Raw genomic sequence first — 55,640 nt, 5'->3', positions numbered from 1 at the left:
CCCTCGGATGTATCGGTGACCGAAGATACCGAAAGCAATGTAGATCTGTCTTCTGCGACCTTCGCAGATGTGGAGGGGGATAATCTGACGATTACCTTGACCGCCTCAGCAGGAACCTTTAGCAGTCCCTCCGATGGATCGGGTGTGGGATCCGGGGTAACCACAACGAAGGTGAGTTCTACGGTAATTACGTTGGCCGGATCCCCGGGTGATATCAACACCTACTTGGATACCAATTCGAATATCAAGTACACTGGTGCCTCCAATGCGAGCGGAGACAATGCCGCTACGATCAGTGTGGAAGCCAACGACGGAAACGGTTCGGGGGACCTGTCTCTGGGAACGGTGAACCTCGACATTACCGCCGTCAATGATGCCCCAACTCTTTCGGGGCTTCCAAGTGACGTCACCGTGAGCGAAGATACCGAAAGCAACGTAGATATATCTTCTTCGGTATTCGGGGATGTGGATGGGGATAACATAACAGTTACCCTTACCGCCTCAGCGGGTACGTTTAGCGCTCCCGTTGATGAAGCAGGGATAACCGAAACACTGGTGAGTGCCACTGAAATTACGTTGGCCGGTGCTCCCGGAGATATCAATACCTATCTGGATACCCCTGCTAACATCAAATACACCGGAGATTCTAATGTTAATGGTAATGATGCGGCCACGATATCGGTAAAAGCCAATGACGGGAATGGGTCTGGGGATGTTTCTTTTGGAAATACGAATATTGATATTACTGCGGTCAATGATAACCCCACCTTAAGCGGGCTGCCCTCGGATGTATCGGTGACCGAAGATACCGAAAGTAATGTAGACCTGTCTTCTGCGACCTTCGCAGATGTGGAAGGGGATAATCTGACGGTAACGCTAACCGTTTCGGCTGGTACCTTTAGCAGTCTTGCCGATGGATCGGGAGTGGGATCCGGGGTAACCACAACGAAGGTGAGTGCCACTAAAATTACGTTGGCCGGTGCTCCCGGAGATATTAATACGTATCTGGGCACCAGTACGAACATCAAATACACCGGTGATACAGATGCATTTGGAGATGATGCGGCTACCATCAGTATAGAAGCTGATGACGGGACTTCCGGGAATATTACTCTGGGCACGGTGAACCTTGATATAGATGGGGTCAACGATGAGCCAATCCTGACTGCTACGGGCACAGATCCAACCTTTATAGAAGGAGCAGGAACCCCGGGAGCTAATCTTTTTAACAGTATTACTGCTTCTGCGATTGAGTCGGGGCAGACATTTACCGAATTTACTCTTACGGTATCTAATATAGCTGACGGCACTGATGAAATTTTGCGATTGGATGGCAGTGATATCTCTTTAACTGATGGCAATTCGGTTACTACGGCTACTAACTCACTCAGCACAAATGTAAGTGTGGGTGCTTCCACAGCAACAGTACATTTTAGTGGAGCTACGCTGAGTGCAAGTCAGCTACAAACTCTGGTGGATAACCTGGCTTATCGGAATGCTTCAGATAATCCCACAACAGGATCAAACCGTACAGCTACGATTACAGAGATTATTGACAGCGGAGGAACGGCCAACGGGGGTGATGACACAGCGGCACTTTCACTTAGTTCTACCGTAAGCTTAACAGCAGTTAATGATGCTCCGGCTTTAGCCAATCTTGGCGGTAATAATGCGGGGGTACAGGCGGGCGGTAATGCTGTTCATATAGATGATGGAGAGGATGCAACCGTATCTAATGTGGATTCACCTAATTATGATAGTGGCTTTTTAACGATTACAGATAATGGTAATAATAATACTGCCAATGGGAATTTTAGTGTAGATGGAACGGATGTAACGGCCAATGGAGATGCTACGATAGCTGCCGGAGAGACCATCGCTGTCGGTGGGACTGCTGTAGGAACCGTGGATGCCACTAATGACGGCCAGGGAGGAAATGTGTTGACCTTCAATTTTAATGCGAATGCAACGTCTGCCCGTATACAGACAATTACTCGAAACCTGCGATGGGCAGCTGCAGCAGGCAGTGGTACACAAACCTTTACGCTGACCCTTTCTGACAATGACGGAACTGCTAATGGCGGGGATCAGGATGTAACTGCTGACTTTTCAATGACGTTAGGCAATCCGCCGGTTGTAGGTAATATAGACGGGGACACCGTAGATTTTGAAGTCGGTGGCTCGGCGGTAACCCTTGATGACGGGGGTAATGCCACCCTTTCTGATGCTGATACCCCGGCCAGCTTAAACGGCGGGAACTTGACTGTAACCGTATCGGCGAATGCGGATGCTTCAGAAGATTTATTACAATTGAATACCGGGGGAACTGTATCGGTATCCGGAACTACGGCCGGAAGTAACGTAAGTGTGGGGGGCACCACAGTTGGGACCTTGGTAAATGATATTGCGGTTGGTAATGATCTTAGAGTCAACTTAAACGCTAATGCTACCTTAGCTCGAGTACAGGATCTGTTACGGGCAATTCAGTATAAAAATACAGCAAGCCCCATATCAGTGTTTAGCCGAGAAGTAAGTGTTACTGTCACCGATAATGACGGACTTTCCAGTAGTACCTCCACGGTGTCTGTGAACCTGGCCGGGAATCCCCCCATCATGGTTTCCAGTGATGTTACCAAGACCATTGATGAACATACGGCGTCCGGAACGTCTATTACTGACAGTGATGCCAAGGATGGGGACGGCGGAGCTGCAGATGCCAATATGACGTATGCAATCAGTGCAGGAAACAAGGATTACGACAGTGATGGCAATTCAGCTTTTGCTATTGATACTGAAGGGAAAGTAACGATTGATGATGCATCCGACCTGGACTATGAAGGGGCACAAACATTTTCATTGATCGTGGAAGCCACCGACACCTTTAATCAGTCGGTCACCCAATCTATTACGGTGAATCTAAATGATCTGGCCGAAACATTTATTGTAGATGGAGATTCTCAAGACTCTTTTGACAGCAAATCCGAAGCCGAAGAGCGCTCCGACGGTGGTGGATTAGATGTGTATGAGGCCGTTGGACTGGCACAGGTAGAATCCAGCAGTCTCGATACCATCCGTATCAAACAACCGCAAACATCCTCTGAACAGATCTTTGTTTCCGGCAAGTCGCGGCAGGTCAATGCGGTGCTGGAAGTGGCATCAGGAGTTACCCGTACCGGCACCAACGGGGCGTATATTTTCAGTTCCGATGGCAGCTCATTTGAAAAAATAATCAATAACGGGGATTTGGAGCAGGGACAGGGCAGTTCAGTAGATCCGGTTTCGGCTCTTTATTTAAAGAATACAACGCTGACCAATGGCTTTGAAAATAACGGGCTTATCAGAAATGACTTTGGGGCCGCAACCAACCAGGCTATACTTATAGATCAAGCCTCTACCATTGACGGGGACGTTACCAATACCGGGACGATCACCGGTGCAGCAACGGGCATTGACATCCGGACCGCAATGAATGGTATATTTTCGAACAGCGGTACAATCACAGGAGAAACTTATGGCGGGTACTTTGCAAAGGACATTAGCGGAAATGTTACAAACTCCGGCACCATAACGGCTGTATCGGGTAGCGCACTTCGCATAGATGGCGCTATAAACGGTACGCTGGTCAATAAGTCCGGTGGAACGCTTAAAAGTACAAATAATGCGGCGCTACAGCTGGGTAGTGCAGATCATACGGTTATAAACCGCGGAGATCTTACCGGCGGCAACGGTACTGCAGTAAAACTTGGAGATGGTAATGATACGTTTACCGCAGAATCAGGAACTATAACCGGTGCAGTTGAAGGGGGAGCTGGGAGTGATACATTCAATGGCCGGAATGCTGCTGAAGAGTTCGTGGGTGGTACCGGTGATGATATTATCAATCCCGGAAAAGGCAACGATACCATCACGTTGGGAGATGGGGCTGATGAGGTCCGGGGAACAGCTCAAGAATTAGACGGCGATACCATTACTGATGCTGCTGATGGAAATACGGTTGTATTAGAAGGAGAAACAGGCTTTTCCTATCCGGCCACCATACGTACTACAACGGACCAACTTGAAATAGATCTGAACCAAGATGGGTTTGGAAATGCTGATGATATTATTGTTGATGCGCCCGGTGTTGAGGGGTTTTTACTTGTGGTCGCAGATGATGGCACGGATACACGTATAACTATTACTGATAACAATGCACCAATCATTAGCTCAAATAATACCTCCAGTTTTGATGAGAATAGCACAGGAACGGTATTAGATGTAGAAGCTACTGACGGGGAGGGCAATAGTACGGATCAAAATATTAGTTACACACTTTCCGGAACTGACAGTGGGCTGTTCTCCATTAATGCGCAGAGTGGTGAAATAACCTTCAATAATGCGCCCGATTATGAATCTCCGGCTGATGATAATACTGATAATAGTTATGAGGTGACAGCAGAGGCAGATGACGGGATTGTGACTGTTTCTCAAGCGATTACAATTAACGTTAATGAGGTCAATGAATCGCCAACCATTACCACTGTTCAGGATCAAACAATTGATGAAGGCAGCGCTACGAATGCTATTTCATTTACAATATCAGATGTTGACAATACTTTTGGTGAACTGAATATTACGGCTACTTCTTCCAATCAAACGCTTTTGCCGGATGCCAATATTACGGTCGGTGGAAGTGATGGCAATCGCACGATTACCCTTGATCCTGCTGACTATCAGAATGGTAGTACAACTGTTACACTTACTGTGTCTGACGGTTCGCTGTCGCAGTCTATTTCTTTCGACCTAACTGTTAATGCTGTTAATGACGAGCCGGTTATTAGTGGTACGCCAGACAAGACGGTAAATGAAGATGCTGCCTATAGCTTTACGCCTTCGGCCAGTGATCAGGAGGGGGATGACCTTTCATTTACAATCCAGAATAAGCCTGGCTGGCTTGCCTTTGATCAACAAACCGGGTCCCTTTCCGGAACTCCGCTCAATGAAGATGTAGGCGTTTATAAGGATATCACCATTACAGTTTCAGATGGAAATGGAGGATCAAACAGCTTACCGGCATATGATCTGACGGTACAAAATGTTAATGATGCGCCGATTGTTGATGCGGGTATTGCTGATCAAACTACGATCCAGAATCAATCCTATAAGTTTACCATACCTACAGATGCATTTGATGATGTAGATGCCGGCGATGTCTTAACACTGTCGGTTGCCGGCCTGCCCGATGGACTTACTTTTGATGCCAATAACAACGTCATCAGCGGTACTGCAACGGCTACCGATGTCGGCAAAAACACCGTACAAGTAACGGCTGAAGATCAGTCAGGTGAAACAGTAAGCACTTCGTTTAATTTGGAGGTTTCGGCTGAAGTACCGGATAAGGTTGTGTTATCGAGCCCGGCTGATGCAGTGAAGGATGTGAAGGTGCAACCGGTATTTGAATGGCAAAAAGAGATGATTTCGCAGAAGTATGAAATTCAAATTGCCACTGCTAACTCTTTTGGGAGCGGAGATATGGTAATAAATAATGTTATTACGGGGGATACGAAATTCCAGCCTTCAGCTGATTTGGCACGCAGTACAACGTTTTTCTGGCGTGTTCGAGGTATAAATTTGGGGGTTCACGGAGATTGGTCAACGGTGAATAGCTTTACTACTGTTCCTGAAGCTCCAGCGCAAGTTACCCTGGATAGCCCGGCTGACCAAAGCAAGGATATAGATCTGCAACCTACATTGACCTGGAATAACGCTGCACGTACTGCTAATTATGAATTCCAACTAGCTACGGGCAAATCTTTTGGACAGGGAGAGATCATCATAGACAAAGATAATATCTCAACAACAGAAATAAGTGTAACCAGCCAATTAGACCGGGAAACGACCTATTACTGGCGGGTTCGCGGTAGGAATGCAGGGGGAGAAGGGCAATGGTCAGCAACCTTCCAGTTTATAACACTTCCTGTTATTCCGGCCAAAGTAACACTCAAAGCTCCGGCAGATCAACATGGCAGTTTTCCGCTCGATGGAACGCTCCGTTGGGAGACCGTGAGTGGTGCTACTTCTTATGAAATACAGATATCAAATGATTCCGGATTCTCAGATCTCGTAGCTTCTGATAAAAGTATTACCTCTGAAGAATTCATTTTAGATGGGCACGTCGCAGATTACTCAAAATATCATTGGCGCGTAAGGGCCTGGAACAGTGCCGGAAATGGAGATTGGTCAGACAGTAGAAGTTTTATGACCGTTGCCAACCCTCCGGCATTAACATTCCCTGCAAACGAGGAGAAAGATATTAGCATTGCACCGGAATTGGCTTGGCAAAGTGGGTACGAAAATACCTCATATCGAGTAAAAGTAGCGACGGATGATAAGCTACAAAATGTTGCAATTGATACACTTGTACAATCACCCTCGTTAAATCTGGAAGGGCTTGCTACCGATACCCCATATTATTGGCATGTACGTGTAGAAAGCGATGGCAGTACCAGTCCTTACAGTTCAGCCTTTATGTTTAAGACACATGCCCCGGAAGAGGAGGATGTACCTGAGCAACAGATTACTTTTGGTGAGGAGTCTTCTTCTGAAGGTAATAGCCGAAGTTTTGATTCTAATGATTACCGCTTAGTGGGCTTGCCCGGTGGTGATGATGTTCCGGTAGATGAACTCTTTGAAGGGGAATATGGCAAAGATTGGAAGGTATTTTCCGACAATGGAAAACAAGAGGATTATCTTGTTGAATACTCAGAAAATAATCCATTAACCTTCAGCGAAGGAAAAGGATATTGGGTGCTCAGTAAAAAGGCCCTTACCGTAGGAGGCAAAATACAACCTGTTCCCATTTCAAAGAAAGATACGTACAGTATTACACTGCAGCCGGGCTGGTGTATAATTAGTACTCCCTTTACCCGAACGGTTAATTGGGAAGATGTTCAAAAATATAACCAGACTAACTTCGCTATTTTTGGATATGATGGCAGTTTTTATGAAAGCGACAAGCTAAAGCCGTTTTTCGCTTACTACGTGTATAATGATGAAGGAAAAGAAGTTGAGTTAGAAATTCCTTATACCAGCATCAATAAACGAGAACAGGAAGAAAAGACAGAGCGCAAAAAGCTCTCATCAAAGCCGGCAAAAATCACACTTGAAGTTAAAATGAAGGGGCAAAAACGGCCTGCCAATGTGCATATGGTATACGATGCACAACAGAGTGAGCAAAATAGGCATACCAAATATATGCCGCCCCTGAAGCTCAGCAAGTTTGGAGCAGGAATTGTAAATAAGAAGGAATCTAACCGCAAAAAATTACTGCATACTGTAGGGGATGTCTTTGATCGGGATCGCAAGCATTATACGATAGAAATAAAAGCCAATAAAAAAGGCATCGTTAAATGGACTCCCAAGATATCGGGCCTCAATAATAATATTGCGGTGATGGTTACCGAAGCCAAAAAGGGTCGTGCCAAAATACTTCGAAACGGAGAAACTTATCCGTTTATGTCTGCTGAAGGAAGAAAACAGTTTGAAGTATATATAGGAACCACCGCTGAACTTGAGAAGGTAAAAGACAGCATGATACCTCAGAAAATTACTCTGAACCAAAATTACCCGAACCCTTTTAACCCGACTACAACTATCCAGTTTGGTATTAAAAAACAGAGTGATGTGACGCTTGAGGTGTTTGATGTACTGGGAAGAAAAGTGAAGACACTGGTTAATGAGCGTCTGAAAGAAGGATGGCATCAAGTTAATTTTGACGGCCGGCGTTTAGCCAGTGGTACCTATTTCTATCGATTGATCGTGGGCCGCAAACTGCATACTAAGAAGATGGTCTTGATTAAATAGGGAATGAAAAATGAAAATCAATAATAGAATACAACCGATGAAGTTATATAAGTCAATTTTTGTAATCGGATTCATTGCATTTTGCTGGGCCGTACTGCCTCATTCTTGTTTGGGACAAGAGTCAGCTTTTGAGTTCAAGGCCGATCCGGCAAATAGTGCGGCTCATTCCATTACTAAGCATATATCTGATATCAGGGATGGAATCAATCATCCCAAAAGTTGGAAGGATTTGACTTTGGATGGTGATCACCCTGCGATTGGCTTGTTAAACCAGGCGATTGATAAAATGGGGATTACTAAAGTTCGGTTGGCAGATACCATTCATATGCTTACGCTGCCCGACGGGACCTATGAAATCCGAGATATGTTTGTAAAGACAGCTAAAACTGATACCCTGGAACATCAGATTTTAGCATTGCGATTTGATAGTGATGCCCAGTTGATAGGTGTTGAGTTGTTATCAGCAGCTAAGAATTATCAGTTAGCTTTTGACCGAAAGGTTAAAGCCACACCTGAAGCAAGGCGAAGAGTGATAAAGCAACTTAAAACCTTTCAAAATGCTCTGGTAGAAGGTGATAAGGTCAAGGTTACCAAATTTTTGACAGATGATGCTTATGTAGTTGTAGGTAAAATTGCACGCTATTATTATAACGATACGTTTGGCCCATACTATCAGTATGCAGTTACCAGGCATAAAACATTGGTATCAGGAAATGTTGCTAGTCAGCAGTCCAATCCTGAGATTCGTTATAACAATATCAACGTGTATGAGTTACCGCCATTTGATGATGTGTTTGTGGTAACTTTTTTCCAGGAATGGGAGTCGGAAAATTATTTCGATAAAGGGTATGTAGCAATGGTGTTTGACCTTAGGGATGGAGTCCGGGTTCCAGTACGTAGATGGCAAGATACACCATTTGATACGGGGTACTTAGAGGTGGATTTGTCGCCAGTTACAGAACTAGCAGTACCCCGGCTTGGTACCTTTAGCTATAGCCAACAAAAATTTACATCGCTGAAGGTGATGGAAGATCGTCATGAGAAGGCGAAACCGGGTTTTCTTAGAAGAAATAAGCGGTTGATCATTTTGGGGCTAGGTACTTCTGCAGCTGTAACAGCTGGAGCCATATTACTGACAGGCGGTGATAAAAATACTGGGTTACCTGATCCACCGGGCAGGCCTGCATTTCGGTAACATCCCCGTATAGCATCACAATTGTGCAGAAGCTGCTTGCCGGTACTCTGTACTTGATACTCCTCGTCATTGGCATTCCTCGGAGTGACTTGACGGGGGCGGGGTTTTGTCGTATAGCCTGGTATGTGAAGCTGCCGGTGACGACAAGGTGATATTAATGCTTCCCCGCTCGTTGTCACTCCGAGTGTAGTGAGGAGTCTCAATCGGTATTATGGCAAGAGGGCTTGGTAAGGGAGTATGCCTGTAGTCTGACTTGATACTCCTCGTCGCGGGCTCCTCGGAGTGACTTGACGGGGTTGGGGTTTTGTTGTATAGCCTGGTATGTGAAGCTGCCGGTGACGACAAGGTGATATTAATGCTTCCCCGCTCGTTGTCACTCCGAGTGTAGTGAGGAGTCTCAATCGGTATTATGGCAGGGGGACTTAGTATGGGAGTGTGCCTGTAGTCTGACTTGATACATCCTCGTCGCGGGCTCCTCGAGTGACGTGCTGGGATATAGAGAGGATAGGACTAAGAGATATGAGTAGTGAGATATGGGACTGTGAGCTGTGAGACTATGAGATTGTGAGTAGTGAGCTGGGAGAGGGTAGTTAAATTCGCATCTTGCATCCTGAATCTTAAGTCCAATATTTTTGCAGAAATCCATACAAGGCTACGCCCACGGTTACAGAAACGTTGAGCGAGTGTTTATGGCCATATTGCGGTATCTCTACAAAATCGTCAATAAAATTCAGTATATCGTCATCCACACCGGTAACTTCATTACCAAACACCATGCAAATTTTTTGATCTTCAGGCAATGCATAGTTAGGTAATAAAATACTGTCTGTTGTTTGCTCAAGACCTACGAACCGGTAGTTGTTATCTTTAAGCGCAGTAACTTTGGCAGGTAATTCCTTTATATATTCCCATTCAACATGTTTTTCGGCGCCAATAGCTGTCTTGGAGATCTCCGGGCGTGGTGGGGTAGGGCTGAAGCCTGAGAGCAATATTTGATCAATACCAAAAGCATCGGCACTGCGAAAGGCTGCTCCTATATTATGCATGCTTCGAACATTGTGCAGCAATATTTTAAGGTTTGAAAGCTTGCCAGGGACTTGTCGATCCAGGTTCTGTTTAAGGATTTCTTTTGTGCTTAATTTTGTCATAGGAGAACTGAAAAGGAAGTTCAGGTTATTTTGAATAAGCTGGCATAAAATAGAAAGTTCTGCAGGCAATTTGTAACCTGATTAGAGGCATGGGAATGGGGGCTTCTAATAATAAGACAATGGATTAATATATTTATTTTTATACCTACATAAGGTAAAATTGTTGTTTCCAATAGTGAGGAAGCTAAAATTTATATTTGGTATAAGAGTCTTAATCATGGTATTTTATGTCACATTGTAATGAATAGAATGTCAGCTTTTGGCTGGCATTTATTTTTTGTGGTTTAAAATATATTTCGAATTAAACTTTGATCGTCGTGGAAAAGAATTATTTATCACGTGAAGGATACGAAGAGTTAGAAGAAGAGCTTGAAGATCTGAAAGGACGTGGGCGAAGAGAAATAGCCGAAGAGATCGCGGAGGCTCGTGCCAAAGGAGATCTCAGTGAAAATGCAGAATATGACGCGGCTAAAGAAGCTCAGGGTATGCTTGAGAAACGCATTGCCGAACTTGAAAATGCCTTGGCTAATGCTCGGATACTTGATGAGGAAGATATTAAAACTGACAAGGCATACTTACTTTCTACGGTGACCATTCATAATCACACAGTAGATAAAGAAGTGAAATATACGTTAGTCTCTAAAGATGAAGCTAATTTTAAGGAGAATAAAATCTCTGTTGATTCTCCTATTGGCAAGGCAATCCTCGGCTCTGAAATTGATGACATTGTTGAAGTAGAGGTTCCGGCCGGTACTCTTAAACTAGAAGTTAAAAATATTGAACGATAAGTAGATGAATTTAACAGTAATAGGCACCGGCTATGTGGGACTGGTCAGCGGCACCTGTTTCGCCGATTCCGGTAATGATGTAACATGTGTAGATATTGATGAACAGAAGGTTGCTGAACTCAAAGAGGGGAATGTCCCGATTTATGAGCCGGGCCTGGAGCCAATCTTTGCCCGCAGTATCCGCGAGGGACGCTTGCGGTTTACTACTGAGATGGAACAGGCGGTAACGGAGGCGGATATCGTCTTTTTGTGCCTGCCGACCCCACCGGGCGGTGACGGGCAAGCCGACCTGTCGGCCGTGATGAGTGTAGCCGGGCAAATAGGACCGCTGCTTGAGGATTATACGGTCATTGTAAATAAATCGACCGTGCCGGTAGGCACCGCTGATCGCGTGCGCGATGCGATAGCCGAGGAGGCCTCTGAGGAACTGTTTGATGTGGTTTCCAACCCCGAATTCCTGCGCGAAGGCGCCGCCGTCGACGACTTTATGAAACCCGAACGTGTGGTTATCGGGGCAAACAGCGAACGCGCGGCCGAGCTGATGACCACCCTCTACGAACCCTTTGTACGTTCGGGCAATCCCATTATTACGATGGATACCCGCAGCTCTGAGCTCACCAAGTATGCGGCCAATGCCATGCTGGCCACCAAGATTACCTTTATGAACGAAATTGCCAATATCTGCGAGCGCGTCGGCGCCAATGTCGACAATGTGCGCCGTGGCATCGGTACCGACTCGCGCATCGGCAAGCGCTTCCTGTTTGCGGGCATTGGATACGGGGGCAGTTGTTTCCCCAAAGATGTGCAGGCGATCCACCATACGGCCGGGGAGCACGGCTACAATTTTAAGATTGTGGATTCGGTAATGGAGGTCAACAACTGGCAGAAAACCTCGATCGTCCGTAAGATGGAAGCTCACTACGGCACCGACGACTTCAGCGGTATGACCTTCGGGATGTGGGGCTTGAGCTTTAAGCCCGAGACCGACGATATCCGCGAGGCCCCGGCACTATATATTGCCGAGGAGCTGGTCAGCAGAGGCGCCAAACTCATTGCGTACGATCCCGAGGCCATCGGCACCTTCAAACAGGCGACCAGCCAAGACGTGCTTGAGGCCACCACCTTTGTGCATAACCAGAAAGAAGCTTTAGATGACATTGACGCGCTGGTGATCTGCACCGAGTGGAACGAGTTCCGCCGGCCCACCGTCGACAATTTTGCGGACGAGATGAAGCAGCCAGTCATATTTGACGGACGCAACCTCTACGATCTGGACCGGGCACGGAAAGCGGGTATCACCTACATCAGTGTGGGACGTCCCGAAGTAAATACCCCAAAAGCTGAACCGGCAGAGTAAGGAATCTTATTTTGGTTGTTTGGGAAAAGGCAAATGGACAACGGACGACCGACGATTTTTAGGTAGCTAGGTAATAAGTATGTAATATGTAATCTTTTTTTCTTCAATTACTTTGAATGAGCATGGCTTTTAAGTTTGAAAAGCTAGAAATATGGCAGCAGTCAGTGGACTATGTCGATTTGGCTTATGATTTAGCAGGGGCATTACCAAAACTAGAAAGGTATAATCTATCTGACCAATTGCGTCGTGCTGCAACTTCTGTCTCCTTAAATATTGCTGAAGGCTCAACTGGACAAACAGATAAAGAACAGAGCCGATTCCTCGGTATTGCTTTGCGCTCTCTTCTTGAGACAGTTGCATGTATTCACATAATAAAACGAAGAAAATACTGTAAAACTGATGAAGAAAAAGAACGATTGAGCACTCTTTATCAAGAAGCAAATCACTTGGCGGCTCGTATTCAAGCGATGAGAAATTCATTGAGCAATCATGTTGGAGAAGAAAAAACTGATTATTTAGTTGATGATTAACAAATTACTGCTGATTCCTAGTTACAGCCGTCCGTCGTCAGCCGTCTCATAACTAAAAATAAGATTCACAGCATTTTGATAACTAATAACACAAAAAATAGCACTCAAAAACAACGCGTTCTCATTACTGGCGGAGCTGGGTTCCTTGGTTCTCATCTCTGTGACCGATTTATTGAGGAAGAATATGAGGTTATCTGCATGGATAATCTTAGTACCGGCAGTGCCGATAATATTGCTCACCTCATCGGTAATGATAATTTTACTTTCATCAATCATGATGTTACCAACTATATTCATGTTGGTGGAGATTTAGATCTAATTCTGCATTTTGCATCCCCAGCTTCTCCCATAGACTACCTGGAGATGCCGATCCAGACTCTTAAAGTAGGATCTTTGGGCACCCATAAAGCATTGGGATTAGCAAAATCGAAAAATGCACGTTTTGTATTGGCCTCTACCAGTGAGGTATACGGCGATCCGCTAACCCATCCCCAGGCAGAAAATTATTGGGGCAATGTTAACCCCATTGGGTTTAGAGGTGTGTATGATGAAGCCAAGCGTTTTGCTGAGGCGATGACGATGGCCTACCACCGTTTTCATGGCGTAGATACCCGTATTGTTCGAATTTTTAATACCTACGGCAGCCGAATGCGTATTCATGATGGACGGGCACTGCCCACCTTTATGCGGCAGGCACTGCGGGGGAATCCGTTGACAGTATATGGGGATGGTTCGCAAACGCGCTCTTTTATGTATGTATATGACCTGGTAGAAGGGGTATGGAGGTTATCCCAGTCCGACCATGTTGAACCTGTTAATATTGGAAACCCGGATGAGATAACCATACTAGAGTTTGCCAAAGAAATAATTGAACTAACAGAGTCTGACAGTGAAATCACCTTTGAAGAGTTGCCCAAGGATGATCCGCAGGTTCGTCAGCCTGATATCTCACTAGCCAAAGAGGTTCTTGACTGGCAACCGGCATATGATCGCCGGGAAGGGTTGCTTAAAACCTTTGACTATTTTAAAAAGAAAGCGCTAAAGGATACCGCCCATATAGATGAGTGAGCTGGTTGATGTTTATCCGTACTGCAAAGAAAATGGGGATATTAAACTATTACTTCTAAAACGGGCAGATGACGTTATTTATGCCGGTCAATGGCGCATGATAGGTGGGAAGGTAGAAAGCAATGAAACAGCAACAGAGGCTGCTCAACGTGAATTGGAAGAAGAAACTGGGGGCCAGCCGAAACATTTCTGGGCTATTCCGTCTTTGAACCAATTTTACGATCCCCATTCCGATACTATTTTGCAGATACCTGCTTTTGCTGTCGAATTAGATCCAAATAAAAAGATTGAGCTTAATCACGAGCATATCGACTATATTTGGATTTCAGAAGATGAAATTGAAGCCTATATTAGCTGGCCCGAACAAGCTCGTTTGCTGAAGCTTGTATCATCGATTGTAACAAATAATAAAATTTTGAGCGAGTGGATAATTTGAATTCCCGAAAGGTTTACTTAGTACTATTTGCTTTACTACTGGCTGTTTTGAGCATTTGCGGCAGATCGCAAAAAGCTGTAGCTCAGTCATCGTATGAGTTATTACCGGCTCCCGATCTGTGGTACAACAGTGTAGATGGCATAAGAATTGGAGGCAGGCTGCGAGGCCAGCAAGCAGGTACCTTTGGAGATGGTCCGCACCGGTTGAATCTTGGTTTTTGGGTAGGCACTAAATTTCCCGAAAACCCTGTTTCATATTATATATCGTTTACAGAACCGATCAATGCTATTTCGGATTTTGGAAGCGAGGCAAACATACAGATTGAAAGTTTGTTTAGAACCGGTTTTCAACAGCATGGATTTGCCTTCAATAAACGCTGGCAAAATGGATTTAATGAAGAAAACTACAAAGAATTAGCAGTCGGGTTTAGAACGGAGCATCGTTTTGATAAGGACTATCTGCTTTATTCTCAGCTCTGGCAAACAAACTGGCTATATCTTACGACTTTTGATTTTACGATGACTGCCGATAATAGTCCCGGCAGGTATGTACTGTCTTTTAATGCTGATGCCAATATGGGAGGCAAATACGACTCTTTTTTACGAGGAGGGGTCTCATTTCAGCAAAAGGTTGAGCTTTCGCCCTCGTTTACACTGTATAGCAAACTGTATTCCGGGTTTGCAACCGAACAAACAGCTCCCGAATACCTGTTTATGCCCGGTCTTAAAACCGCCCGCAGATGGATGGATAAAGGATTAACAAGGGCTCGTGGTACCATGCCACCGTCTTGGTTAGAAAGCGGAGTAGTACAAGTTACAGGGGCAGGAAATATACGAGGATATCTGCAACAAAATGTGGATCAACTTAACAATGGAGCTGCCCCCTTATTGACCTCTTTTTCGACCTTAAATTTAGAACTCGATTATCCGAATCCCCTGGATAAAGCTATTGATGATATTCCTGTGGTCGGCAGTTTTCTCGATTTGCGGTCATATGTGTTCTTCGATAGCGGTACTTCACTGGGAGTTACTGATTTAGAAGAAGACAGATTACTTTCTGACGCAGGACTTGGTTTTATGTTTACTCTCAATATTCCTGATTACCTTGGGAAACCGAGAGGATTGATGATCCGATATGATATTCCTTTTTGGGTTTCACACCCGGTTAATGAAGAATCTTTTAAATTTCGCAGTGTCCTCGGGATAGGAGCTGTTATATCACTATAATATTTTCGTGAAATTATTTACTCACATAGTATTTATTGCAGTGCTGGGGTACGGTTTTATGGGTTGTACCAGTGCCCGCTGGACCGTTAAGGATCAGCATGCTATAGATGAATCAGATCCTGAAATTATTAACCAGGATCGCTTTTTGATGCAGGTGGGAAAAGTACAACCCTCAGAATCGGCACTTACTCTAAACCTTATGTCACGTACCAAGTATCGGTATAACCAAAGGGTGCTTGCTCGGCGAAATATTCAAAAATATAAATTGAGGCCGGGTTTTATTGCCGCCGGTCTCAGCGGTGCGGCTCTTGCCTTTATAGCGGCAAATTCTACTGCCATTAGTAAAAACCGATCCCAAACAAGAATGTGGACGCTTAATGCAGTTGGTTCGGTTATGGTTGCAGCTGGGTTTTTAAATATGAAACCCGTGGGAGAACCACGTGCTACAGGAGAAGAAAGGCTTTTAAAAAAATCGGGTACCATTGTACGAACAGATACTGTTACAGTTGAGCAAAGTTTGGAAACAGATGCCTATGTAACAATCCAGTACCGGGATTCCACGGTGCGCAACGAGGAAATTCGTTCTATTGTTGATGGTCAGCTTCAGATACCACTCTCAGAGTTGTTAAATAATCAGCTTATAACAGGCAGCCAGCCGGGCCGGGTCGATATTACTGTTCAATTTCAGGACTCGTTATATAGTTATGCCTTTCCCGTTTCCGACATCCTTGAACCCTATGCAAAGGTTACTACCCGAATTACGTCGCTGCGGAACAGTGCCGATAAAACAACGAGCAATAATATCGTTGCCGATTTAGTAGAAGGGAGCCAGGTGAAAATTGCGAGCACCGAGAATAAAGAATGGTATCGAGTATTGTATGGTATCTCAGAACACTATATATCCCGGCAGGATGCCGAAATTGTATGGAGGTCATCCGACTTTAATCAGCAAGATCAAGTGGTGACTGTACCAAGGTTACCGTTCGGGGAGGTAGATGTTGAAACAAACATTCCGGTATTGAGAGCACCCCAAGAAAATGCGATGGCTCTTATCATCACTAACAAAAATTATTCCGGGCAGTACAAAGAAAGAAGATATGCCCACCGCGATGCACGACTTATGAAAACGTACTTGCAAACAGCATTGGGATATAAACCCCAGAATATTTTTGACCTCAGAGAGATAGCTGATACGGATACCTTACATAAGGTCCTTTCTACGATGGGTTCTGTAGCAAATGACAGTACTGAGCTTACAGTGTATATCAGTGGATATGGTGAAGTAAATGGGGCCGACAAAAACAGTCAACTTACGTTTCTGGGCGTAAATGGGGAAAAGGGTAATAAGCAGGAAGTGATAGAATTAAATAGCCTGTTTAAGACCCTTTCTAATCTTACCAAAGCACAAACGGTAATATTGAGCGATGTCGATTTTAGCCAATCACTGACCAATAATATATCGGTAATTAAAACACAGAGAATTCTGGAAAGCAGTATTCAAAATCTGGATAACGATGATAACTGGGCTGTATTATTCGGTAGCCAGCTCAACCAAGAATCCCAGGTTTATATTTCTCAGTCCGGGAGTGGTAAAAAGCACCGCATTTTACCCTATTTTTTTGCTAAAGCTTTACAAAACAGGACAACCGATTTATCTGAGATTTATCAATATCTCGAACGAAATGTCTCATATACAGCTCGCAAACTGCACGACCGGCCTCAAGACCCGCTTTTACTGGGCAATACAAAGTTAGATTTAGCAGAGAACTAATGGCCTACTTCTACCTTCTTTTAAGTTCAGTATGTTCCCTTGCTATTGCCCATTTATTGAAACTGACTGAAGTTAAAAAGCTTCGAACACTTAACACACTTACCGTAAACTACCTGGTGGCTGCTATTTTTGCCTTTAGTGTAGGGCTATCACAAAAGAGCGGGGGAGCTCCATTGGCGCAAAGCTCATTCCTGGTATTTTTCTGTATCATCGTGGGAGCTTTTTTTATCGGTAACTTTGTAGTTTACGGAAAATCGGTGCATACCAATGGCGTAGGTATTACCATTGCTGCTATGCGTCTGTCGTTGCTTATTCCTGTATTGATATCGGTTTTTTTGTATGCTGAATATCTGGGTGCTCTTAAAATTTTGGGTGTTTTATTAGTCTTTGGGGCAATGGGATTGTTAATCCCAAAGAAAAATTCGGTGAAGGTAGGGAGCATAAGCGCATCCTGGCTGTTGGTTATTATTTTTGTGCTTTCGGGTTTTGCGGATGCCTCCCTGAAAATATACAATGAAGAGTTTAGCACGAATCTCAACGAGCTTACTTTTATGGGGATGATTTTTGCCGGTGCCTTTGTGATTGGGCTTGTGCTCTGCGTGCTTCGGAGCAGACCTTTGATCAGGAAAAAAGAACTACTGCTGGGGGCGGCTATCGGAATTCCTAACCTGTATTCCTCAATTTTTTTAATTTATGCATTGGACGGTATCAGTGGAGCTATTGCTTATCCTATTGTAAATATTTTAAACGTCTTGGGCGGCACATTCCTGGGGCTATTGGTTTGGAACGACAAAGTTTCTTATAAACAATGGGGAGGCATTGCCGCTGCAGTAATCGCAATTTTATTATTGATATAATGGCTTCTATTATTGACCGTATTCGAGGCAGGGCAGCCTCAAAAAATAAGAAAATCGTATTACCGGAAACAGGGGATCACCGAGTGCTGCGAGCAGGTGCCTATCTGGCCAGAGAGAATATCTGTGAGGTAATTTTGGTAGGCCGTAAAAAAGAGATTACTGCCCGGGCAGAAAGTGAAGGGATAGCATTAGCCGATAGGCTCTCTTTTTATCCCCCTGATGAGATCAATGAAACACTGGTAACCCATCTGTATAATCGGCGCAAACACAAAGGAATTAGCAGGGAAGAGGCGACATCAGCATTGGAGAATCCGTTATACCTGGGGGGGAGTTTAGTAGCCCAGGGGGATGCAGACGGATGTGTAGCCGGATCCGTTGCAACTACTGGAGAAGTAATTCGAGCGGCTATTCATACTATTGGTCTTCGCCAGGGAACCGGTATTGTATCCAGTACTTTCTTGATGGCTCTGCAAAATGGTCGGGTACTTACCTATGCCGACTGTGGTGTTGTACCCTATCCGGACAAAGAGCAACTGGCTGTCATCGCTGTTGAATCGGCCCGAACCCATGAGCTCTTAACTGAAGATGAACCAGTAGTTGCAATGTTGTCGTTTTCTACCAAAGGGAGCGCCCGCCATGAACGTACCGAGTTAGTAACAGATGCTCTCACTATTGCAAAACAAAAAGATCCCGATCTGGCCATTGACGGAGAGCTACAGTTTGATGCTGCATTTGTACCATCCGTAGCAAAAAGAAAGGCACCGAGATCGGAGGTGGCCGGGAAGGCCAATGTGTTTATTTTCCCCAATCTTGATGCCGGAAATATTGCTTATAAAATTACCGAACGATTAGCCGGTGCCGGAGCAACAGGTCCCATTCTTCAGGGTCTTGCCCGACCAATGATGGATCTTTCGCGTGGCTGTAGCTGGCAAGATATTGTAAATGCTGCCTGTGTAGCGATATTGATGGACAGTTCGTAGTTATTCGGAGGTCCCGATTTGAGCATTTCCCCAGCCGATAATGGCACCATATATAAGATGAAGGATGAGCGTCATTATGAGGTATTTGGGCCCGCTTTCAAGATATAGGGGAGCATCAGCAGCAAGTTCATCGGCACCGCCAAAACCGAAAAATCCCCAGCCGATGATGGGACTTAAGATGAGCATCATTACGCCCCAAAGCGCAAGAGCAAGATAGATGCCCTCTTTAATGCTAACACTTTCTTTAAAAAAGTAGTACAGAACCACCGACCAGAAGGCTCCGTATCCGAAATGCACAATCAGGGGCAGGGGGCCAATATTCAATCCTAATTGGTGTAAGAAAGCAGCCGAAGGCGGGGTGTTGAATGGGGCAAATCCCGTTGCATGGATACCAACCATCATAATAATAAACATCACAAAGCTGCCTGCTAATCCCGAAAATGCACTTTTAATCCATTTCATAACGTCAATAATTTTGTTATACATAATGTTTGTTCAAGCTATTGACTCATCGTAAAACGTTATTCTTACTTTTTAAGATGAGGAGCCAATTGTCTGCCATAACGTTATCTCGGTCATACTATGGAAAAAAACACCCTGCGTCAAAAACTCAAGGCAAGCAGTGATTCTTTGTTACACACCATTTCGACCTTTCCTGATAGTGAATTTAATACCGAACCCCCGGAAGGAGGATGGAGCGCCGGCCAGGTTGCAGAACATCTTGTAAAGGTAGAAGGTGGTACGGTACGTGTACTTACATCCGAGGGGCAGAAAGCAGACCGTGCCCCCGAGCAATATATTCCCATCATGAAAAAGCGTTTATTAGATTTTGAATCCAAAATGCAGGCTACAAAACCCATAGTTCCTGATGATCAATCAAAGGATAAAGAGGATATACTTGCGACCTTGCAAGATATTCGCCAGCGTATGACCAGCCTGATAGAGACCCAGGATTTGACACAACGCGCTGTTGCTTTTGAACATCCCATATTTGGATATTTAACTCGGGTCGAATGGATTGTATTTGTGATATACCACAGCCAAAGACATCTCTACCAGATCAAAGAATTAGCAAAAGGGGCTGGGCCGAAATAAAGGATAGGGCAAAATAGTTTTTACCTATTCGGCAAATAGTATCATTCTATTGGTTTTGGATGGGTATTATCTTCATTTTCTGGGAGGTGAGTAGCAAAAAAAACAGTCAATCTTATTCGTCGAAATAAGTTTAACTTGCTAGTAAGTTTGTTTATATTCCGTGCTCGGAACAGAAAGCGTCTCTAAAGTGTCTTATAGAGGTAAGGGCTGTAATTCCAAGTATCACACCGTCCCTTTATTCTGAGCGTCGCACACTGTTCTGACGTTTTGTTAGTCAACTACAATACATTATAAATATTACCGCAGATATCAACTTATGAGTGAAACTGAAGCACTTGAATCCATGGTTGGTGGTGAGTATAAGTATGGTTTTACCACCGATGTGGAATATGAAGATTTTCCAAAAGGTATTAATGAGGATATCATCCGGGAAATATCTCGTCGCAAGGATGAACCGGAATGGGTATTAGAGTTCCGTCTGGAAGCTTTTGAAAAATGGAAGCAGATGGAAGAGCCCGACTGGCCCAATGTTGAATACGAGAAGCCTAATTTTGATGAAATTCAATATTATTCTTCTACCAAGAAGAAGGATGGCAAAAAGCCAGAGAGTCTGGATGAAGTAGATGACCAAATTCTGGAAACCTATGAGAAACTGGGTATTCCCCTTGAAGAGCAAAAGCAGCTGCAAGGTGTGGCTGTAGACGCGGTATTCGATAGTGAGTCTATCTTTACTACCTTCAAAGAGAAACTTGCCGAGGCGGGAGTAATCTTTTGCTCTATTTCAGAAGCGATTCAGGATCATCCTGAACTCGTTAAGGAATATATGGGATCTGTTGTCCCTAAAGGAGATAACTTCTATGCTGCATTAAATTCGGCAGTCTTTTCTGACGGCTCATTTGTGTATGTGCCGGAAGATACGGTATGTCCTATGGATCTTTCTACCTATTTCCGTATCAATAATATGCAGTCAGGGCAGTTTGAGCGCACACTCATTATTTGTGAAGATAATAGTCATGTGAGCTATCTTGAAGGTTGTACTGCTCCAATGTATCAAGAGAATCAGCTGCACGCTGCAGTTGTAGAGCTTGTTGCACTTGAAGATGCCGAAATTAAGTACTCTACCATTCAGAACTGGTATTCCGGCGATGAAGAAGGGCAGGGCGGTATATTTAACTTTGTGACTAAACGGGGACATTGCCGCGGTGATAATTCCAAGATCTCTTGGACTCAGGTAGAAACGGGTTCAGCTATTACTTGGAAATATCCCAGTGTAATAATGCAGGGTGATGGTTCTATCGGAGAATTCTTCTCTGTAGCGGTAACCAATAATCGCCAGCAGGCCGATACCGGCACTAAAATGATTCATGTGGGTAAAGACACGAAGAGTACCATTATTTCAAAAGGTATTTCTGCCGGTGAATCTGATAACAGCTATCGCGGACTCGTTAAAATTAGTCCCCGGGCAGAAAATGCACAAAACTATTCGGTCTGTGACTCAATGCTTATTGGGCAGACTTGTGGAGCGCATACCTTCCCGTATATTGAATCGGCGAACCCAACTGCTAAAGTTGAGCACGAAGCTTCAACAAGCAGGGTAGGCGAAGATCAAATCTTTTACTTACAGCAGCGCGGTATGGATGAGGATGATGCAATTTCGCTCATCGTTAATGGCTTTTGTAAAGAAGTGTTGCAAGAGCTGCCGATGGAATTTGCTGTTGAAGCTGACAAGCTGCTTGGTATCAAGCTTGAAGGAAGCGTCGGCTAATCATCATATAGATCATTTTTAAATCTAAAAATAATATTAGAGGAATAAGGTAACGTGCTAGAAATAAAGGACTTACATGTATGTGTTGAAGAGGATGGAACGGAAATCCTCAAAGGTGTAAACTTGACAATTAACGAAGGAGAGGTTCATGCAATTATGGGCCCCAACGGAAGTGGTAAGAGTACCCTTTCCAAAGTTGTTGCCGGACATGAAGCGTATGAAGTTACGCAGGGCGACATCTTGTTTGAAGGAGAAAGTATCTTAGAGCTTGAGGCAGATGAACGGGCTCACTTAGGACTTTTCCTTGCGTTTCAGTATCCGGTAGAAGTACCCGGTGTTACAAATAAGAACTTGCTGCGCCAGGCTTATAATACAATCGCTCAGGAACAGGGGCGCGAAGAGCTTGACCCGCTGCAGTTCGAAGATTATGCCAAAGAAAAGCTTGATCTTATAAAGATGAAGCCGGAATTCATTGAGCGTAGCGTTAATGCCGGCTTTAGTGGTGGAGAGAAGAAGCGTAACGAGATTTTTCAGATGGCTGTTTTGGATCCAAAAATTTCGTTCCTGGATGAAACCGATTCCGGGCTCGATATTGATGCCCTTAAGACGGTAGCCAACGGAATTAATCAGATCGCTGACGATGATAACGCCGTCGTGATGGTAACCCACTATCAGCGTATTCTTGATTATATTACCCCAGATCATGTACATGTTATGATCGATGGTGAGATTGCAAAATCCGGTGATAAAGATCTTGCCATTAAGCTCGAAGAGCAAGGCTATGACTGGTTGATTGAACCTGCAACTGCATCTGTAAATGGAGAACAGCAATAATCAAATGGCTAAAGTGAAGCAAAAGAAAGAACGCACATTTTTACAAGATCTACTCAACTTTCAAGGTTCTTTAAACGGGAAGTCTCAATTTCTCGATAAAGTACGCCTGAAAGGGGCAGAAGGGGTTCGCAATACACCATTTCCCACAAAGAAACTGGAAGATTGGAAGTATATCAGCCTACGAGACCTGTACCGGGATTCTTACGAGCTGGCTTCTGAACTGGATGTGGAAGTTCCTGATTTTAGCGAACATTACCTGCCGGAAAGTGAACAGTCTCGACTGGTTTTTATCAACGGATCCTATTCCGAGGCGCATTCCACTACGGAAGCACTCCCGGACGATGTTACTATCGGTAATATTGCCCAACTGGCAGCAGAGGATAATGAATTGTTAAAGGAGCATCTGAATACGTATGCACAGAATAATTTTGAAGATGATGTGTTTACTGCCTTTAATAGTGCTTTCCTAAAGGATGGTGCTTTTATCCATGTTCCGGAAGGGAAAACAGTGGATACCCCCATTCACCTGCTTAATATCCAGACTGATGCGGAAGAGCATTATTTTGCCACACCCCGAACGGTTATAGCAGCAGAACAGGATTCTGAGGTAACGGTTATTGAAGATCATATTGGTCTTGCTGACAACAAGTACTTTAACCTGCCTGTTGTAGAAGTTAACCTGGAAGAAGGGGCACATGTTAAGCATACTAAGATCCAGCGCGACAGCCGAAAAGCGATCCATATAGCGCGTACTGCTGCCTTTGTAGCAAAGCATGCGGACTATGAATCGTACACCATTACGAGAGGAGCAAAGCTTTCTCGAAACGAGCCGCGTATTTCCCAGCGTGATGAAGAGGTTGAATTTACTGTTGACGGTTTGGTACTGATCGATGGAGACCAAGTTTCTGATACCCATTCCGTAATGGATCACCGCTTTTCTCATGCCGAGAGTCACCAGCTGCACAAATGTGTAATAAACGGCAAAGCGCATTCCGTTTTTAACGGCAAAATATTTGTGCAAAGAGATGCCCAGAAGATCGATTCCTTCCAGGAAAATCGAAACCTGTTGCTTTCTCGCAAAGGATTGGTGAATACCAAGCCCCAGCTCGAGATTTTTGCCGATGATGTCGTTTGTACCCACGGTGCAACGGTAGGACAGTTAGAGCAAGACGAACTGTTTTATCTAAAAAGTCGTGGACTTAATGAACAACAGGCACGAGAACTGCTGATTTATGCATTTGCATTAGAGACCATTGAAAACATTTCAGTAGATTCTGTTCAAGAACTCTTGGCAGAAGAAGTTCGTAACTTTACCAAGCGTCAGCTTGACTCTGAACTAGCGGTATAAAATATCATGGCAGAAGCTGCACCATCAATATCAGAAGAGAAGACGGATTTTAGTAAGATCCGTGAAGATTTTCATGTGCTTAGTCAGCAGGTGAAAGGTAACCCTTTAGTATATCTTGATAATGCAGCTTCAAGCCAGATGCCGGCTTGTGTGGCTGACCGCATGGATAACTACCACCGAAACGAGCATGCTAATGTTCATCGTGGTATTCATACTCTCAGCCAAGAAGCAACAGATGCCTATGAATTAGCTCGAAAACGGGTGAAGGAATTCATCAATGCCGAGCATGAAGAAGAGATTGTCTATACAACGGGTACAACCGATGGTATAAACCTCGTTGCTCATAGTTTTGGAGCACGATTTATTGAAGAAGGGGATGAAATCCTCATATCTGAAATAGAGCACCATGCTAATATTGTTCCCTGGCAAATTATTGCCAAGCAAAAGGGAGCCAAAGTTGTAGTTGTACCGGTTAATGATGCCGGTGAGCTTATTTGGGAAGAATACCTGGATAAGCTCAATGAGGATACTGCTATTGTTGCTATGGGGCATGTTTCCAATGCTCTCGGCACGGTTCATCCCGTGAAAAAGATGATAGAAGCTGCTCATGAGAAAGATATACCGGTATTACTTGATGGGGCACAAGCCGTTCCGCATAGTCCTGTGGATGTTCAGGAGCTTGACGTAGATTTTTACGCTTTCTCTGCTCACAAGATGTGTGGGCCTACCGGATTTGGCATTTTATACGGCAAAAAGAAGTATTTGGAAGAGATGCCACCCTATCGCTCCGGGGGGGATATGATTGATAAAGTATCATTTGAGGAAACAACATTTAATGTTATCCCTCACAAATTTGAAGCCGGAACGCCTCCAATTGTTGCCGGTGTTGGATTTGCAGAGACGATCGATTATCTGAATGGTATCGGAATGAAAAATATCGCTGCATATGAACAGAAGCTCCTTAAATACGGAACGGAACAACTCTTATCTATTGACGGCTTACGCATTATAGGAACAGCAGAAGAGAAGGCATCAGTACTCTCTTTTGTTTTTGATGATATCCATGCCACGGATATCGGTACTATCCTGGATCAACAGGGTATTGCAATCCGAACGGGACATCATTGTGCGCAACCTGCTATGCGTCGATTCAACGTGCCCGCTACAGCCCGAGCTTCAATTTCCTTTTATAATAACAGGGAAGATATCGACCGGTTAGTAGAAGGGATTAAGAAAGCAAAAACGATTTTTTAAAAACCTTTTGATATACACTAATTGGAACTGTGAATTGCAATAGATTATATTTATATTCGTTCTAAATAGTGAACAATTAATAAGCTATTAGCCTTTACTGTTATGCCTAAGATCAAAGAAATTGAACGTACACCAAATCCCGATGCTATGCGCTTTGTATTGGGAGAACCGCTTACAAATGGAGTTACTAAATCTTTTGAGAATGCTGGAGATGCCGAAGGTAATGAGCTGGCGTCCTCATTATTTGCAATCGATCATGTTATCAATGTCTATTTTGTTGATAAATATGTAACGGTAACACAGGATGGAGATGCGGTATGGTCTGAACTGTTGCGTCAGTTGGCACCGCCGATTCGTGAGGCTACTCCACAGACGGATGCCGTGGAAGATGATGAGGTCCATGCAACGAAAGAAGTTCAGGAATCTGACGACCCCAGACTGATTGAGATTAATAAGATGTTGGACGAACAGGTACGTCCGTATTTGTTAGCCGACGGCGGTGGATTAAAGATCCTGGGACTCGACGGTGATCGTTTGAAGGTACACTACCAGGGTGCCTGTGGAACCTGTCCTACGGCTACCAGCGGTACATTATACGCTATTGAAAGTATGGTCAAGCGTATTGATCCGGAAATTCAAGTAGTTTCAGTTTAAAGTGGTATAACAATTTATGTCCATTTCTATTACTGAACGTGCAGCAGCGCGTATCAAAAAGATTCGAAAAGAACAGCAGATTGCTGATGATGCCAAGCTCCGTGTCGGAGTTGTAAGTGGTGGTTGTTCGGGTCTTACGTATGATCTTGAGTTCGACAGTGCCCCTGAATCTGCGACGGAAGAAGACCAGGAGTTCGAAGAAAAGGGGATTAAGCTGGTTTGTGATATGCGAAGCTTTTTATACCTGTCCGGAACTAAGCTCGATTATACTGACGGACTTAATGGCGAAGGGTTTCACTTTCATAATCCAAATGCAAACCGCACTTGTTCATGCGGAGAATCATTTTCTATTTAGATTATGGCTACAGATACCAAAGGCGAAATAGTAAACAAGGTTAAACAGTCTGAAAAGCTGGTTACCATAGATCTCCAGCAGTATTTTGATTCAACCCCAAGAGCAGAATTAGACCTCAAACAGTTTCTTTTTAAGGGGATGATTCTGAAAGAAGAAGATTTTCGTGATCAGCTGAATGAGTTTGACTGGAGTCAATTTGAAGACCAATATGTGGGCGTGTTTTGCTCTACAGATGCCATTATTTCAAAATGGGCCTATATGTTGGTGGGGCAACACCTGGCACCATACGCTAAAGAGGTATTTCAAGGACAGGCTGATGAGATGCTTTATGAGCTCTATCGGCGGAACCTGGAAGAGGTAGATTGGAGTTCCTATGAAGATAAATTCGTTATCTTAAAAGGCTGTTCAAGTAAAGAAAAGCCTGTGCCCGAGAGTATTTACCTGCATGCAACCCAACAGCTTATACCATATGTTAAAAAATTGATGTATGGTGAGGCCTGCTCAAATGTCCCCGTATATCGGGCTCAATAATCAGTAATTTGCACTGCTGATTATAAAATTATCTGCTTAAAGTAAGCCTGTCGGTTTGTAAGCCAATTGTTGTTACATTACCTTCTAGATGTAGCAGAAATAATAACAAATCCCTAGTCTTTTGTACGCATTAGTAACCGGCGCTTCACGTGGTATTGGAAAAAGTATTACCAAATCGTTATTGAAAGAAGGAGCTGAAGTTATAGGTACCGCTCGCAGCTCTGATTTCCCAAAAGAATTTCAAAAGAATGATCGATTTGAGGGGCTGTATGTTGATTTGGCCAATCCCGAGACCTTAAAAGCCAAATTAGAGCCTGTTTTTAATCGGGATTCGGTACCGGGAATATTAATAAATAATGCAGGAATCTTTTTGGAGTCCGGTTTTGATACTGATGACCACTCTTGGCTGGAGGCCTGGGATAAAACTATGCAGGTTAATCTGCGGGCTCCCGCCTTGCTATCGAAATGGGCACTTAACAGGTGGAAAGCAGATGAAGAAGGAGGGATTCTGATCAATGTGTCTTCGCGAGCAGCTTATCGGGGAGATACCCAGGAATATTCCGCTTATGCAGCCTCTAAAGGGGGAATGGTTGCTTTTACCAAAAGCGTAGCCCGAGACTATGGACAGCATGATATTTCAGCATATTCTATAGCCCCTGGTTTTATCAAGACCGACATGGCCATGGACTCTATCGAAGTGTATGGCGAGGAATACTTGACACAGGGGATGGCTTTTGACGAAATCACCTCTCCGGAAGAAGTAGGGGAACTCGTTGCCTTTCTGGCTTCCGGTAAAGTACCGCATATGACCGGTGCAACTTTCCATATCAACGGCGGAAGCTATATGATTTAAAGAGTATTTACAGATGAGTATAAAACAGCGAAAAAAAGATCACGTTTCTCTGACGACCTCAGGGGAAGTGGATTACCAAACGGAAACGGGTTTTCAGCAGTACCGGTTTATTCACAATGCCCTGCCAGAAGTCGATATTGGGGATGTTTCTACTGAAGCCCGTTTTTTAGGGCGGAACTTTGCATTTCCGCTATTTATCTCTTCTATGACGGGGGGATATACCGATGCCGGAGCCGTAAATGCTATTATAGCCCGCTTTTGTGAAGATTATAATTTGCCGTTTGGTGTTGGCAGCCAGCGTATTATACTTGAAGATGATAGTACCATTGAATCATTTTCTGTGGTAAGAAAAGAAGCTCCCAATGCGTTTATAGCCTCAAATATTGGTGGTGCACAGTTGGTTGGGGGGCTTGCAGCCTCGCAAGTTAACCTGTTAATAGATTCCATTGAAGCTGATGCAATTATTGTCCATCTCAATCCACTGCAAGAGTTGATGCAACCCGAAGGAGATCGAAAATTCAAAGGTGTGGAGGAGGGGATAAGTCAACTCTGTACCCAAAGTCCCGTACCGGTCATCGTAAAAGAAACCGGGGCCGGAATTTCAGGAAGTGTTGCTAAACGCCTGTTAGACGTTGGGGTTAAGGTCATCGATGTAGCCGGAGCAGGGGGGACCAGCTGGGCAAAAGTTGAAAATGAGCGGCTTTCCAATCATGACCCCGATAATGACTTTAATGATTGGGGAATTCCGACTTTGGAATGTGTTAAACAGGTAAATGAGTTACGATCCGATTATGAGTTCGAACTAATAGCTTCCGGGGGAATACGCTCCAGCCATGACCTTGCCAAAGCATTATGTCTTGGGGCTGATTTTGCCGCTTCTGCACAACCGGTAATAAGAGCGGTTGTTAACGATGGGTATGATGGACTCGAACGCCTCTATAAAAGTTGGTGTAAACAGTTTACTACTATACTATTACTGTTAGGCTGCGAACAGCCAAAAGATCTCAACCGGAATCATATCCAATCAAAGTGATTTCGACAGTAACATCTTACATTAAAATCCTTATATTTGGCCTTTTATAAATTCAGCATAGAACAATTTGAAAAATACTAAGCAACAGCAGAAACTTTCAAAACTTATAGATGCACGCCTTGCCAAGCTTAAACTGCCGCAAGAGCCGTCTCTATTATATGATCCGGTGCGCTACACCTTGTCACTGGCTGGAAAGAGAGTACGTCCGTATTTGACGCTGGTTGCTTGTGGAATCTGTGGCGGAGAGGTTGAAGAAGCTTTGCCTGCAGCCCTGTCGATTGAACTGTTGCATAATTTCACACTTCTCCATGATGATATTATGGATGGGGCCGAAAAACGCCGTGGAAAACCGAGTGTGTACAAAAAATGGGATGCCAATACAGCTATACTCTCCGGCGATGCAATGTATGCCAAAGCATTCAAACAGCTACAGGCGTATGGCAGAGACGATAACTATTCCAAAGAGGAGTATAGCCTCATTTTAGATCTATTCCTGGATAGTGCCGAGAAGGTATGCGAAGGGCAGGGATATGATCTGATGTTTGAGACTCAGGAAGATGTTTCTATCGAACAATACCTTGAGATGATTGAAGGCAAAACAGCGGCCCTTATTAGTGGAGCCCTGACTATGGGAGCAGCTGTTGCGGGAGCGAGTTCCGAACAGATTCATGAACTTAAATATACAGGCAAAAAAGTAGGAATTGCATTCCAGATACAGGATGATTTATTGGATGTTATAGCTGATCCTGAAAAATTTGGCAAGAAAAGGGGAGGAGATATCGTTGAAGGTAAGAAGACCTATCTTTCTCTCCTAGCACTGCAAAGAAGTGAAGGTAAGCAACACCAACAACTGACGGATTTGTTATCAGCTGAAAGTAACACAAAAGAAGAAATTGCAAATGTTATCTCCATCTTTAGATCCTTGAATGTTATTGAGGATACGAAAAGTGCTATGGAGTATCATTACCAGGAAGCCATAGATCATTTACAGATCTTTGGTGATTCTACCTATAAAAGCGAAATTACTGAATTTTTTAATCGTTTGATTTCTCGGGAATATTGAAAGCTAAAAAGTATATAATGAAGAATATTTCAACTCTTATTGTAAAAGGCTCAGTCTTAGTATTAATGTTTGTACTGCTGGCTTCGTGTAAAAACCAGCAATATATCCAGCGCGGAGATACATTGCCCACGGCATTTAAAAAATCGATGAAATTATTTCAGGCCGAAAAATATTCCGAAGCCGCATCTGCTTTTGAAACTGTTATTCAAATTGGGCGAGGCACCGATTATGGAAAAAAAGCGCAGTTTATGTTAGCTGAATCATACAACGAAGATGAACGCTATCTTCTGGCTGCATCGGAATATGAGCGTTATATTTCGCTCTTTCCACGATCCGAAGACCGGCAAATTGCGCAGTTCAAAGAAGCGTATTGCTACTATAAACTGAGTCCGCGATATAAATTGGATCAAAGTTATACCCGCAAAGCAATCGAAAAGTTCAGGTTGTACAATTCGCGGTATCAAAATTCCGAGAAACGCCAAGAGGCCGCCCAATATATTACAGAAATGCGGGCTAAATTAGCCAAAAAGCACTTCTATGCCGCCGATCTGTATATGCGTATTGATGATTATGAAGCTGCTATCACCTATTACGATCTCACTATTGATCAATACCCTGAGTCAATTTGGGCACAGCGTGCACTTGTCGAAAAAATTAAAACCTATAACATCTATGCCGGCAGAAGCATTATCTCTAAGCAGAAAGAACGGTATCAGAAAGCTGTTTCGGCCTACGAAACATTTATTCAGCTTTTCCCCAATGGTAAATATCGAAGTCAAGCTGATGAGCACGTAGATGTTGCACGGGCTGCACTCGCTGAACTGACGGTAGAGTCTGATGAAAAGAACAGCACCGCCCGCAATGACGATTCTGGAAGCAGTTACTAATAATGGCGGCTGGTAAAGAAGCAATAGGGCTTTTTGGGGGAAGCTTTGATCCCGTTCATAATGGTCATTTATCTATTGCTCGTTCTTTTCTAGATTCGGGGTATATTTCTGCACTTTGGATTTTGCTTACCCCGAATCCTCCCCACAAAATTGAACAATCACTGACAAGTTATGAGCTTCGACTGCAGATGTTGAAGCGCGCTTTTGCAGAGTGGGAGGATGTTACCATTTCTGATATTGAAGATCGGTTGCCTAATCCTTCCTATACTGTTCAGACGGTGAGGCACCTTGCTAAAGCCTATCCTGGTAAAAACTTTTATCTCTGTATCGGAGAGGATTCAGCCCATCATTTTACTTCATGGCATCGCTGGCGCGAAATATTAAGCTATTGTGAGTTGTTGGTAGCACACAGGCCTTATGATAAAGAGCTGGAGTTAGACCCAGAAGTTGCCCGAGATGCTCACGTCATTGATCACAAACCCATTAATATCTCTTCAACAGAAGTAAGAAATTTAATTCAAAGTGACGGCGATATTTCTGGACTTGTACCAGCCTCAGTTCAGGATTTTATACATCAAAATAATCCCTATTAACCCACTAGTTATGGATAGAAAAGGATTCCTTAAATTTTTAGGTGCTAGTAGCGTGGTATCCGTACTAAATTCCGCTGCTATTGCGCGCTCTCCTCAAACTCAAATCATAACAAAACCCAAAAGACTTCAGAAAGGGGATACCGTTGGATTGATAAGTCCCTCAAGCAGGCTACCCGAAAAAAAGCTGTACAACAAGATTGTAAAACAGATAAAAGAGTTGGGGTACAAGGTCAAAGAAGGGAGCAATGCCCGTAATCAATATGGGTATCTGGGTGGCACTGATGATGAACGAGCTGCCGATCTTAATGCCATGTTTGCAGATGACGAGGTAGATGCTATTATACCATTTCGTGGTGGTTGGGGAGCAAACCGCATTCTTGATGCTATCGATTATGATTTGATCAAAGCCAACCCCAAGATCCTGGTGGGATTTAGCGACATAACCTCATTACTATTAGCTATCTATGCCAAAACAGGACTCATTACGTTCCATGGACCTGTAGGTAAATCCGACTGGACAGGTTATACAACAACGCATTTTGAGGAGATGGTATCCGGGCAACAGGTGGTCCAACTGGAGATGCCTGCAGAGGGTGTTTGCAGCGGTTGCGACAACCATATGGTTATACGTTCGGGAAGAACATCGGGACGACTCTTAGGTGGCAATCTGAGCGTTCTAACTGCAATGGCCGGTTCCGACTATCTTCCAGATTGGCAAGGAAATATCTTGTTTTTAGAAGATGTGGGAGAAGATATTTATCGTATAGATCGTATGATAACCCAACTCAAGCTCAGCGGCATATTGGATCAGATTTCCGGTTTTGTTTTCGGGCAGTGCACCAACTGTGAACGGTCAAACTCGTACAGCCTGACGTTAGAGCAAGTCTTTGATGATCATATTAAACCTTTGGGAATTCCTGCTTTCTCCGGGGCAATGTTTGGCCATATCAGCAAAATGGTGACACTACCTGTAGGCTTACGGGCCCGTATTAATGCGCAAACCGGGACAATTCGTTTAAATGAAATTGCTACAATTCCATAAATTGAAATTAGGGCAGGGAAAGATATTTTCGGGTTATCCATTCAGCAGATAACAAAACGATTACCAAAATAAACCAGCCTATATTCCGGTAGAGGTAAAAGTAAGATGTCTCACTTTTTTGATTCTTGCTAAGCAGGTTCTTGTCACGAAAGTTTTGCCAAAACCCGGAAACAGAATCGTAGGGTAGATAGGTACCCTCAGTCTTGTTGGCCAATGTTCGCAAGAGTTGATCATCACGGGTGGTATTCACAAATTCGGCATTTGATTGGGCAACAGCGAACTCTCCTTGCTGGCTATCAATATGGCGGTCGCCTTTCTGGGCAACAGCGTTAAAAGTGTAAATACCTTCGGGCATGGTTCCCAGGTCTAGGCGATAGCGGCCCGACCCAACATTTTCCATAGAATAGAAGTGACTTTCAAGGGTATCCGAAGAAAAAGTAAGATCAATTGATGCATTAGTTTCCATCTCTCCCCGCTCATTCTGTAGATATGCGTCAATTATAACATGCTCTGATCCATTGAAAGTCGTTTTTGTGGGTTTAGCTTTAAGCAATTGATTATTGGGATTGGTAGCTGTCCAGCTAACAACGTTAAGGAGAAGTTCATTGGCAAAATTTTGAACTTTTCTATTTGGTTCCTGGTGGAATTGAAACCAACCAAAAGCATTAAAAAAGGATATTCTGTGGTTGCCAATTTCCTGTACAGATAATACTGGCTTATTGGTTTGTTGCCCCCGGTGGGTACTGTTAAAAAGCTGAGTAGCGGTAGCAGTGGGGTTTATGTTGTCTACAGGAGACAACAGAGAAGGCAGTTGGCTATAGTCAAGGGTGGGTAATTCCATTATAGGATGAGAATTTGTTTTACCCCGGGGGCTCAAACCCACCTGAACATAATTCCACGGCCCTAATAGGCGAACAGGTAAAGAGCTAATTTCTTGTTCAAATTGTTGAGGCGAAAAAAGCGGTGTTGCAAAAATGATATGTGGAACTTCATTTGTAAGTAATTTTATCTTCTTTTCTAAAGAAGCAGGCAAGCCGTTGCCCGGGTAACCGTGAATAATAGCAAGATCAACAGTATCAGCAGCAATACTGAGGTTACCTTCAATAAAACGATTGTTGTTTATCCAGGTTCGTGTTGTCAGTTCAGTATTTTTATCGGATCGCAGAAGTGAACGCACATATTTTACATCGGGATGTACTTCAAATGCCAGTGATAGTATTGACTGTTTGGCATCTTTAACATCCACTGAAAATAGCTGGCTATTATTATTGCTTGTCCACTCTTGTTCAAGCGCAGGAATAACAATGGAATATTGTTGGAGCCCTTCTTTTTGGGGAGTTAATTTGAAGGTGAGTTCATGGTTATCTGAGACTAAGTCAGGGCTAACGGTTTTCGTGCTGAGAATCTTATTTCCATCTTTTAGATGAACTTGGAATGATTGTCCGCGAAATCCATTGCTGGCTATGTTAACAGTTACAGGTTGAGGGGTGTCTAGGTAACCCGTAGAATTAGTAGAGCTGGAACGGACCAGAATATCTTTTTGGGATGTAGTATCGCCAAGTCCCACTGTATATATCGGGATTTCGAGGTCGTTCGTGTTAAAAATGGGATTCCGGCCTTGCGTATAAATACCATCGCTGATGAGTATGGCACTGTTGACCTCGCGCTGGTTTGCTTTTAGCAGTTGTATAGCCTTAGATAAATTTGTCTGTTCGGCATCAAAGGTAAGAGAATCAAGCTTGGTTGGTTCAGCGCTACTTCCAATGGCATAAAACGATAAATTTACTTCCTCAAAATCACCGAATTCAATATTATTCAATGTTTGAGTATAGCTTTCAACCCCCTTATATGATGACTTCCGGATGGCGGTACTGGCAGAATTGTCCATCATCACCATTATGGTAGGCGTTTCAAAATAAGTGGTTTCCGTCTTGATGAACGGGTTTAATAATAAAATGAATAAAACAGCAAATACGGCTGTTCGCAGCCCGATAAGAAGGTATCGATATGTAGACTTAATACCAGTACTATCCTTATACGACCACCACGCCAATACAGATGTGCCGATAAACATCAACACATAAGACCAAAGGGGCAGAGCGGATTGAAAGCCTTGAAAAGTGAAATCCACAGTGATAACGGGTTACATTTCCTCGAGCAGCATTTCGATAAGTTTATCAGCCGAGAGCCCCTCAGCTTCTGCTGCGTAGTTATTGACAATTCGGTGGCGAAGTACCGGTTTTGCCAGTGCTCGAATATCTTCTTCGGTCACGTTATATCGGCCTCGTGTCAAGGCACGGGCTTTTCCACCAAGAACGAGAAATTGTGAGGCCCTGGGGCCGGCACCCCAACTCATATATTTTTTGATAAAATCAGGTGCAATATCAGACTGGGGGCGAGTTTTGGTAACAAGTTCCACGGCAGAAGCCAGCACGCCTTCGGGTACCGGAACTTTACGGACCAGATCCTGAAGTTCAATAACCTGTTCAATATCTAACACGGCTTCAATATCAGCCTCATCCAGTTCTGTGTTTTGGCTAACAATATTTTTTTCCTCTTCAAGCGAGGGATAATCAAGCCAGAGGTTAAACATAAAACGATCCAGCTGTGCCTCTGGCAGCGGATAGGTACCTTCTTGTTCAATGGGATTTTGAGTAGCCAATACAAAAAACGGTGGTTTCAGGGGATAGGTATGTCCGGCAGCAGTAACATGGAACTCCTGCATGCCTTCGAGCAGGGCAGCTTGGGTTTTGGGCGGCGTTCGGTTGATCTCATCCGCGAGAATGATATTCGCAAAGATAGGACCTTTAACAAATTTGAACTTCTTTTGGCCTGTTTCCCGGTCATCCTCAATAACCTCGGTACCCGTAATATCACCGGGCATAAGGTCGGGGGTGAACTGAATACGGCTAAAGCTTAAATTTAATGTTTGAGAAACCGTACGAATCAGCAACGTTTTGGCCAGCCCGGGTACCCCGATCAGCACACAATGTCCCCGAGAGAATAAACATACTAGTAATTGATCGAGAATATCTTTTTGGCCGACAATAACTTTGCCAACTTGCTCCCTGATTTTAGTAACCGAATCCTGGAAAAAATCAACGGCTTCAACCGAATCTTGCGGAATCTGGCTCATACGCTATTTACTATAATTGTTTGTATTTCTCTGGTACCGAAATTTTGTACTCAACATACATTTCTTGACGCAGCTTATCTAAAAGCTTAGCAAACTCTTTCTGCTGTTTTTGTCGTAATGCAGCAGTTTTAATACGTGAATAATCTTGTTTTAAGCTGGCTGTATGTTCTTCAATGCGGTCATCAAGGCGAACAATGCGGTATGCTTTTTTTGAGTTGTTCTCGTTACCCATATTAAATTTTTTAGGCTCAGAGATATCTCCCTGCTCTTCAAGTAACAAAACGATGCGATAGAGAGCGGGTTCCAGGTCTTTAAGTGGGATATGGCGTTGTCCGCTCTGGGGATGCAGTACGCGACCACCTTGAGAGGCTGTGTTCGGATCATCTGAATGTTTACGGGCCATTTCAGAAAAGGTGATATCGTCATTTGTTTCAACACTATCTTTTATCTGCTTTAGCCTGTCGATAGCTGCTTGATCATCATAACTCTCATTATCAACCTTAATGAGAATATGGTTCGTATCAATTTTATCGCCTTCGCGTTTGTTTAGGCGGATAACATGAAAGCCAAAAGACGTTTCTACAACCTGTGATATGTCACCGGTGTTCAGGGATGTTGCTGCCGCAGAATATTCAGCTACCAGGTCATTTATAGCCATCATTGGTACTTTACCACCATTGGCAGCATTTGGGCCATCACTATGTTTTTTTGCCAGCTCTTCGATGGTTTTGCCATGGTTAAGCACAGAATCGCGAAGTTGCTTAGCAAATTCACGGGCTTGTGATTTTGCATTTGCCAGGGTAGGGGGTACAGCTACAATCTGAGAAACAGCCACCTGTTCCGGTATAGTCGGAAGTGAATCCTGGGGGATTTTGTTAAAGTATTCTTCTACCTCGGGACGTGTGATAGAAATCGCAGTTTGTTTTGTTTGCTGAAATCGCTGGATCGTCATCTGTTCGCGGTAATTTTCGCGTAGATCAGCACGCAGCTGTACAACACTTTTACCTAACTGCTGTTCAAGGGCTTCTTCACTTCCAATACGTTCAATATATTGTTGGATACGGCGGTTAATCTGTTGATCTACTTTCCCCGTAGGTACTGAGATAGAATCGATGGCAGCTTGATCGAGCATCACATAACGGTCGATTGTATTTTGCAATACGGTATACCAAATATCTTCACCGAAGGAGATCTGTTTGCCCTGTTGTTGCTGCATCTGCATCATATACTGTTGAACCTGCTGGTCGATCTCAGATTTTAATATGATATGATCGTTAACGAGTGCAACAATTTGATCCAGGTTTTTACCTTCAGCCTTTTTTTGGGCCTGCATCGAGGATGGAATTATAATTAGTGAAACAAGAAAAAGTAGTAAGAGATAAGCTTTATTCATCAGTTGAGTTGCTTTCAAGAGTATCTTCAAAGGTAGTTGTTGGATTAGTTTGTGTAGGTGTAACGTTAAAAGTCTCTACTTCATTATTCGATTTCGCCTTAAGATAAAGATTCTTTACATAGGAACTGAAATTTCGACGCTGTTTATTTAGAACCATCCAGTCTTTGATCTTATCCAGCAGCCAGTCAAGGTCGGGCAGTTCACCTTTGGCACGACTGTCGATAAGTTGAACAAAATGATAAACCCCATTTACGCGCTGGATAGGCGATATTTCGTTCTGACCAATAATATTCAGATATCTGTTCATTATATTTATATCGTTCAATGCCATCGAAATAGGCCAGTATTGTTCGGCTTTATCCAGTGCTGATTTCGGGTTAATAGCGTATTTGTGAGCTACTTCTGCCCAAGAAACTCCACCCAGCAGATCTTGTTTGGCCGACCGTGCCTCTTTTAATGTGCGAGCACGTATATGACGGAACTGTACAAATTCTTCATCCAGGGCAAACTGTTTTTTATGTGCCTGGTAGTACGTGCGGGCTTCTTCATCCGAAATCGTGAGCTCTTCTTTTTTAGATGCGATAATGTATTTTCGGAGTGCTTCACGCAGAACTTCTTGTTGTGCTTTTTGAAGCTTTTTTTGTACTGCCTTTTTTTGAGGTAAGCCCAGGCGTTTAGCTTCTTGCAACAAAACTTGTTGTTGAATCCATTCGTCGCGGTAGTTTTTTAGAGTCCCCACACTGTCTTGTTGTAGTAGAAACGCCGGCACTGACTGTTGAGCTTCTTCAATAGTGAGGTACTTCGTTCCTACCCGAGCAAGCACATTATCCTTATCAACGGGAGCGGTACGAGTACAAAACAGTAATACTGTACAGATCGCTATAGATAAAAAGGAGATAAGTATTTTTTTAACTGATAACATCTTTAAAATAATATTCCTGCGATTGTAGCCGTCATTAGGTTAGCTAATGTTCCGGCCAATACGGCTTTGAGTCCGAACTGAGCCAGCTCTGACTTTCTGCTCGGAGCCAATCCTCCAATACCCCCAATCTGAATTGCGATAGAAGAAAAATTAGCAAATCCACAAAGGGCAAAAGTAGCCATCGTTATTGTTTTGGGACTCAGTGTCCCAGCTCCCACCATATCAGAAAGCTGGAGGTAGGCTACAAATTCATTTAGTACGACTTTGGTCCCCAACAATGAACCGAGGTTTACAGCATCGGCCCAAGGAGCTCCAACAATATAAGCAAGAGGAGCAATAATCCATCCCAGTACTTTTTCAATGCGCAAGTTACCGTCGGCAATCATTCCATTGATACCTGTGAAACTTCCAAAGCTCTCCAAGAAATAATTGCCCATAGCAAGTAACGCTATAAAAGCCAATAACATAGCGCCGACATTTGCAGCAAGTTTAAGGCCGGTAGTTGCGCCACTTGCAGCAGCATCAATCCCGTTAGCATCTTGTTGTTCAACATTCATTTTGACGTCTCCCTTTGTAACAGGCTCATCTACTTCGGGATACATTATTTTAGCAATAACCAGTGCTGCAGGGGCTGCCATCAAGCTTGCGCCCAGCAGTTGTTCGGCAAACATGAGTCGGCCAACATCCAGGGCTACATCATGTGCTTGCGAATAGGAATTGCCGAGCATTTGCACATAGGCGGCCATCACCCCACCGGCAATAGTGGCCATTCCTCCCGTCATTACAGCCAACAACTCCGATTTTGTCATCTTTTTAATATAAGGCTCAATAACAAGGGGCGCTTCTGTTTGGCCAACAAAAATATTGGAAATCACGGAAAGTGACTCCGCCCCGGAAGTCCCCATTAATTTCTGCATTCCCTTGGCCATTACGCGCACAATCCATTGTAGAATACCATAGTGGTATAAGATGGCAGTTAGAGAAGCGAAGAAGATGATCGTCGGCAGTACCTGGAATGCGAAAAAATTACCCATACTGCCATCCATGCCGGGGCTTTTAGCCAGATCACCAAATATAAATTTTGCGCCTTCAGTGGTAAAGTCCAGAACAATCACAAAAAAGGAAGAAACCCAGCTAAAAAAGTCTTTTGGCCATCGCAGGGGAGTCCAGTATTCGGCCATTTCATTGCCCTTAAGAATGAATACAGCCAGTATAAACTGTATGCTAAGCCCGGTTCCGACGAGGCGCCAGTTTACTGCTTTTCGATTTTTGCTGAATGCCAGGGCAATACCGATTATTGCCAGCATCCCGATCATACCTCGTAGAATATCAATCATCTGAGTTTTGTTCTTCGTTGGAATTATCTTCTGCAGAAATGGGAGTGATAGGGCGCCCGCGTCGTTCATCAACAGGGGGGCGGTAGCAATGGCGTGAACGCGGTTCGTAGGCGTCAGTTTCACCTACTAATACCCGATCCTCACTGTCTACAACCCGTTGAGAATAGTGGGCCATAGTGCCACTTTCTGCACACACAGCATGCAGTTTGGTTACATATTCTGCAATAGCTAACATCTGGGGCATTGGTTCAAAAGGGCGGCCTTCGAAATCCATATCCAAACCGGCTACAATAACTCTTTTGCCGTCGTTTGCCAACGTATTAGCTACATTCATAAGCTGCAAGTCAAAAAACTGTGCCTCGTCAATACACACCACTTCAGCTTCACCGGTAAGCAGAACAATTTGATCAGCGGTATCAACGACTAGTCCGGGTAACACATTTTGATTATGAGAAACTACATCTTCATCATCGTATCGGTTATCTACTTTAGGTTTAACTACTACTACCTTTTGTCCGGCAATATGAGCTCGTTTTGCTCTGCGAATTAGTTCTTCAGTTTTACCACTGAACATCCCTCCGCAAACAACTTCAATCCATCCCACTTTTTGCGGGACCAACGATGGTTCATTTAGCATAAGTCGTTTAAAAAATAGAAATTTTGGGTGTGCTAGCTAAAGCATGGAATATATCTTTGTGAGGGTAAAAATAAAAAGATGATTATCCCATTCAATTATAAGGAGTAAGGTGTTTTCGTGAGATTTCATCAACATTTCGACAGCCTGAGAGTGCCATGGTTAGTTCAAATTCTGCCCGAAAGTTTTTGATTACTTCTTTTACCCCCCACCTCTCCGGCAATAGCCAGGGCGTAAACATATGGACGCCCCAACAGAACAGCATCGGCTCCCAATGCAAGTGCTTTAAAGATATCGCTACCCGAACGGATGCCGCTGTCAAACAAAATGGGGATTGTAGCAACCAAATCCTGGCTAATATCAGAAAGTGCATCTAAAGCGCTAATAGCACCGTCGAGCTGTCTGCCCCCGTGGTTAGAAACAATGATGCCGTCCATTCCGGCTTCTACCGCCATCCTGGCATCATCAGGATGTAAAATTCCTTTTAAAAAGATCGGGAGGTCGGTTATTGAACGAAGGAACGATAAATTTTCCCAGGTCAGGGAAGGCCGTGAGTAACATTCAATAAATGTTTTAACCGCTTTCCGGGGTTCATCTGAAAAAATATTCTTTAAAAAACCACCGGGATAGTTTTGAGCCATTTGGATCAAAGTGCGAAAAGAATTTATGGTTATTGATGGCGATTCATCTGCCTGGGCAACATTGGTATCCATCAGGTCACAGAATACCGGGTCAGAGGTATATTGGGCGATCCCCATACCGCGTAAAAAAGGCAGGTAGTCCAGTTCCAGATCGCGCGGACGCCAACCCAGCATGGTCGTATCAAACATAAGAACAATACCTTTACAGTTACAGGCTTCGGCCCGTTTAACAAAGCTTTCTACCAGATCGTCGGAGGTACTCCAATACAGCTGGAACCACCGGGGAGAGGTACCCATTGCACGGCTACATTTTTCCATCGGTACCGATGCCTGATTCGAAAAAATAAAAGGAATATTCTCTGCTGCCGCCGCTTTAGATACCGCTAAATCTGCTTTTCGATGCGCCATCTCCAAAACACCTATGGGAGCCAAAAGAAAGGGGGCGGGCAGGGTAGAGCCACATAACGATATTTTGGTATTACAGTCAGCTACGTTCCGAAGCACACGGGGAATAATTTCCCATTTCTCAAAAGCCGATCGGTTAGATCTTTTTGTTACTTCATTGCCAGCCGAACCCGCGATATAGGCAAAAGCCTCCTCCGGCAGTTGAACTTTTGCTTTTGCTCTCAGCTTCTCGAAAGAAATCGGGATCTTCTTTTGATTGCCCCGCAGCTTACCCAGGAAAATATCGGATTGGCGCTTCCTGGAATAAGGCTTTTCAGAAGACCGATTACCCATATTAGATAGTCGAGTTTTTCATTGATTTACGCTGCCGGAACATATCAACAAACAGCCAGATGATCGGATAAGGTGGAAAAAGGACCGAAGCAACGAGTTTGGCCGTTTTTTTTCTACTGTGGGGCAATTGTGATATACCGGCAATGCCGGCCATCCAAAAAATAAAACTAAGAAAAATAAACATAGCTATAGCAATGGAGCCAACAAAACCGAAGTTATTATAGAAGGTTTGGAGCATTGAGTTTCTACTCTACTTTGAGGAGTTAATTCATTATTTTTAACGCTTATCACTGAAAATAACATATTAATCAAAAACTCCCACATGCTCCCTGTAGTTTCTATCGTAGGGCGGCCTAACGTTGGCAAATCTACAATTTTTAATCGTTTGATCGGCAGCCGTAAAGCCATTGTCGATGATCAGTACGGTGTAACACGCGATCGCCATTATGGCGAATCGTTCTGGAATGGTCGTGAATTTAATGTCATAGATACCGGCGGATATTTGCCCGGTGCCACTGATGTAGTTAAAAAAGGAATTCGAGAACAGGTCCATATTGCTATTCGTGAGTCGGATCTTATCCTCTTTGTTGTTGATACCGAAGGAGGTATTACCAGTTTGGATAGCTCTGTAGCCAAGCTGTTGCGCGAACAAGAAACCCCGGTCTTATTGGTAGCCAATAAAGCTGACAATGAAGAGCGGGAACTTAATGCTACCGAATTTTATACTTTGGGATTTGATGAACTGTATCCCATATCAGCAATCAGCGGCCGGGGAACGGGCGATCTGCTGGATCGTATGGTTGAACTGTTGCCTGAAGAGCGCGACGAACCTAAAACAACCATTCCCAAGCTGGCTGTGGTAGGGCGGCCCAATGTAGGGAAAAGCAGTTACATTAATGCGATGCTGGATGATGAACGCTGTATCGTAACCGACATACCGGGCACAACACGCGATTCTATTAATAGCAAACTTGTGTATAACGATCAGGAATACATATTAATAGACACTGCCGGACTCCGGAAAAAAGCCAAGGTACAAGAGAATGTAGAGTTCTATAGTACTGTACGCACAGACCGGGCCCTAAAAGAATGTGATGTGGCCATTTTAATGCTTGATGCTATGCGTGGTTTCGAAGCCCAAGACAAACGTATCATCACGAATGCGGCCGACTACAACAAAGGTATCGTAATCGTTTTAAATAAATGGGACATTGTGCCCGAAAAGGATACCAATCTTCTTAAAGAATTTGAGGAGTACATCTACGATCGTATTCCCCGTATGACTTATGTGCCCATTGTTTCCATTTCTGCTATCCACCGCAAACGCATCCATAAAGTGATTGATGTAGCGGATTTAGTTAGGAAGGAACGGAAGAAGACGATAAAGACTTCACACTTTAACTCCTTTATCGAACGCATACTCAAAGAAAAACCGTTGCCGGTGCGCAAAGAAGTACCGCTTAAAATAAAGTATGGCACACAGGTAAAATCGAGTCCCCCGGTCTTTAAGTTCTTTATGAACCACCCCGAGGAGCTTCCTGCTAACTACAGGCGATATATTGAGAATAAAATCAGGGAAGAGTATCGCTTTACGGGCGTTCCTATAACGATGCGGTTTGTCCAGAAATAAACACATTTTTGTTTTGATGTGAATGCTTGAATCAGTTATTTTTCCAGCGATATTATGCTGAGCAACAATCAATCTCTTTAATTGCGAATTCAGATGGCAACACCACAAAACTTAGAGCAACCACGTGCAAATGCGCTCAACGAAAATTTTGAGCGGGAGCGTTCTTTTTCGTTTCTGGAGAAATTGTACCTGCCCGAAATTTTCAAAGCCCTTTGGTATACATTTAAGCAGATGTTTCAGCCAAAGGTGACTATGCAGTACCCGGAAGAAAAATGGGATCCCCCTTCAATATTCCGAGGACGTCCTGTTCTTGTTGAAGACAACGGAAAAGAGCGTTGTGTAGCATGTGGACTCTGTGCCCGTGCGTGTCCGCCGCTTGCTATCAGCATGCAGGCGAACGAAGACTCTGATGATCCCAAAGAGCGTTATCCCAACTTCTTTGAGATTAATATGCTGCGTTGTATCTACTGTGGGTATTGTGAGGAGGTTTGCCCCGAAGAAGCGATTGTCATGAGTAAAGATTACGATATCGTATTTGAGTCTCGCGAAGAAGCTATCTATGACAAACAGCGCTTGTTGGTACCCAAAGAAGATCTTAAAGAACGTCTTGATTTCTTACGCGAATATAAAAATCGACAGTTCGGACAATTCTGGGATTTCCAGGAAGAAAATAATATACACTCTGTGAGAGATCGCGACCGCGAATTTAATTCAGGTCTCTCACTGGTTGAGATGCTTGAACAACAGGAGCACAACGATAATGTGCAAGCAGAATCTGAATGGGCCCGATAAGTAGATGATGGCAGATCGCGAAATTACCCAAGATGAAATTAACGAGCTCATAGAGGACGCTTCTTACCTGCAGGATGAGGCAGAAGCGATGCAATATGTTATTGATAATGTGCCTTATGAGGAACGACCGCCCGAAGGGCGATCTATTTCTGAGATGCTGTTGCTCATAGATCATGCACAGCTGTCGTACTACCGGCCTATATTAGAAAAAGCTGTGGAGAATAAGCGGCCTACTCATCTTGATAATTATACTCATTACCGTGAGAATTTTGAGCCCGATGAGGATAAAATGAAAGATGTCCAGAAGGTGCTTAAAAAACTTGCAAAACACCGGGCCGGATTGGTTAATTCAATTAAGAGTATCTCATTAATTGACTGGGAAACAGTTGTTTATCGCGATGACCAACAAATATTATTATATGATTTTATGCAGGAGATGATCCGTTTCGAACGGGGAATGCTCCGCGATATCGCCGAACAGGTTAAAGTCTATAACCAAGAGAAAGAGCGAATGCGTGAAATCAAACAGCGTCGATCTCAGCGCGAAAGTCAGCAACCCACCGAAAACTCTTAAGTACTTTTTTAATGCCATTGACAACATTTTTACTGATTCTGGTAGCCGGTTATGTTGTCTTTAAATTAGTTGGTCTTACCCAGAGTAGGGGACGTCTTAAATTTCTGGGACTTACTATTGCCGCAACAATTTTTCTGATTCTCCAGGGATTCAATTTTGTCAGTTTATTTGTTTCAAATGCTACTTTTACTACAACGGCTGATTTTATTTTAGAATGGGGGCACATTACCTGCCTGGCTTTTGTGCTTAGTTCACTGGCCGTCTTTATTCGCGAATCGAAACCGGTATTCGCGCAATTTCCAATGCTTTATACCGGCCTACCGCTGCTTATTGTGTTGTCATATTTTCTAGTAAAAGATACGTATGCTCTCAAAAATTGGCTGATTATGATTTACCAGGGAGGAGCTATTACCGTATCGATACTGATGTATTCGGTATATACCTATAGAAGAAAGCAGTATGCATTAATTCTTATTGGTAGTATTATTTTTCTTTTTAGTTACCTGCTCTATTGGTATGTGCCGGGTATTCAGCCTTCCTATGCATGGTTATGGCAACTGCTTCTGGCAGCTGGCCTTCTCACTATCGTACTAGGTTACGAGCATACCGATACAGCAGTATTAACAGCTGATTCATAATAAATAATATATATTAGGTACGACTATGTCAGTGACTGCAGAAGAAGGCTCAAAAGCACCGGATTTTACGCTCCAAAATACTGAAGGCGAACAAGTAACTCTGTCTGACTTCCGCGGAGATAAAAATGTAGTTATACTCTTTTTCCCATTGGCTTTTTCCGGTACTTGTACTAAAGAGCTCTGTACCACGCGCGATAACATGAAGTTATATGATTCTTTGGATGCTAAAGTCATTGGCATCAGCATAGACAGTTTCTTTACGCTAAAAGAGTTTAAAAAAGCGGAGAACCTTAATTTTACCCTCCTGAGTGACTTTAACAAAGAAGCTTCAAAGGCTTATGGTGTGCTAAACGATGATTATTTTGGGATGAAAGGGGTAGCCAACAGGGCCTCATTTGTAGTAGATAAGCAGGGTATTATTCAACACCGCGAAGAACTTAGCGACTCCAGCAACTTACCCGATTTCAAAGTGATCCAAAAAACATTGGCTAAGTTAAATTAGTAAGCGGTGATTTGTAGCAGCAGGCCTCACTAATCATACTTTCCAGTGATTAGATTCCATAGAAAGTTGCCATGCTCTTTACGATAGATATCACTGTGGGCTCCTCCTTTTGTCAAATAAGCATTTCTGTTTATCAGCTTATCCGCTTGTATGAGGAATATATGTGAATCATTATTATAGACGGTTTCGATATTACCCAGGGAATCTGTTTTTAGGCAGTTGGCACTACCATTCTTTTTGTAGTCTTTACAAAATTGATTATAGCTGTCAATACTTCCTGTATAATCACTCCAAAAAGCTTTATCAACCGCATTATCATATTTTGAAGAGGTAAGGAATACCCGTGGTATATTTGTACATCTTTTGTTAAAGGTGATTTTTTGATTGTTGATCTCTCCCAGAAAACGATTTATAGAAAAAGCCCCTTGCAGGTTTATCAGGCTAAGGTCATCAAAAGTACGCTTTTTTATAGGAGAGTCGGTTCTGTAAATTGCCGGACCTGCACAAGTTGCCACACTTAATGCACGGGCTCCAAAACTGTGACCGATTAATGTAATCGGTAAATCATCATTTACCTCAGGGATAATATCATGAATGAACACTCCCAGCCATGTGAGTCCAATTTCATCGGAATCAAGTTTTTTAGTGGGAAAACTGGCACCTACAAATAGAGGTTTAATCCAGCTGCTAACCCATTCACTGGGCCAGGTGACCCCGATAAACAGGGGATTGAACCTTTCACCTGCATGCTGTTTAATATTTTTAATAATCGAGTTAAAGTTTCTAACAGCTTTTTCTTGTACCGTATTCCAGCCCATTACCGTTACAACAATATGAGTATATTCCCCAGCCGTATTTTGGCGGGCAGAAATATCTTGCTTCAATATTTTCTTCAATTGATCTAAGGCGTACCAACTTTTAATATAGGCCTGTTTAGGAGGTATTGGAGTGCGACCGACTCCATCACAAAGGGGGATGCTTTGGGTGGTCTCGATATTATTTGGCTGAATATATGCGTTATATAATGCACAGTTATCCCGTCCAAACTTTTTTCCATAGTAGCGAACAATATGGGAGACATACATAATCTTTTTATCGACGATCTCGTTTGCAGCTTTTCGTTGCGGTAATCCGGTTTCGGGCAGCCCGGTTATTTTAAGGTCATCGTTATCAGTAATTTTCTTCTTATCACTTTTTTCAATGCCCAGGATATAACCCGGGAAATTCAAGCTTATTCCACTGGGATAATACAGGGCTGAATGGAAAAGCATGGGCGTTTTACCGTGGGTGCCCAATCTTTTTTCGGGTTCATGCAGTACTCTTCTGGGTTTATTTGCACAGCCGGCAAATAAAAGGGACAGAAAAAAGATTATGATAAATCTATGTGTCATTGGGTATGAACTCTCTGAACGATACTGTTTGTATTATTATTCATCCAACGAATATTTATATAGGCTACAAATAAATATCATTAGAAACAATAGCAGTTATCTTCAACAATAGGAAAAGGTATTGACATGCAGGCAGCAGGGTATTGGAAATGTTTTTATAGAGGGTGAGCAGCTGATTATTATCAAAACAGGGTAGCTCAGGACAGCCAGCAGTATTGTTTTAAATGGAATTGAAAAACCTGTATTACTTGTATGCTGACCCACTCCTGTCCTCTCCCTACTGTTCGCAGGGAGAGGAACGCTTATCTACAATACGTGCTGGGTTTAACTTTTCAGAGAATCTCAGTTTAATTTCCAGCTAATTACGTAATAAAAAAGTCTCTTCCCCTAGGTATAGGGGAAGAACAAGATGGGGGCATAAAGCAGCAAAAACATCAAAAAGCAGTACAAGATAAATTCACAATTCAACCAGTAGACAAAAGCTACCATGGTATTTTTAAAATAAATTTATAAATATATTACTTTGACTGGTTATTCATTATGTACCCGAAGAAAAGATGAGAGAGAAAAAGAAATCCATTACAGAGTTAGCCAGAGAACTTAGAAATAATCCCACACCCGAGGAAAAAAAGTTGTGGCCATATCTGAGAAAACGATAACTAAATGGATATCGGTTTCTCCGGCAAAAACCGATAATATACCGACAAAGAAATCAAAAAAAGTATTTTTTCATAGCAGATTTCTACTGTGCAAAGGCAAAGCTGGCTGTTGAACTGGATGGAAAGTATCACACCTATAACACAGCTTATGACAACAATAGAGATTACGTAATCAATCAGCTGGGAATAGACGTACTGCGCATTAAAAATGAAGAGCTATCAGACATGCCTACAGTTCTTAAAAAGATATCCAAAGCACTAGGCTCTAAAGCATGATATGGTCACTTGTTAAGTACCTTTATAGAGGAAAAATGGAGAAGAAAAGCCCACCAAATCCATTAAAAAAGTCTCTTCCCGTAGATATAGGGAAAGAACAAGGTGGGGTCAAACTAAACCAAGAAACGGCCACCAAATGGTAATCCTACAGATAAACCCTGGGATGAAATTAGCTTTATAGAATTGGTAAAATACAAATAATGGGCTGTACTGCCCCACTCCTGACCTCTCCCTACTTCCCGCAGGGAGAGGGACGCCTATCTACAATATGTGTTGGGTTGTAATTCGTATATCCTTTCAGAGAATCCCAGTCGACTTCCAGCTTATTACTATATAAAAAAGTCTCTTCCCCTAGATATAGGGGAAGAACAAGAAGGGGTCAGACTGAACCAAGAAACGGCCACCAAATGGTAATCCTACAAATAAACCCTGGGATGAAATTAGCTTTATAGAATTGGTAAAATACAAATAATGGGCTGTACTGACCCACCCCTGTCCTCTCCCTGCGAACAGTAGGGAGAGGGACACTTACCCACAATATGTGCTGGGTTGTAATGCATATAACCTTTCAGAGAATTTCGGATTAATTTTTAGCTAATCGCGTAATAAAAAAGTCTCTTCCCCTGCGTGCAGGGGAAGAACAAGAAGGGGTCAGAAAAAACAAGATGGGGTCACAACCCAAACCAATAAAAGATCAATGCTCTAACTCCAGAGACTCCATCTGGCTCATCATCAAAATATGGGCTGCTGACCAGCTAAAATGCCGGGCATTTAGCCCTTCTCCGGTAATGGGATGATAATTCTCACGAATAGGCTGCGGGCTCCCGGCCAAACCTTTTGCATTTTTCAGTAACTGGTCAACCAAAATCGAGGCCTCTTTATCAAATCCATAGTTCGTAAGCGCCTTAATCCCAAAATAGAACTGGTCCAGCCATACAGGACCGCGCCAATAACCGTTTCGGGGGTTAAACTTGGGGTGAGAAACCTGCAGGGTAGGCAAGGGAACAGTAGAACGAAAATGATCTTCATCCATCATGATATCCCGGACCGATACTGCTTGCTGCTCATCTGCTATGCCTGCCCAGAGCGGAATCCAGCCTTCGGGACCTTTGACCCTGATAAGAGCCTCAGACTCCAGCTCTTTATCATAATAATAACCGGATTTAGAATCGTACATCTGTTCATTAATCCGTTCTTTCAGCCCTTGAGCTTCTTCGTATAATTTTGCTGATTCCCTGGATAGCCCAAGCTTATCTGCCATTTTGGACAAATATATCTTGTCAGCATAGAGGTACGCATTCAGGTCAACCGATTCCTGGTTCAGTGACCACGCATTTTCGCTGTTTTTAACCATTACCGCATCATCAAAACGCACGGCATTATCCATACCGCTCTCCCAGGCGGCCGCTATCCGCGTACCGTCGGTAGAACCATATTCACACAATCCATTGCCATCGTGGTCCCGATTGGCATACCACCAGCGATGATAACGCTTTAGCTTGGGATATATCTCACTCAAGAAGGTACTGTCGCCCGATTGCTCGTAGATATTCCATACGGCCCAGGCGGCAAGGGGAGGCTTGGTATCGCGCCAGTTGTTTTCCGTACTGTCCGCATAAATAACATCGGGAACCATGCCTGACTCATTCTGATAATCAAACATCACCCGCATCTGGTCCTTAGCCAGTTCGGAATCAAAAAGGGCCAGGGCAGAGGCATGCTTCCATGAATCCCAAGACCAAATGCCGTGGAAGCCCTGGTAGGCATAGGAGGGGAAAAGCCCGTTATAACGCAGATCTCCGCGGGGACTTCGCCAGTTATTAATGAGAGTCATTATGCTTTTTATTGACAAGCGCTGCAGGCTACGGTCTTTGTTCCAGGGGGTAGGTGCTCCTAACATATCATTGATCTGTTTATTCCAGCGGCTCCTGTTTTCAGAGAAGTGATCACCGGCATCTGCAATAGGGGCGGATGCTTCTTCTTTGGAGTATGAGTAAGAGAGATATGTTGTAGCAGAAGCGTTTGGTGCTAACTCAACCGGATTAACTGCTGCTACATCATAGGCTGCTTCCTCTCGATGAACCGAAAAGGGGAAATCACCGGAAATATAGTATGATGGTTCATCCGTACCGGTTTCAACCTTTAGGATACCCTGATCGGCCTCTATGCCGAGAAAGTTCGAAAAAGAGGTATGTCTCCATTGGGGAATAATCTTTTGGGAGGCTGAACTCCTGTTCTTGAGTTCAGTACGTACCAGCACTGTTTTCTCAGAGCTGAAAATGAGGGTCATCGTTGCTGTTATATCAGCATATTTGACCTGCTGTTGCAACCGCCCGGGATAAGAATGAGAACTGACCTCAATAGGTTCCCGGTAGCTATCTTGCCCCTCCTTTTTGAGCAGTAGCTTTGCGAACGTTTTTCCCTGCCACCGACTGGCAGTACGCCAGCTGTCAGATATCCGGTAGGGTCCCGAAAAACCGACCTTACCTTGTGGAGATCTACCCGCACTAAAAGCAAAACCAAACCAGGAACCCTGATCAGTAAATACGGATATGCCTCCATCGGTGGTGCTGTCAGGGACGCCCTCCATCTCAAGAGCATCAGGGAAATCAGTAATCTCCTTAGCTTCTTTATTGACCTCAACAGAACTGCATGATATTATTGTAAACAGAAGCAGCGCAAGGGATAAAAGCATTAACCTAAAAGTATTATTCATGAGCTTTTGATACGTTCTTTATTCATTTTAACCATTTTGTAGCACGAATACGGTACAGGGAGATATCATTTTTAAAATGTATTACCAGCTGACATCAAGCTGATTTCGCACCAGATCTTCGTACGTTTCTCGTTCCCTTATCAGCTGTACTTTGCCTTCCCGAATCATCACTTCGGCAGGCCGTAGGCGCGAGTTGTAGTTTGAGGCCATACAGGCCCCGTATGCACCGGCATTTTTGATACAGAGAATATCGCCTTCCCGAATACGAGCAACCGGCCGATCTCTGCCCAGGAAATCGGTCTCACACATATTCCCGGTAATGTGATAATTCTGTAGTTCTCCTTCGGGATTGGAAATATTACAAATATCGTGATAGGCGCCATACAACTTGGGACGCAACAGGTGATTAAAACCGGTATCTGTACCGGCATAAGGGAGGTCGCGATCTCCTTTTAAAACGGTAACCGAACAAAGCAGGTATCCACATTCACTAACTAAAAACCGCCCCGGCTCAAACCATATTTCCGGCCTGCTCCCGTAATCATCATAAAAAGAGTGTACCTCGGTAGTTAATGCCTTTCCCAGTTTATTTACATCGATGGTTTCATCCTCCGGGTGAAAAGGAACAGTAATGCCGCCACCAAAATCGATAAAATCCAAGCCTTCAAACGACCGAGCGATATCAAACATCCGTTTGGCCGCCTTCACATACACGGGGATATCCAAAAAGGAGGAGCTGTTATGAACATGCAGACCCACAATATCGAGATTGTAGGTGTCGATCAGGGCCTTAATATCATCCAGACGCGAATAATGGATACCGAATTTCGATTTGTTGTGCCATTCGGTTGAGGCTTCGTGCTCGCCCACCAGGGGATCCAGCTTCAGCCGAATACTACAGGGCTGACTGCCTCCATACTCCTTGCCAAAGGTTTCTAACAGGGAAAGGCTATCAATATTGACCTTAACACCGCGGGCAATGGCCTCTTTTATCTCCTCAAAAGAGACGCTGTTAGAGGTGAAAAGAATATCATCGGCATCAAAACCTGCGTCCAGTCCCATCTGTAGCTCATTCACCGAAACAACATCCAATCCCAGCCCATAACTGCACATCAGCTTCAGCACCGCAATATTCGTCAGTGATTTAGCAGCATAGTTAATACGATGGGGAAAACCGTCAAACGCATTCTGCAATCGATTAATCTGTCGGTCTATAGTGAATGCATTATACACAAATAGCGGCGTGCCGTACTTTTCGGCAAGCGCTTCCATGCTAATATCTTGAATATGATAGGTAGCGTTCTTCAGTTGCATAAATAACGGTTATTTAGCAGTTGTAAAACATTGGTTAATAAGATCAGAAAGTTCCTTCATATGCTCACGAGCCCATTCAACACGCTGCATCAGTTCCTGTACCCGGTGCAGCTGTTTTTTATTGGGATGATCGAGGAGGCCGTAGCGGAGATGCCAGTAGATCTGGCTGTGAGCGCCCCATCGTATAAACCAGGGTAGCAGCTCTTGCTCCAGGGGGGCAAGGCGCCGGTGCTGCCGGTAGGCGTGGAGCAGTGCTGCAACTAGGTTGCTGTTGAGTTCATTATCTGGATAACCAAAGCCATTGATAACAATTCCCACATCAAACAGCAGCTGGTCTACGCAGGCTTCTTCGAAATCGATGATGCCGACCAGCTCATCACCGCGAAATACCGTATTATCGGTGAAAACATCGGCATGGACAATACCCTCAGGCAAATCTGTGGATAAAGGAGATTCCAATGCCTGCGTTTCCTGTTCAAAATAGGTAAATATGGGGTGCAGTTGCTCCTCATTGTTTGCAAAAAAGGGAATCAATCGCCGGCACTTTTCCAGCGTAATCGCATTGTCACGCTCTAAGTCCTGCCATCCCGTTAAGGCATTGAGCTCGCCAACAGCAGCACCGATCTCCCGGGCCGTTTGGTTATTTAGCGCAGGTTCATCTCCTTCCAAAAACTCATATAAAACAATCAGCTGCTCATCATCATTAATATAGCTGCCGTCGGTCTGGGGCAAAGGGTAGGCCGTAGGGAATGAATGCTGGCGCAAAAAATTAAGCAGACGCAACTCATGGACTAATTCCTGCTTTTCTTTCTGTTTTACAACCCGGAAAAGCACCTTTCCATGGTCGGTAACAAGCTTGTAATTTTCATTGGCAAAACCTGCCGACAGCGGATCCAGGGACCTAAACTGGCCTAACTCATAACGGGGCAGAACGGTATGCTTGGCAATTTCTTTAATAACGCTGATGGCTTTATAAGAGGTTTGAGTTATTGATTCAGAATCATAATAGAAAAGCTGTACCGGTAGCTTTTGGCCGGCAGCCGATATTCAGGGTGGGGACGTGCGCCCCAGCTGTCATCCCCGCCTACGCCCATCTGTGCCTTATCAATATTCACGGTGATGATATCCGTAGGAGTTACATCCGTTATATGTCGATTGGGACCGCCTTTTCTATATCCCAACATGGAAGTAGGAAAGGGATAGAAGCTGGCATTCACTGTTGGTGCGCCTTCAAATCGTAGGCCTTGTCCGGTTTCATCAGTGAGACTAAACCAGCGCACATCCGTTTTATTGCCGGTTTCTTGCGGACGTACGTAGACATGATATTGCTCATAAACGGAACCGGAATACCGGTCTATTGCAGCACCGCTTTTGCGATCCGAATAACTTTCGTGGGGACCGCGACCGTACCATTCGACCTGCTCATAGCGGACAGGCATCTGCATATTCATACCAAAGCGGGGAAGTTCCGGCAGCCTCGTATTGCCCGGTTCAAAATGGGCAGCAATATCAATTTGTCCGTTTCCGTATACGTTGTAGATGATTTTATACTGAGCCCGTAACTGGGATAATACATAAGTGGCTTTTACCTTCATCAGTTGTGGGGCTACTTTGCCATATCGTAGTTTGGTGAGCTTAGCACGGTCCCAGGCAGCTTTCCAAATGCCACTGCGTTGAGGCATGCCGTTGCCCAGATCATTATCGGTAGGAGGCCGCCAGAATCCGGGTTCTAGCGGGGCTTTAAGTAGCTCGTTACCTTCTACTTGTATTGAGCTTAGTAACCCGGTGTCGGTACTAAAACCAACTCGAAATTTATCACCTTTTACATATTGAAACTGCTCATCGGCATCCGGGATAACCTTCGGCATCTTAGAGAGGTCAACGGGAGCTTGGGGGTTCGCAAAGGGCAATTTAAACTGTTCCCAGGCAATCGTATGTCCCTTCGGCACAAGGGGACGTTCGTTGCGACTTTGGGCCCGTATCTTGAGGAGATATTCAGCACCCGGTTTGGGAGTAATATTAGTATATGGAATGGTCAACTGTGTTGATTTACCGCCTGGCAGGTCTACCGCAGGCAGAGTCCCTGATTGTATCACCTCACCGTTTTCTTCGATAATCCAGCTAAGCTCAAATTCATTCAGATTTCTAAAACCATACTCATTGCTAACCTTGATCTTACCGGTGGGGAGGTCTAGCTTTTCAAAGTTAATAGGTTGGTACACCTTCTTGACTTCCCAAATATGCGGTTTTAGTGAACGGTCGGCCTGCACCAATCCATTGGCAACAAAGTTGGAGTCATTGGGGATGGGTTCGGGGTAATCTCCGCCGTAGGCCCAGTATTTTTCGCCCTCTTCATTTCTCTTAAGCAATGCCTGGTCTACCCAGTCCCATATAAAACCGCCCTGGAAATTTTGGTGACTTTTCATCACCTCCCAATAATCCTGCAAATTACCAACGCTGTTACCCATGGCATGAGCATACTCACAGAGAATCATCGGTTTCTGGCGTACTCCATCATCTACATACTCTAACATCTCTTCAATCTGATGGTACATAGGAGCAGCTATATCGGTGTATTCGGTCCGCCATGCCGGTTCATACTGAACGGGGCGAGAAGGGTCGCGCTGCTTAATCCATCTATAGCCAGCTTTAAAATTTGACCCAAAACCACTTTCGTTACCCTGCGACCAGATAATGATAGAAGGATGGTTTTTATCACGCTCGACCATTCGCTTGGTACGATCCATTATTGCTGCCTTCCAATCGGGATTATCGGCAATAGCTGCAAATCCATCGGGATGTGTTTGCAATCCGTGTGTTTCTACATTGGCTTCATCTATAACATATAGTCCATATTTATCGGTGAGCTCGTACCAGCGCGGGTCGTTGGGGTAGTGGCTGGCCCGAACGGCATTGATATTAAACTGCTTCATCAGCTTGATATCTTTAACCATCTGCTCGGTAGAAAGGTAGTTTCCTGTTACCGGATCGTGCTCGTGACGATTGACGCCGCGAAGATAGATAGGCTTGCCGTTTACCTGCAGTTGTCCATTTTTAATTTCCACAGAACGGAATCCGACTTTGGACTGGACCACTTCCGCGGTATCTCCGTCCTCATCTTTCAGTGTTACCAGCAGAGTATACAAATTGGGGGTCTCTGCTGTCCATGCTTTGGGATTTGGTACCTTTGCAGAGACGGTAATACTCTTTGATTTTTCTGTGTTGATGGAGTACGATTTCTGCTTTTTAAAAGCTGTTTCTCCGTCATCTGTGAGAAGCTGAACCCCCAAAGTGCCCTCCTGAACATCCTTGGCATTGTTCGCAAGATCTGTTTTTACCTCAATTTTACCGTTGGTATAGTCATCAACCAAGCTAGCTCGGTGTTCAAGGTCTTTTATATGCAGTTTAGGCCGGGCATAGAGATACACATCCCGTTCAATACCGCTTACTTTCCAGTAATCTTGTCCTTCCAGGTAAGCCCCGTCGCTCCATCGGAAAATCTGCAGGGCCAGCGTATTTTCACCTTCTTTCAGATGGGGTGTTATATCAAATTCGGCAGGGGTTTTAGAACCCTGGCTGTAACCAACCTTTTCACCGTTTACCCAAACATACATGGCAGATTTTGCAGCTCCTATATGTAAGACAATATTTTTCTTTTTCCAGTCAGCCGGTACAGAAAAGCTGCGCCGGTATGAGCCTACCGGGTTATAATCACTGGGAATAAAAGGAGGGTTGGCAGGGAAGGGGTACTCAACATCAGTGTAGATCGGAGTACCAAAGCCTTGCAGCTCCCAATTCCCCGGGACGGTAATCTCATCCCACTCTTCAACTGAATAGGAAGG

General features: G+C 43.9%; 45 protein-coding genes and 1 pseudogene (1 of these 46 only partly in view). 31 read left to right on the top strand and 15 right to left on the bottom strand.

All coding sequences use genetic code 11. From position 1 onward, the window contains the following. Window positions 1-15: 15 nt before the first annotated feature. The gene (locus G3569_RS12185; protein ID WP_205720181.1) at window positions 16-7,842 is read left to right on the top strand and encodes a putative Ig domain-containing protein; all 7,827 of its coding nucleotides are present in this window, start codon (window positions 16-18) and stop codon (window positions 7,840-7,842) included. 37 nt (window positions 7,843-7,879) lie between these two features. Next, window positions 7,880-9,037: a hypothetical protein gene (locus G3569_RS12180; RefSeq protein WP_165269503.1), complete on the top strand. Its 1,158-nt coding sequence runs from the start codon at window positions 7,880-7,882 to the stop codon at window positions 9,035-9,037. Window positions 9,038-9,654: 617 nt separating this feature from the next. Here G3569_RS12180 and G3569_RS12175 read toward each other — a convergent pair. Beyond that, a complete protein-coding gene (locus tag G3569_RS12175) occupies window positions 9,655-10,254 on the bottom strand; it encodes a TrmH family RNA methyltransferase (protein ID WP_240894700.1) in 600 nt (199 codons plus the stop codon). A gap of 248 nt (window positions 10,255-10,502) precedes the next feature. On the opposite strand from G3569_RS12175, the gene greA reads away from it, so the two are divergent. The 9 genes from greA (at window position 10,503) to pta (ending at window position 19,198) form a co-directional block, all read left to right on the top strand. Continuing rightward, window positions 10,503-10,973, top strand: a complete 471-nt coding sequence (gene greA / locus G3569_RS12170; protein WP_350356560.1) for a transcription elongation factor GreA — start codon at window positions 10,503-10,505, stop codon at window positions 10,971-10,973. 4 nt (window positions 10,974-10,977) lie between these two features. After that, window positions 10,978-12,330: a UDP-glucose dehydrogenase family protein gene (locus G3569_RS12165; protein WP_165269499.1), complete on the top strand. Its 1,353-nt coding sequence runs from the start codon at window positions 10,978-10,980 to the stop codon at window positions 12,328-12,330. A 122-nt stretch (window positions 12,331-12,452) separates the two neighbouring features. Then, window positions 12,453-12,860, top strand: coding sequence for a four helix bundle protein (locus tag G3569_RS12160; RefSeq protein WP_165269497.1), 408 nt, complete (start codon window positions 12,453-12,455; stop codon window positions 12,858-12,860). A gap of 75 nt (window positions 12,861-12,935) precedes the next feature. Next, on the top strand, window positions 12,936-13,928 hold the full coding sequence (locus G3569_RS12155; RefSeq protein ID WP_205720180.1) for a UDP-glucuronic acid decarboxylase family protein: 993 nt from the start codon (window positions 12,936-12,938) through the stop codon (window positions 13,926-13,928). Beyond that, window positions 13,921-14,364: an NUDIX hydrolase gene (locus tag G3569_RS12150; protein ID WP_165269495.1), complete on the top strand. Its 444-nt coding sequence runs from the start codon at window positions 13,921-13,923 to the stop codon at window positions 14,362-14,364. Before G3569_RS12155 ends, G3569_RS12150 begins: the two co-directional genes overlap by 8 nt. Beyond that, window positions 14,352-15,590: a BamA/TamA family outer membrane protein gene (locus tag G3569_RS12145; RefSeq protein ID WP_165269493.1), complete on the top strand. Its 1,239-nt coding sequence runs from the start codon at window positions 14,352-14,354 to the stop codon at window positions 15,588-15,590. Before G3569_RS12150 ends, G3569_RS12145 begins: the two co-directional genes overlap by 13 nt. 7 nt (window positions 15,591-15,597) lie before the next feature. Beyond that, complete coding sequence (locus G3569_RS18960) at window positions 15,598-17,361, top strand: caspase family protein (protein WP_165269491.1); 1,764 nt, start codon at window positions 15,598-15,600, stop codon at window positions 17,359-17,361. Then, complete coding sequence (locus G3569_RS12135; RefSeq protein WP_165269489.1) at window positions 17,361-18,218, top strand: EamA family transporter; 858 nt, start codon at window positions 17,361-17,363, stop codon at window positions 18,216-18,218. The genes G3569_RS18960 and G3569_RS12135 overlap by 1 nt, the downstream gene beginning before the upstream one ends. Continuing rightward, window positions 18,218-19,198 carry a phosphate acetyltransferase gene (gene pta, locus G3569_RS12130; RefSeq protein ID WP_165269487.1) on the top strand — a complete coding sequence of 327 codons (981 nt, stop codon included), beginning with the start codon at window positions 18,218-18,220 and terminating at the stop codon, window positions 19,196-19,198. The genes G3569_RS12135 and pta overlap by 1 nt, the downstream gene beginning before the upstream one ends. Here the strand turns inward: pta and G3569_RS12125 are convergent, their stop codons facing one another. Then, on the bottom strand, window positions 19,199-19,660 hold the full coding sequence (locus tag G3569_RS12125; RefSeq protein WP_165269485.1) for a hypothetical protein: 462 nt from the start codon (window positions 19,658-19,660) through the stop codon (window positions 19,199-19,201). It lies immediately after the preceding gene. Window positions 19,661-19,780: 120 nt separating this feature from the next. On the opposite strand from G3569_RS12125, the gene G3569_RS12120 reads away from it, so the two are divergent. The 14 genes from G3569_RS12120 (at window position 19,781) to G3569_RS12055 (ending at window position 32,505) form a co-directional block, all read left to right on the top strand. After that, window positions 19,781-20,293, top strand: a complete 513-nt coding sequence (locus G3569_RS12120; RefSeq protein WP_165269483.1) for a DinB family protein — start codon at window positions 19,781-19,783, stop codon at window positions 20,291-20,293. A gap of 316 nt (window positions 20,294-20,609) precedes the next feature. Then, entirely contained in the window at window positions 20,610-22,058 is a 1,449-nt protein-coding gene (sufB, locus tag G3569_RS12115) for a Fe-S cluster assembly protein SufB (RefSeq protein WP_165269481.1), read from the top strand. 54 nt (window positions 22,059-22,112) lie between these two features. Further along, complete coding sequence (sufC, locus tag G3569_RS12110) at window positions 22,113-22,892, top strand: Fe-S cluster assembly ATPase SufC (protein ID WP_165269479.1); 780 nt, start codon at window positions 22,113-22,115, stop codon at window positions 22,890-22,892. A gap of 4 nt (window positions 22,893-22,896) precedes the next feature. Next, on the top strand, window positions 22,897-24,240 hold the full coding sequence (gene sufD / locus G3569_RS12105; protein ID WP_165269477.1) for a Fe-S cluster assembly protein SufD: 1,344 nt from the start codon (window positions 22,897-22,899) through the stop codon (window positions 24,238-24,240). A gap of 6 nt (window positions 24,241-24,246) precedes the next feature. Beyond that, window positions 24,247-25,494 carry a cysteine desulfurase gene (locus G3569_RS12100; RefSeq protein WP_165269475.1) on the top strand — a complete coding sequence of 416 codons (1,248 nt, stop codon included), beginning with the start codon at window positions 24,247-24,249 and terminating at the stop codon, window positions 25,492-25,494. Between the two features lie 102 nt (window positions 25,495-25,596). Continuing rightward, on the top strand, window positions 25,597-26,148 hold the full coding sequence (locus G3569_RS12095) for a NifU family protein (protein ID WP_165269473.1): 552 nt from the start codon (window positions 25,597-25,599) through the stop codon (window positions 26,146-26,148). A 16-nt stretch (window positions 26,149-26,164) separates the two neighbouring features. Beyond that, entirely contained in the window at window positions 26,165-26,503 is a 339-nt protein-coding gene (locus tag G3569_RS12090) for a HesB/IscA family protein (protein ID WP_165269471.1), read from the top strand. 3 nt (window positions 26,504-26,506) lie between these two features. Beyond that, window positions 26,507-27,034 (top strand): DUF2480 family protein, encoded by a 528-nt coding sequence (locus G3569_RS12085; protein ID WP_165269469.1) that lies wholly within the window; start codon window positions 26,507-26,509, stop codon window positions 27,032-27,034. Window positions 27,035-27,155: 121 nt separating this feature from the next. Further along, on the top strand, window positions 27,156-27,887 hold the full coding sequence (locus G3569_RS12080) for an SDR family NAD(P)-dependent oxidoreductase (RefSeq protein WP_165269467.1): 732 nt from the start codon (window positions 27,156-27,158) through the stop codon (window positions 27,885-27,887). Window positions 27,888-27,900: 13 nt separating this feature from the next. Further along, window positions 27,901-28,920 (top strand): type 2 isopentenyl-diphosphate Delta-isomerase, encoded by a 1,020-nt coding sequence (gene fni / locus G3569_RS12075; RefSeq protein ID WP_165269465.1) that lies wholly within the window; start codon window positions 27,901-27,903, stop codon window positions 28,918-28,920. Between the two features lie 67 nt (window positions 28,921-28,987). Beyond that, window positions 28,988-29,983, top strand: coding sequence for a polyprenyl synthetase family protein (locus G3569_RS12070; RefSeq protein ID WP_165269463.1), 996 nt, complete (start codon window positions 28,988-28,990; stop codon window positions 29,981-29,983). A 17-nt stretch (window positions 29,984-30,000) separates the two neighbouring features. Beyond that, window positions 30,001-30,870, top strand: a complete 870-nt coding sequence (locus tag G3569_RS12065) for an outer membrane protein assembly factor BamD (RefSeq protein WP_165269461.1) — start codon at window positions 30,001-30,003, stop codon at window positions 30,868-30,870. Window positions 30,871-30,872: 2 nt separating this feature from the next. Beyond that, window positions 30,873-31,463, top strand: coding sequence for a nicotinate (nicotinamide) nucleotide adenylyltransferase (gene nadD / locus G3569_RS12060; RefSeq protein WP_165269459.1), 591 nt, complete (start codon window positions 30,873-30,875; stop codon window positions 31,461-31,463). Between the two features lie 10 nt (window positions 31,464-31,473). Beyond that, window positions 31,474-32,505 (top strand): S66 peptidase family protein, encoded by a 1,032-nt coding sequence (locus tag G3569_RS12055; RefSeq protein WP_165269457.1) that lies wholly within the window; start codon window positions 31,474-31,476, stop codon window positions 32,503-32,505. A gap of 7 nt (window positions 32,506-32,512) precedes the next feature. Here the strand turns inward: G3569_RS12055 and G3569_RS12050 are convergent, their stop codons facing one another. The 8 genes from G3569_RS12050 to G3569_RS12020 all read right to left on the bottom strand — a co-directional run bounded on the left by G3569_RS12050 (window position 32,513) and on the right by G3569_RS12020 (window position 41,306). Next, complete coding sequence (locus tag G3569_RS12050) at window positions 32,513-34,636, bottom strand: hypothetical protein (protein WP_165269455.1); 2,124 nt, start codon at window positions 34,634-34,636, stop codon at window positions 32,513-32,515. 12 nt (window positions 34,637-34,648) lie between these two features. Beyond that, window positions 34,649-35,641 (bottom strand): AAA family ATPase, encoded by a 993-nt coding sequence (locus G3569_RS12045; protein WP_165269453.1) that lies wholly within the window; start codon window positions 35,639-35,641, stop codon window positions 34,649-34,651. 10 nt (window positions 35,642-35,651) lie between these two features. Beyond that, a complete protein-coding gene (locus tag G3569_RS12040) occupies window positions 35,652-37,034 on the bottom strand; it encodes a peptidylprolyl isomerase (RefSeq protein WP_165269451.1) in 1,383 nt (460 codons plus the stop codon). Beyond that, the gene (locus G3569_RS12035) at window positions 37,027-37,956 is read right to left on the bottom strand and encodes a peptidyl-prolyl cis-trans isomerase (RefSeq protein ID WP_165269449.1); all 930 of its coding nucleotides are present in this window, start codon (window positions 37,954-37,956) and stop codon (window positions 37,027-37,029) included. The genes G3569_RS12040 and G3569_RS12035 overlap by 8 nt, the downstream gene beginning before the upstream one ends. A 2-nt stretch (window positions 37,957-37,958) precedes the next feature. Next, window positions 37,959-39,290, bottom strand: a complete 1,332-nt coding sequence (locus tag G3569_RS12030) for a NupC/NupG family nucleoside CNT transporter (protein ID WP_434084076.1) — start codon at window positions 39,288-39,290, stop codon at window positions 37,959-37,961. Continuing rightward, entirely contained in the window at window positions 39,286-39,930 is a 645-nt protein-coding gene (locus tag G3569_RS12025; RefSeq protein ID WP_165269445.1) for a thymidine kinase, read from the bottom strand. The genes G3569_RS12030 and G3569_RS12025 overlap by 5 nt, the downstream gene beginning before the upstream one ends. A 91-nt stretch (window positions 39,931-40,021) precedes the next feature. After that, a complete protein-coding gene (locus tag G3569_RS18955; protein ID WP_205720179.1) occupies window positions 40,022-40,150 on the bottom strand; it encodes an alpha-hydroxy-acid oxidizing protein in 129 nt (42 codons plus the stop codon). Further along, complete coding sequence (locus G3569_RS12020; RefSeq protein WP_205720178.1) at window positions 40,095-41,306, bottom strand: alpha-hydroxy-acid oxidizing protein; 1,212 nt, start codon at window positions 41,304-41,306, stop codon at window positions 40,095-40,097. The genes G3569_RS18955 and G3569_RS12020 overlap by 56 nt, the downstream gene beginning before the upstream one ends. A gap of 322 nt (window positions 41,307-41,628) precedes the next feature. Here G3569_RS12020 and der point away from each other — a divergent pair, with 322 nt between their 5' ends. The 5 genes from der (at window position 41,629) to G3569_RS11995 (ending at window position 45,442) form a co-directional block, all read left to right on the top strand. Next, complete coding sequence (der, locus tag G3569_RS12015) at window positions 41,629-42,936, top strand: ribosome biogenesis GTPase Der (RefSeq protein WP_165269443.1); 1,308 nt, start codon at window positions 41,629-41,631, stop codon at window positions 42,934-42,936. Window positions 42,937-43,029: 93 nt separating this feature from the next. Then, the gene (locus G3569_RS12010; protein ID WP_165269441.1) at window positions 43,030-43,728 is read left to right on the top strand and encodes a NuoI/complex I 23 kDa subunit family protein; all 699 of its coding nucleotides are present in this window, start codon (window positions 43,030-43,032) and stop codon (window positions 43,726-43,728) included. Window positions 43,729-43,732: 4 nt separating this feature from the next. After that, window positions 43,733-44,302: a hypothetical protein gene (locus G3569_RS12005; RefSeq protein WP_165269439.1), complete on the top strand. Its 570-nt coding sequence runs from the start codon at window positions 43,733-43,735 to the stop codon at window positions 44,300-44,302. A gap of 11 nt (window positions 44,303-44,313) precedes the next feature. Beyond that, a complete protein-coding gene (locus G3569_RS12000; RefSeq protein WP_165269437.1) occupies window positions 44,314-44,940 on the top strand; it encodes a hypothetical protein in 627 nt (208 codons plus the stop codon). A 25-nt stretch (window positions 44,941-44,965) separates the two neighbouring features. After that, the gene (locus tag G3569_RS11995; protein ID WP_165269435.1) at window positions 44,966-45,442 is read left to right on the top strand and encodes a peroxiredoxin; all 477 of its coding nucleotides are present in this window, start codon (window positions 44,966-44,968) and stop codon (window positions 45,440-45,442) included. A gap of 29 nt (window positions 45,443-45,471) precedes the next feature. Here the strand turns inward: G3569_RS11995 and G3569_RS11990 are convergent, their stop codons facing one another. Then, a complete protein-coding gene (locus G3569_RS11990) occupies window positions 45,472-46,833 on the bottom strand; it encodes a hypothetical protein (RefSeq protein ID WP_165269433.1) in 1,362 nt (453 codons plus the stop codon). Window positions 46,834-47,504: 671 nt separating this feature from the next. On the opposite strand from G3569_RS11990, the pseudogene G3569_RS18950 reads away from it, so the two are divergent. After that, window positions 47,505-47,768 (top strand): annotated as a pseudogene (locus G3569_RS18950) (DUF559 domain-containing protein); the annotation flags it as partial. 694 nt (window positions 47,769-48,462) lie between these two features. Here the strand turns inward: G3569_RS18950 and G3569_RS19020 are convergent. From G3569_RS19020 to lacZ, 4 genes are all read right to left on the bottom strand, one after another. Further along, window positions 48,463-50,463 (bottom strand): MGH1-like glycoside hydrolase domain-containing protein, encoded by a 2,001-nt coding sequence (locus G3569_RS19020; protein ID WP_205720177.1) that lies wholly within the window; start codon window positions 50,461-50,463, stop codon window positions 48,463-48,465. A 102-nt stretch (window positions 50,464-50,565) separates the two neighbouring features. Then, window positions 50,566-51,798, bottom strand: a complete 1,233-nt coding sequence (gene lysA / locus G3569_RS11975; RefSeq protein ID WP_165269431.1) for a diaminopimelate decarboxylase — start codon at window positions 51,796-51,798, stop codon at window positions 50,566-50,568. A 9-nt stretch (window positions 51,799-51,807) separates the two neighbouring features. Beyond that, window positions 51,808-52,686, bottom strand: coding sequence for a homoserine kinase (locus G3569_RS11970; protein ID WP_240894701.1), 879 nt, complete (start codon window positions 52,684-52,686; stop codon window positions 51,808-51,810). Between the two features lie 98 nt (window positions 52,687-52,784). Next, window positions 52,785-55,640 carry the 3' portion of a beta-galactosidase, LacZ type gene (gene lacZ / locus G3569_RS11965; protein ID WP_205720176.1) on the bottom strand. It continues 279 nt past the right edge of the window, so 2,856 of the gene's 3,135 nt are visible here — the last part of the coding sequence; its start codon lies beyond the right edge, outside the window; the stop codon is at window positions 52,785-52,787.

It is taken from the genome of Fodinibius halophilus, from assembly GCF_011059105.1.
Taxonomy (GTDB): Bacteria; Bacteroidota; Rhodothermia; order Balneolales; family Balneolaceae; genus Fodinibius; species Fodinibius halophilus.
This window is presented reverse-complemented; position numbering and strand designations above follow the sequence as displayed.

What these genes read in the sequence shown, in the direction of transcription:
- G3569_RS12180 (WP_165269503.1), top strand. Translation starts at nt 7,880, where the DNA reads ATGAAGTTATATAAGTCAATTTTTGTAATCGGATTCATTGCATTTTGC.
- G3569_RS12165 (WP_165269499.1), top strand. Translation starts at nt 10,978, where the DNA reads ATGAATTTAACAGTAATAGGCACCGGCTATGTGGGACTGGTCAGCGGC.
- G3569_RS12160 (WP_165269497.1), top strand. Translation starts at nt 12,453, where the DNA reads ATGGCTTTTAAGTTTGAAAAGCTAGAAATATGGCAGCAGTCAGTGGAC.
- G3569_RS12150 (WP_165269495.1), top strand. Translation starts at nt 13,921, where the DNA reads ATGAGTGAGCTGGTTGATGTTTATCCGTACTGCAAAGAAAATGGGGAT.
- G3569_RS12135 (WP_165269489.1), top strand. Translation starts at nt 17,361, where the DNA reads ATGGCCTACTTCTACCTTCTTTTAAGTTCAGTATGTTCCCTTGCTATT.
- pta (WP_165269487.1), top strand. Translation starts at nt 18,218, where the DNA reads ATGGCTTCTATTATTGACCGTATTCGAGGCAGGGCAGCCTCAAAAAAT.
- G3569_RS12125 (WP_165269485.1), bottom strand. Translation starts at nt 19,660, where the DNA reads ATGAAATGGATTAAAAGTGCATTTTCGGGATTAGCAGGCAGCTTTGTG.
- G3569_RS12120 (WP_165269483.1), top strand. Translation starts at nt 19,781, where the DNA reads ATGGAAAAAAACACCCTGCGTCAAAAACTCAAGGCAAGCAGTGATTCT.
- sufB (WP_165269481.1), top strand. Translation starts at nt 20,610, where the DNA reads ATGAGTGAAACTGAAGCACTTGAATCCATGGTTGGTGGTGAGTATAAG.
- sufD (WP_165269477.1), top strand. Translation starts at nt 22,897, where the DNA reads ATGGCTAAAGTGAAGCAAAAGAAAGAACGCACATTTTTACAAGATCTA.
- G3569_RS12100 (WP_165269475.1), top strand. Translation starts at nt 24,247, where the DNA reads ATGGCAGAAGCTGCACCATCAATATCAGAAGAGAAGACGGATTTTAGT.
- G3569_RS12095 (WP_165269473.1), top strand. Translation starts at nt 25,597, where the DNA reads ATGCCTAAGATCAAAGAAATTGAACGTACACCAAATCCCGATGCTATG.
- G3569_RS12090 (WP_165269471.1), top strand. Translation starts at nt 26,165, where the DNA reads ATGTCCATTTCTATTACTGAACGTGCAGCAGCGCGTATCAAAAAGATT.
- G3569_RS12085 (WP_165269469.1), top strand. Translation starts at nt 26,507, where the DNA reads ATGGCTACAGATACCAAAGGCGAAATAGTAAACAAGGTTAAACAGTCT.
- fni (WP_165269465.1), top strand. Translation starts at nt 27,901, where the DNA reads ATGAGTATAAAACAGCGAAAAAAAGATCACGTTTCTCTGACGACCTCA.
- G3569_RS12065 (WP_165269461.1), top strand. Translation starts at nt 30,001, where the DNA reads ATGAAGAATATTTCAACTCTTATTGTAAAAGGCTCAGTCTTAGTATTA.
- nadD (WP_165269459.1), top strand. Translation starts at nt 30,873, where the DNA reads ATGGCGGCTGGTAAAGAAGCAATAGGGCTTTTTGGGGGAAGCTTTGAT.
- G3569_RS12055 (WP_165269457.1), top strand. Translation starts at nt 31,474, where the DNA reads ATGGATAGAAAAGGATTCCTTAAATTTTTAGGTGCTAGTAGCGTGGTA.
- G3569_RS12045 (WP_165269453.1), bottom strand. Translation starts at nt 35,641, where the DNA reads ATGAGCCAGATTCCGCAAGATTCGGTTGAAGCCGTTGATTTTTTCCAG.
- G3569_RS12040 (WP_165269451.1), bottom strand. Translation starts at nt 37,034, where the DNA reads ATGAATAAAGCTTATCTCTTACTACTTTTTCTTGTTTCACTAATTATA.
- G3569_RS12035 (WP_165269449.1), bottom strand. Translation starts at nt 37,956, where the DNA reads ATGTTATCAGTTAAAAAAATACTTATCTCCTTTTTATCTATAGCGATC.
- G3569_RS12025 (WP_165269445.1), bottom strand. Translation starts at nt 39,930, where the DNA reads ATGCTAAATGAACCATCGTTGGTCCCGCAAAAAGTGGGATGGATTGAA.
- G3569_RS12020 (WP_205720178.1), bottom strand. Translation starts at nt 41,306, where the DNA reads ATGGGTAATCGGTCTTCTGAAAAGCCTTATTCCAGGAAGCGCCAATCC.
- der (WP_165269443.1), top strand. Translation starts at nt 41,629, where the DNA reads ATGCTCCCTGTAGTTTCTATCGTAGGGCGGCCTAACGTTGGCAAATCT.
- G3569_RS12010 (WP_165269441.1), top strand. Translation starts at nt 43,030, where the DNA reads ATGGCAACACCACAAAACTTAGAGCAACCACGTGCAAATGCGCTCAAC.
- G3569_RS12005 (WP_165269439.1), top strand. Translation starts at nt 43,733, where the DNA reads ATGATGGCAGATCGCGAAATTACCCAAGATGAAATTAACGAGCTCATA.
- G3569_RS12000 (WP_165269437.1), top strand. Translation starts at nt 44,314, where the DNA reads ATGCCATTGACAACATTTTTACTGATTCTGGTAGCCGGTTATGTTGTC.
- G3569_RS11995 (WP_165269435.1), top strand. Translation starts at nt 44,966, where the DNA reads ATGTCAGTGACTGCAGAAGAAGGCTCAAAAGCACCGGATTTTACGCTC.
- G3569_RS11990 (WP_165269433.1), bottom strand. Translation starts at nt 46,833, where the DNA reads ATGACACATAGATTTATCATAATCTTTTTTCTGTCCCTTTTATTTGCC.
- G3569_RS19020 (WP_205720177.1), bottom strand. Translation starts at nt 50,463, where the DNA reads ATGCTTTTATCCCTTGCGCTGCTTCTGTTTACAATAATATCATGCAGT.
- lysA (WP_165269431.1), bottom strand. Translation starts at nt 51,798, where the DNA reads ATGCAACTGAAGAACGCTACCTATCATATTCAAGATATTAGCATGGAA.